This is a genomic window from Hymenobacter psychrophilus, from assembly GCF_900107135.1.
Lineage (GTDB): Bacteria > Bacteroidota > Bacteroidia > Cytophagales > Hymenobacteraceae > Hymenobacter > Hymenobacter psychrophilus.
In genome coordinates, this window is record NZ_FNOV01000007.1 from 7,173 (window position 1) to 64,843 (window position 57,671).

Here is a 57,671-nt window from a genome sequence, read left to right on the forward strand (position 1 = left end):
CCTCTTCCCATTCCGAACAGAGTCGTTAAGCCCCGGAGCGCCTATGGTACTGCCTTCATCGGTGGGAGAGTCGGTCGCCGCCAACCTTATCAAGCTTGCTGCCCCGCAGCGTCCTATGCCTTACCGGGCGGGATGCGCGGGGCAGCTCGCGTTTATAGCCGGCTCTAGCGCCTTGCCAGGCGGGCTGCGCGCTCTATGCCGCGCGCTTTATACCAGGCTCTGTATAAAGCCAAGAAAGCCCGTTTCCTCAGTGAGGGAAACGGGCTTTCTTGGCTTTGTGGTGATGGATACTACTGTTGTTGCGGCCCCGAGACTACCTCTACCATATCATCGGGCGAAAGGTATTCTACGCCACTCGTAAGAACACGTCCTCCAAGTAGAAGATGTTGTGGGGTTGGCCGGATTCAAACTCGGCGGATTCCTCCTCGTCTGCTTCTACACTTATGTCGAAAGGTTGCTCATCCTCATCTTCCCCGAACAAGTCGTCGGCTGGATAAGTGCAGGAAAGCTTCAGCGCCACGTTGGGCAGTGCAATAGGAGCGCTGGCTTCCGATGTGTATTCAAGCAGACAAGGCCACTCTATTACGGTAGCCAGTGCTTCGGCAACGTCTTCCTGTAGCGCCGAAGAACGGGGGCCAGCTAGGCGCAGAAGCAAGTCGAGTTGCTGGAAGGGCAAGCCGAGGTGGAAGAAGTGCGCGTCGCCGTCGAAATCAGTCGTTGCCCAGATGGTTACGTCATCGGAGTTATCGAAAACGATGGCCGTCAGGTGCACTTGTTCAATGAAAAAATCAGTGTCGTCGGCCAGCGCATCAATCAGTCGTTTCATCTTTATTGGGTTGGCGGAAGAAAGTAACCGCGCATCGTCGCCGGCTATTCTTTTCAAAGAAATAACAAAAGACGCAAAGCGAAGCCAAGGGCCATCCGAAATATCTGGGCAGTCCAACGTATAGCAGCAGGTTATCGTGGGTTTTAGGCTTCCTGAAACAGCGCCAGCGTGATATGGTCGGCTAAGAGCTTGCCGGTATCGGTCAGGCGTAGCCAGCCAGCTTCCAGCGTGGCCAGACCGGTGCTTTGGAGTTGGTCCAAGTAGGGGGCGTGGGCAGCCGCCAAGTTGATGCCCAGCTGCTCGCGTAGGTGACCCAGGTCGCAACCGCGGGCCGTGCGCAGACTGGTCATTAGGTACTCGTTGGCTTGATCCAGCGTACTGAGCACCTCCACGGTGGCCGGTACGGTGGCCTCTTCGAGCACAGCAGTTACGTAGCGCGGGTTGTTAGCCAGCGTGGCGTGACGGCTGGGGCCATTAAAGGAATGGGCGCTGGGGCCTAAGCCCAGATAAGGTACCCCGGCCCAATAAGCCGAGTTGTGGCGCGACTCCCGGCCGGGCCGGCAGAAGTTGCTGATTTCATACTGCTCGTAGCCGTGGTGGGCCATTTCGGCCAACAGCAGTTCAAACTGCCGGGCTACGAACTCATCGGGCGGAGCCAAAAACTTCCCTTTGCGCAATTGGCGGCCAAATACTGTGTCGGGTTCGATGGTGAGGGCGTAACAGGAGAGGTGCGGTACCTGGAGCGCAAACACCGCCGCCATGTCGGCCTCCCAGATGCCGTGGTCAGGTGCGGGTACGCCGTAGATTAGATCTACCGAAATGTTCTCGAATCCTGCGTCCTGAACCCGTCGTATGGCTTCGCCCGACTCCTGAGCAGAGTGCGCCCGGTTCATGAAGCGCAGGTGCGGCTCGTGAAAGCTTTGCAGCCCAATGCTGAGCCGATTGACTGGGGAAGCCGCCAGTTCGCGCACTTTGGCGGGGGTGAGGTCGTCGGGGTTGGCTTCGAGCGTGATTTCTGCACTAGCGGCTACCGAAAATCGGTTGGTAATGGCCGTAAGCAATTGGTCCAACTCGGATGAAGTAAGCAACGAGGGAGTGCCGCCGCCGAAATAAATAGTTTCTATGGTAGTGCCCGGCTCCAAGTAGTCAGCCCGCAGGTCCATTTCAGCTACCAGCGCATCTACCAACCGACTCTTCAGGCTCATGCTGGTACTGAAGTGGAAGTCGCAGTAGTGACAGGCTTGCTTGCAGAAAGGGATGTGAAGGTAGATGCCGGACAAAGCGAAGGGGGCAGCGGGGTGCTATAAGAGGTAGTAAAGGGACTGGTTAAACGTGCGCCCCGATTCGTGCATGAGCTGTGCGGGGCTGTTCAGCCGCTTGACGCTGATGGTGCCTTACACGTTCCGCAGACCAAAAAGTATCTTCGGGAAATTAAACGCGGCAATTCGCGTTGCACTGCTACAAATGTACGCCCGCATCCTTGTTTTCTGGTGGTTACTGCTGAGTGCCGCCGGTTGGGTAGCCGCTCAGGGCAGCACGCCGCTGAACCCGGCTGCCCCGCCGGTTGCGGCCGTGCCCGCCGTGTCCTCGCCGCCCGATTCGGTTCGGAAGGCCATGCCGGTTCTACCCCGCCCGGTGCGGCCCATCGTGCTGCGCTTCGAAACTGAAGCCGCCGACAGAGCCCTATTGCGGTCTTACCGCTACCGTCGGCAGCTGCCTGATTCGCTGGCGGCCTTGCGCGAGGTGCGCACGCTGGTGCTGGCCCTGCAGGCCGATGCTTACCTCACCGCCTCGGCCGATGAGTTGCGCTGGGGCCCGGCCGACACATTGCGTGTCCGCCTGTATGTGGGCGAGCAGTTCCGCTGGGCCCGACTGCGCAACGGCAACCTCGGCGACGCCCTGCTGGTGCGGGCAGGCTTCCGCGAAAAACTCTACCAGCAACAGCCACTACGGCCGCAGGAGTGGGTGAAATTCCAGGAAAATGTGCTCCGTGAGGCCGAAAATCAGGGCTATCCTTTTGCCACTGTGGGTCTCGATTCGATGGCCCTGCATGGAGCCGATATCGAGGGCCGGGTGGTGTTGCGCCGGGGACCGGCTATCGTGTTTGACTCCATTCGGATTATCGGCCAGACCAAAACCAAGGTCCGCTTCCTGAGCCGGTACCTGCAGATAGAGCCTGGCGAGCCGTTCAGCCAGCAGCGTCTGCTGGAGGCCGACCGTCGGTTGCGCCAGCTTCCTTATCTGCAGGTGAAAGCCGCGCCCGAAGTACGCTTCTCCCGGGGCCGGGCACGGGTATATTTTCTGCTCGACGACCGGACGGCCAACCAATTCGACGCCATTGTGGGGGTGTTGCCCAATCCCAACCCAGGTCTGGGGCAGAAGAAAGTACAGATAACCGGCGACGTGACACTAAACCTGCGCAACATCGGGGGGGGCGGCAAGGGGTTGGGCGTGCAGTGGCGCAAGCTCGATGCCACCTCCCAGCTACTCGATGCCCAGTACTTACACCCCACCTTTTTCGGGACTCCGCTCGAAGTCAGTGCTTCGTTCAATCTGCTCAAGCAAGCCGAATTGTTTCTGACGACCCGGCCACGCCTGCAGGTGGCTTATCCCACGGCCCGGGCGGGTCGGCTGGCCGTATTCTTCGAGCAGCGCAACTCCCGCCTGCTCAACCAAGACTCGACTCTGCAGCAAGCCGCCCGCCTGCCCGACAATATCGACTCGCGCTTTGGCTCCTATGGCCTCGACTACACCTGGAACACGCTGGATGACCCGTATTTCCCCAAAAGAGGGCTGCTACTGAGCGGGCAGGCGGCTATTGGTACCAAGCGCCTCAGCCTCAACTCCGACGTGAAGCCCGCGCTATATGAAGGCCTGGCCCTGCGCACCCGCCAAGCGAGCCTAGGCCTGCGGGCCGAGCGCTATTTCCGCCTGGGGCGGGCCGGGGTGCTACTTACGCGGGTGCGGGGCGAGGCGCTACTCAACGACCGGCTCTTCCTCAACGACCTGTTTCGACTGGGCGGGCTGGCTACCCTGCGCGGTTTCAACGAGTTAAATTTCTATGCCAGCCAGTATGCAGTAGGCACGGCCGAGTTCCGCCAATTCACTGGTCCCGATACCTATCTGTTCGTGTTTGCCGACCAAGCGTATCTGCGCCGCGCCCTGCCCAACGACCCTTATCCGCGCGACACGCCCACCGGCCTGGGCGCGGGCCTGAGCTTCCGCACTGGGGCCGGCCAGTTCCAGTTCGTGTACGCCCTGGGCCGCAGCCAGCAGCAGCGCTTCGGGTTGAGTTCCGGCAAAATCCACTTCGGCATCACGAGCCGGTTTTGAGTTGGAAAATGCCGCCGCGTGGTGGGCAGAGCGAAGAAAACTATCCTGTATGCAAGCCAATCTGCTGGCAGACAAAAAGCCCCCAACGTGCATACGTTGGGGGCTTTTTACTCTTAGAGAGTCGGGCTACGGGCAGAAAAAACTACTTTGCTCCGTTTGCCATAATAGGCCTTTACCCTAGGTGCTATTTCAACGCGTTCTTCAATTCGTTGGCCGCCAGATTTTCGGCTTCTTCAGCTTGCGGAACCACGGCGCCCATGCCGAAGAACTCGTGCGTTACGTTAGGGTAGAGCTTGTAGGTAACGGGTACGCCGGCAGCTTGGAGCTTATCGGCATACGTTTTACCCTCGCTCATCAGCGGGTCAATTTCGGCCCCGATAACGGTAGCGGGCGGCAGGTTTTTCAGGTTAGGCGCGTTTACCAGGTCAATCATCGGGTTCTTGCCATCGGCGGGGCTGCGCAGGTAATTGGTGAAGAACCAGCCCATAAAGTCTTTGTAAAGAGGCTTCGATTTGGTGTGCTGCTGATACGACGGCGTGTTCATGTCGTAGCCGGCAATGGGGTACACCAGCACCTGATGTTTGGGCGCCTGTATGCCTTTGTCGCGGGCCATAATGCTGACAGCAGCGGCCAAGCCACCCCCGGCGCTTTCCCCGGCCACGGCTACCCGCGCAGGGTCACCGTTGAAGGAGGCGGCGTTTTTCAGCACCCATTGGTAAGCGGCAAACGAATCGTCGTGGGCGGCCGGAAACTTGTTCTCCGGACCCTGCCGGTAGGCTACACCCACCAGAATAGCGTTGGTTTTAGCCGCCAGTGCTCGTTGCGAGGCATCGTAGGTGTCGAGGTTGGCAATAACCCAGCCGCCGCCATGGTAATACACGATAACCGGCAATGGCCCCGTTGCGCCCTGGGGCGTGTAAATCCGAACCTTCAGGCCTGGCGATACCATTTTGCTCATGGTATCTACGTTGGCGTAGGGAGCCGGAATGTTATATTTCTGCATCACGGCCATCATGGCTTCCTTGAAGGAAGGCGCCTTTCGTACCTCAGCCGGCGTAAGCTTATGGGGCGGGGTCGGACCGCTGAGGCTGTCGAGCTTCTCGATAACGGCCAGCATCTCCGGGGCAATATTCGGGGCCCAGTCGGGTGCGGGACCGGTGGGCTTTACGTTGGCCATCGCGCCCCCGTCAGTAGCGGGCATCGTGGTGTCCATCGTGCCAGGGTCGGTAACGGCAGTTTCGGTGTTTTGGTTGGTGTTGCAGGAAGCCAGGCCCAGGCCGGCCAATAGCAGCGGCGCCAGTAACCGCCGATAAGGGTGCGCGGATGCATTCATTAGGATTTGATTTGGAATGAATAGGGAAAAAGTGCTAATTCGATAGTACGCAGATTCTCCCCCACAGTGCGTCTTATCCCCAAATCCTACACGTGATCGAGTTTATAGGCTACCTAGTCAAACTTTTTTGTCCCTGATACTCAATCGGAATGAGCTTCCGGCGCGCTATTTCGGCTTTGAAGTAACGCATTCTTAAAAAACCCTGCTACATTTGTATTACCAAACAGTGCGGGGTGGAGCAGTTGGTAGCTCGTTGGGCTCATAACCCAAAGGTCACTGGTTCGAGTCCAGTCCCCGCTACCTACAAAACCCGGAAGTTGCTCACAATGAGCAGCTTCCGGGTTTTTCGTTTTTGGTTTACACAGTTACTACACAGTTAGCCAGACTAAGGGGTAGCAAATCGGGTTATTTCCTGGCATTTCCACTGGGACCATGCGCGAGGGTGCGTCAGGTGACTTCCAGGGAATGAAGCCTGTTGAGGTGAGTCAGTCTGGAACATGGGTAACAATAGCTACCCCCAGACCTTACCTTAGTATTACTCACCTCCTGACCTGTTTTACCCGTGGAAGTCGTTGTTCTCTCTCCTGCTCAACTAGAAAATATCATCAACCGGGCCGTGGCTGCTGCTTTGGAATCAACCGCTGCTGCTGCTACCTCATCTGCCAAAGCCGCCGCTAACCTGCTGACCATACGGGAAACAGCGAAGCGCCTGCATAAGTCGGAAAAAACTATACGGGAATATATTAAGCTCGGCGTACTGCCCGCCGTCAATGCCAACCGTGGCACTACGCTACGGCCTAGCTACTCGGTACTCGAAGCCGACGTTAACGCCTACGTAAAGCGCCTGCGGGCTTAGGTGGTGCTAATAAAAAGAGGGGCCGTTAAGCCCCTCGTCGTGATACGGAATTGCTTTTTACTATTCCTGGGCACACATGTTCATAGTGAATGCGCGACCACCACCGGTGTTTTTCATCTGGCCCACGTAGCAATTGCCTTCTGCTACTAGCTCACAGGTGGCCGTTGCTTTGCCATCGGTGTACTCGGTTAGCATGATAGAACCGTCGCCCTCATCCATGCGGCCTTTCAGCGTGTACAGCTGTTTACGCCCTGGATATGAATAGGTACCATCAATGCGTTGGTCTTCATGTAGCACCAGGGTGTAGTTGGCCGACAATTTGCCCACTTTGCCTTGAAAGGCGGTCGTCTCGCCAAATTCGCCGAATAAGTTTGGGACGTATTTGCTCCGAACGATTTCGTTATCGTCGTTGGATTCCTCAACACCAGACGCCGCTATTGGTGCCGAAGCTTCTGCTTTCAGGGTTTTGGGTTCTTCCGTTTCAATTGTAGCCGGAGCGTTTTCCACGTACTCATATTCGCTCGGTTCAGCAGTTGTATAGGACTTCTCCGTTACGCTACTCGTTCCCACGCCTGAGGAATTACTTCCTCCTTTCCGCTCACCATAGTACACTACGCTTACTGTGTAGTGGTCAGGTAGATCATGGTTCGAAAATTCGCGTTGACGCACGAATTCACTGATTTTGCTTTGCCATGCATCCTCAGAGCCAAAATCTGATAAACAAAAATCCATGTCAGCCTGATATGGGCTGGTGGATTTTACTGTCGCGCATTCCGAATTCGAAGACGTTTTGACTACGGCCGGGCCATTGAACAGGCGGTTAATGGAGCCTACAATAACTATCAGAAATATGAACAGGTAGAAAGCGTTTCTCATCCGGCTAAAGCTTACAGAGTAAAGTCAATAGTGGCGGATAGCTGCCCGTCAGCACTAAAAGCTGTTTTGTTATTCAGAAGCACCTTTTTTACCTCCTGCCCATCTACCTCTATTGAGGCTTCGATTGTGGAAGCATCTTCCAAGCGGTTGCTGTTGCTACTTTTCACATTTGAGCAGCCAACAGTTACCGATATTTTATCTCCTGGACGTCCAATGGATTCGGCAGGATACCACCCCTGTTCTGAAACGTTCACCCCGCTGCTGAACTGCCTATCTTCGGTGGTCGTCGTCGCTCCCTTAGGGGTTTCCTTAACAGTCATGTAACCACCCACGTTAACGCTACGGTTATTTCGGGCAGTCAAGCTAAATGCCTTAAATGATACTGCAACCTCTTTTTTTGGAGTTTCCGGGTCGTCTTTTTTGTCTCCGCAGGCGGTGAAGGCCAACGTGAGAGCTGTTAATGATAGGCAAACCAAGTGAGCGAACAGAGTAGTACGTTTTTGCATAGTAAGTATGAGTTTGCCGTGAAGGTATTGCAGCATAACCCATACTTCCCAATGCTGATACTGTTTTGCTAGAAAATTTGGCAATTAGCCTTTACTGTGCGTAGGGTAAACCTATTTTGTTAACTACTGAGGTCCCTACGCGTCCACACTCACCACCCATTGGTACATACAGGTGGCTTACGGCTTTCGTACGCTGGGCAACACCGGTGTATGGGTAGCCCTTGTAATCCAACGCATACGCCTCAATCAAGTGCGGCCATGTGGTGCCTTTTGGCGGGGGCTGCTGAATAAACTCCCGGACGTAGGCGGCAGTAGTTTCCGACCCCGTTTCAATCCAGGTGTGGACTGCTTCACGTAGTGCTCCGCGCTTCTTTAGTTTCCGCTGGTCCTGCTGAACGCCGCGCACCACTTTTTGCAAATCCTGGGGCGTCAGGTCGTCCACGTTAAGCAGGCACACCGTAGCGTATTGAAGGTTACGGTGCTTGTCGCGCTGGGGCTGTTCCAGGTCACGGAAGGAAAGCACGTCCCGCATAGCGTGGGCATAGATGGTAACCAGCTTTTCCGGTGACGACAAATCCTCAGGCATCACGTTAAAAAGCCGTAGCCAGTGGTTAGCTAGCCTCACCTCCCACCGCTCCACGGTACAGGCAGTATTGAGACCATTTAGGCGGTGCCACTCAGTAATGTAGTGCTTGCCGTTTTTCTCTATTTCCTGCGTCTTATCGTAACCGACAACCTGCTTACCGTTACCACGGGGGCCACGGGCGGGCTTTCCAAACTCATAACCACCGTAGCCGCTGGTCTTCGCTGTGAGTTGCGGAAGTACCGCCCGATAACGCGGAGCTTCGTCACGGCGCTTTGCAAGGCTGCTGTCATGAAAGACACCATCAACCAGTTTTAGCAGTTCTACATTGAAGTCCAGGGCTATTTCACAGTAGGAAATGCACCGGAGTTGAAGCCCCAGCGTATCCCGGAGCAGCAGGTAGTAATGATACCAGCCCGTGCGAGTGTAGAACAGCCAGTTAGCGAAGGTGAAGCTAATTAGTCCGGCCTCTTCCGCACAAACCCCTTTTGGGTCGGTGCGCAACGTGCCAATTTCCTGCTCGTCAGCATACACCGTGAAACCATACCGAAAGGTGCCAGAACCTGGTTGCCGGGAAAGGGAAATAGGTTGTAGGGTGAGATCATCTGCCAGCCGGTAGTTCTTTCCGATTAGCAGGTACTGACTTTTGATAAAAGCAGCGGTCAAAGTGGGCGTTTGGGCGTCGTTTTCTAGGCTCAGAGTCAGGGCGTCCAAGGTGAGGGTGAAAGGCTCTGCCCGTAGAGGAACAGAGGAAAGCGTATTTAACACTATACACTAAGGTACTAAGGCCGGGCGGGAACCCGGCTTTTTCAGTTATTCGGCTTTTAAGAGCCGTGAAGCGGTGTAGGCTTCCAGGTAGCGGCGGAGTACCGCCGAAAGGGTTTCATTGCGCCGGTAGGCGGTCCGGTGTGCTTCAATAAGCAACTCTTGCGTCAGGCGGAAATGAAGTTTGGTCTAAGTGGTGTTGGCTAGGGCGGCAAACCCGATAACGGCCACGACTAGCAGCGTCACCAGCAGCGTCACCAGCAGCGCGTATACCCGCAACTACTTGCGCTGGTGCTCGATGATGGTGATTTTTCAGCTCTCAATCAGCAACGAGACGTGGCTGATTGAGAGCTGCCGCTGCCGGGCCTTATAGAAAGACGCTTCCTGCCGCGCGGCTTTAATATACGTGTAGGCATTATTTAGCTTACCGCGCTGGTTGGCAATCGTTGGAAAGCTGAAACATGGGCACCTTTTCCTTGGTGGCTGTAAGAGTACCGAATAGCTGCAGGAGGCCGCCATCTATGTACACGCTAACTGCCGCCAGTGTCCCAACGTCGCCTATCCTACTGTTCGCCGCAGAAACGCTAGTACCTCCTCGTATAGCACCTCGTGGAAACGGACCCGGTCGAAGCCGGGCGGATCTTGGGACGGTGGAAACGCCGGGCTCACGCGGGCAGGCGGGAACGGGCTCAGAAAAGAATAGTGACCTGCGTTTTCGATAAGCCGGAAATCCAATTGGTCGGGGTCGGGCACGCCGCGGCGGATAATTTCGGCGTGGGCCGGGGGTAGGAATTCGTCCTGCCCGCTCACCACCAGCAGAATGGGCAGCCGGACGTTGGCCAGCGCCCCGGCCGGGGCAAACCACGGCACGGCCGGGGCTAGCAGTATCAGCGCACGCACCTGGGCATTGGCGGCCGGCACCGGAATAGCATGTGTCACTCCGTCGGGGCTGTCTACGGGACGGCTCCAGGGCTGCCCGCCGGCTAGGGCCAGCGACGTATAAGCCCCTAGTGAGTGGCCGATGAGTGCCACCGCTTGGGAACGGAGGGCTGGGGCTAGTGCCGCATTGGCCAGTAGAACCTCCAGCGCAAGTTGCAGGTGGTGCGGCCGGGCGACTAGGTTCTGGCGGGTATTGGCCCAGGCGTTGTCGTCGCGGTTGTTGTGCGGGTGCTCGGGCATGCCCACCACATAGCCCTGCCGGGCTAGGAAGAGGGCTAGGTTGCGGTGAACCAGCCCCGAGCTGCCGGTACCGTGCGAGAGCAGTACCACCGGCCACGGCCCGGCCGCCACTGGGGCTGCCACGGCCACCACAAGCTGGTACAGGCCCACTGAGGTGGGCTGGCCGGGCGTGGCAGTGGGGTAGAAAACGTTCAAAGGAAACGTCAGATCCAGTCCCGGATCGGCCACCGGTAGGGCGCGGTAGCCAGCAGCGTAAGGCATGGTGAGGCTGGTTATTTTCGCCGACAAACGCTATTGGCGAACATGTATACCTGTTTCGGGCACGCCGGTCCGCCCCAGCCAAGTCCGGCCGGCTATTACTGCCAGCCCCGCACTGTTATGGCCGCCTTCAAGGCTTTCGTTGACAACGCGCCAGATGCTGCCGTACAGAAAGACCTGAATGCTACTAAGGTCCCGCGCAGTTGCTCCTAGCTGTTGTGCGGCTCTTTCAGCGTGGCCGAAGGTTGGGGCGTGCTGGATTTCCAGCAACAAAGCAGCGAATGAGTGCTTTGGAGAATAAGTAAACTGTTCTGTCAGGGCGAACGGTGCGAAGCAAGCCGCTCAGCCTCTGCCCAAACCCGACCGGTGTAGAAGCCCCTGCCGCCCTCATTCACCTTAGAACCAGCCGGCGGCCAGCTGCATGAGTTGCTCCAGGGCCTGCTGGTCGGTGGCGTCGAAGTCGTTGAGTTGGTCGCTGTCGACGTCGAGGACGGCGACGACCTGGCCATTTTTGAGGATGGGAACCACGATTTCCGACTTGGAATCGGAGCTACACGCAATGTGGCCGGGGAACTGTTCCACATCGGGCACGAGCAGCGTAGCCGCCTGCGTCCAACTGCTGCCGCACACGCCCTTGCCCCGCCCGATACGGGTACAGGCAATAGGGCCCTGGAATGGGCCCAGCACCAGCTCATCATCTTTTACCAGGTAGAAGCCGACCCAGAAAAAACCAAAGGCCTGCCGGAGCGCGGCGGCGGTATTGGCCAGGTTGGCCACCAGATCGGGCTCGCCGGTAGTCAGCGCATCCAGTTGGGGCAGGAGCTGGCGGTATTGTTCAGCCTTGCTAAGGGTGATATCGAGCAACAGTTCTTCGGCCATGCGAAAGGGACGGGAGGTAAGAGGTGACAGGCCGGGTTGCTGGCCGGGCACCGGGATGGTGCAGGTGCAAAGATAATGCACGCGGCCGCGGCCAAGCGCCGCATGATCTTGGAAGCAACTACCGAATCTCGGCTGAAAAATGGAAATTAGCCTAACGGTAGAAGTCAGGGTGGCTGTTTGCGCCGCCACACTGCCAAAATTTTACGACCCGGTAGTTACTGGCGCCGTATCAACTACCAAGCCGGCTCCCCACAGCCGGCCGCCGCCCGCTGCCTGTTTCCGCTCCTCATCCACAACCAAATCCCACCCTTAACTGAATGCGTAAAGTTGTACTCTACATCGCCACCAGCCTCGATGGCTATATTGCCTCGCCCGACGGCTCGGTGGAGTGGTTGCCCAAAGCCGGCCTGACTGATTATGGCTACGCCGAATTTCTGAACGGCGCCGACACCACCCTGCTGGGCCGCGCCACCTATGAGCAGGTGCTCGATTCCGGACCCTGGCCATATGCCCAGTTCACCAATTATGTGTTCAGCCGCCAGCCCCCGGCTCTGGAGGCCCACGCTTCGGTGCAATTCGTTTCCGAGGAGCCGGTAGCTTTCGTGCGGGCATTGCGTCAGCAGCCCGGCCGTACCATCTGGCTTATTGGGGGCAGTACGCTGGCTTCGCCGTTGCTCACGGCCGGTTTGGTCGATGAGTTGATGCTGCTGGTGGTGCCCCGCGTGCTGGGTTCGGGCATTTCGCTCTGGCGCCATCAGGCGCAGCCGCAGACGTTGCAAATGCTGCGCACCCAAACCTGGCCCGACGGGACGGTGCTGCTGCACTATCAACTGCCCAAAAAAGATTGATTCCGCATCAACCCAACAAACGATAAAACCGGCTAGCTTCACGGCTCCAGCCGGTTTTTCGTTTCTATGCCTCTCAGGTTACACGCTTTACTCGCCGCCGCTCTGCTCGTGGCCGCGGCCCAACCCTTGTACGCGCAGCGCACCCTCATCGGCACCGTGCAGGATGAGCGGGGAGCGGCCGTGCCATTCGCCGTGCTGGAGCTGCCGGCCCAAAAGCTCGGCGTGCAGGCCGACGACGAGGGCCGCTTTTCCTTCCCGCTCCCCGCCAGCCTCGCGCCCACCGATTCGCTGAGCGTGTCGGCGCTGGGCTACGCACGGCGGCGCGTGCCGGTACCAGCCGGGGCTACTGCTACGTTGCAGCTGGCCGCGCTGCCCGTGTCGCTGAACGAGGTGGTGGTAAGGGGTACGCGGGCTGCGCCGGTGGTATTGGGTGCGGAGGAGGTAGATGAGATAAGGAGCTACGGCCAGTCAGGACTCAGTGAAGAGAAGAATACGGGCTGGCAGATAGCATACTTGGTTGATGCCCCGCCCGCAGGCTACATCGAGGAAGTTCGGTTCTATGTGCGTAAGAAAGAACGCGGAAAATGCTCGGAGGGTACCCAGGCGCCTTTTCGGGTACGCTTGTACGCGCCGGATAGCCTTACGGGTGTGCCCGGCGCCGATATATTGCTGATTTCCGTACTAACTGCCGCTACCAAACCCGGCTGGCACACGGTAGACGTACGCCGCTTCAACATCAAGGCCCCCAGTCAGGGCTTTTTTGTGGCCATGGAATGGGTTTATACTGATGCTAAGTATCTGTGCGTGCAAGCAACGAATAGGCCTAGTAGTAAGGGGAAATTTATAACGTTTTATGGCCAATCCTTGGGTTGCGCGCCATCAAATGGGCACACGTTTAATTATAGAGCCGGCTGGGGCTGGCAGAAAAGCACGTTCGGTGACGCCGCCATTCAGGCAGTTATCCAGCCATAAATTTCAAAAAAACCTCTTTAAACCAGTAGCGGTGATCCCCAGGTTGGGAGCCACCGCTACTGGTTTTATACTATAATGGACAAGGCCGTTTTTGCTCAAAAGCTTCCCCATTCAAACAAAAGAGTCAGTTAAATCCAGCCTGCTAAAACAGGCTTGGTGGTGGGGTTTTGAGCTGGGCAATGACGGTCTGGCCCCCTTTTACCTTCTCGCCGATCTGCACCTTTATTTCTGTGTCGAGGGGCACGAAGATGTCGACCCGCGAGCCAAACTTGATGAAGCCGAACTCCTCGCCCTGGCTTACCTCATCGCCTTCGTTCACGTACCATACAATGCGGCGGGCCATGGCGCCGGCAATCTGGCGGAACAGCACCAGCGGGCCGGCTTCCGACTCCACGACCACCGTGGTGCGCTCGTTTTTGGTGCTGCTTTTAGGGTGCCAGGCTACCAGGTAGTTGCCAGGGTGGTACTTGAAGTAGCGCACAACGCCCGAAATGGGGTTGCGGGTGATGTGCACGTTAATTGGCGACATGAAAATGCTGATCTGCATGCGCATATCGTCGAAGTACTCGGGCTCCTGTACGTTCTCAATTACCACCACCTTGCCGTCGGCAGGAGCGATAATCAGGTCTTCGTGCGTGAAGAGGCGACGGGCCGGGCTGCGGAAAAACTGCAGCAGAATCAGGAACATGATAACCGAGATGCCCGCAAACACTTTGTTGAAGCCGCTATTATCAGCGTTGTAGCGGAAAAGCAGCAGGTTCACGGCCAGCAGCGCCAGCAGCGTAAAAAACAGAATCCGTCGTCCTTCCTTGTGGATTTTCATAAATCACTGATGATGCAGGTGTTGGGGTGTCGCAGATGTGGGCGGCTCCTGGAGGTAACGTTGAGCGGGCAGTTAGGATGTCGGGCTGCAGAGGTTCACCCCAAATAAATGGTAGCGCGAAGCCACGGATTGCGGCCTCAAGCCAACCAGTTTACGCGAAGATAGCCCGAACCAGCGGCTCGGGCTATCCGAAAACAAATATACGGGCGCCGGACTAATGCTGCGTCGGGGCGCCCGGAACGGCTGGCGCAACCGCGCCGCCTGGCCGGCAGCAGCAGCAAAGCGGTGTTTTAGTAGCCGCCGCGGAACTTGTAGGTCTGGGCGACTTTATCGATGGCCACCACATACGCGGCGATGCGCATGGGCACGTCGTACTTGCGGCTGGTCTGGTACACCTTCTCGAAGGCGTCGTTCATGATGCGGTCGGCGCGGTCGGTTACCATCTTTTCGCTCCACTTGAAGCCCTGCTTGTTCTGCACCCATTCGAAGTAGGAGACTGTAACGCCGCCCGAGTTGGCCAGAATGTCGGGCACCACCATAATACCCTTCTCATTGATGATGGGGTCGGCGGAAGCGGAAGTGGGGCCATTGGCGCCTTCCACAATCAGCTTCGCCTTGATGTTGTGGGCGTTGTGCTCGGTAATAACGTCTTCAACGGCAGCTGGTACGAGCACGTCCACGTCGGTCGTGAGCAGGTCGTCGGCATTTTCGAGCATCGTAGCGCCCTGGAAGCCGTCGAGGCGGCCGGCATGGGCATTTTTGTAGGCTATAGCCTCATCAATGTCGATGCCGTTATCGTTCCAGTAAGCGCCGCTCACGTCGGAAAGACCTTTGATTTTTACGCCCTTCTCGCTCAGCAGCTTGGCCGCCCACGAGCCCACGTTGCCGAAGCCCTGCACCGCTGCCGACACATTGTGCGGGTCGAGGTCGAGCGTTTTGAGGGCCGCCATCGTGGCTACCATCACGCCGCGGCCAGTGGCCTCGGTGCGGCCCAGCGAGCCGCCCATCACCAGGGGCTTGCCCGTTACCACAGCCGGCGAGGTGCCGCCCACGGTCTTCGAGAACTCATCCATCAGCCAGGCCATCTCGCGCGGGCCCGTGCCCATGTCGGGGGCCGGAATGTCGCGGTCGGGACCGAATACGTCCTTCATGGCCAGCGTGTAGCCGCGGGTGAGGCGCTCAATTTCGCCGGCGCTCATTTTGGTTGGCTCGCAGATGATACCGCCTTTGGCCCCGCCGTACGGAATGTCGACCACGGCACACTTCCAGGTCATCCAGGCGGCCAGGGCCTTCACCTCGTCGAGGTGCACGTTCTTGTCGTAGCGGATGCCACCCTTGCTGGGCCCCAGAATGGTGTTGTGGATAACGCGGTAACCCTCGAACACGCGCACCTTGCCGTTGTCCATCGTAACGGGAATGTGCACAATGACCTGCTTGTCGGCCGCCTTGAGCACTTCGTACGTTTCTTCGTCGAGACCGAGAATTTCGGCCGCCACGTTGAAGCGCGACATCATCGATTCGAGGGGGTTTTCGGCATCAACGCGCGGCGCCGGCTCTTTGTACTTGTAGACCGTGGTAGCAGCCATACGGGTGGGGGTTGGGTGGGGGAAATAAGGTAGCGGCCCCGAAAAAACGGAGCCGCGGGTGGAATTCGCAGGCAAAGGTAGGCCTTTACTTTGGAGTGAAGCAGTGGTCAGTAAAGCAAAGCTTTCGCCTCAGCTTACGACCTGACTACGAGCCAAAAACAAGCTGCAAAACGGCCAGCACGGGCAGAATAAACAGGAAGGCATCGAACCGGTCGAGCAGGCCGCCGTGACCAGGCATAATGCGGCCCGAATCCTTCACGCCCACGCTGCGCTTGAGCATCGACTCGGCTAAATCGCCCAGCGGGCCGAATACGGCCACTACGCCGGCCACCACCAGGCGGTAGGCCAGCGAAAGTTCGGGCAGCAACCAGCCCAGGGCGGCGCCCACCAGCAGCGTAAACACGAAGCCGCCCACGGCCCCCTCCCAGGTTTTGCCGGGCGAGATTTTTGGGGCCAGCTTGTGCTTGCCCAAGGTTTTGCCGGCCGCGTAGGCCCCGATATCGGACGCCCAGACTAGAAACAGCAGCGCGAATACGCGGCGGTAGTCGTAGCCCCCCGGCCCGCTGAAGGCCAGTACCGTGAGCAGGCTCATGGGCAGGCTCACGTAGAGTAAACCGAGCAATGCCACGCCCACATTGGAGAACGGTGCGAAGGGCTGGTTGGGGCGGGGCCAGGAATACATTTCGCGCAGAATCAGCAGCACCGGCAGTAGCACAATCAGGCCAATGGCCGAGTTGCGCAGGTAGCCCAGGTCGGCCACGGGCAGCGGTACGGCCGCGTTGGTAAGCGTCCGGAAACCGGTGAGGGCAGCTATGCTGGCAAACAGCAGCAGGCTGATGGCCACGCCCAGCATGGCGGCCGGCTTGTAGCCCGCCTGGCGCATCATGCGGTAAAACTCGATGAGCATGCGCGCCTGTACCAGGGCAAAGAGCAGGGCAAAAGTCCAGGCGCTCAGCCACACGCTGCCCAGCAGCAGCGCGGCCCCCAGCAGACCAAAAATAATGCGCTGGCTTAAGTTGGACATCGGGGCTTTAGCGGCTTCAGACAATGGTTTTGAGCTTTTGGCTACAGCCCTTAGCTGGTAGCTTTTCGTGGAAGCAAGGGATAGGTATCGGCGGGTCAATTTCCGCACAAAATCCGAAAGTGGACTCTCGGCACCGGCAAGTAGAATCTGGGCCCGCGAGCGAGCTGCCAACAGGTGCTGGCTGACGGCTTAGAAAGGCTACGCTCTCGTCGTGTCGATGCCGTCGTGGCTGAGGGTGCGGCCGGGCGGAACCGGGGCATCGGCGGTGTGCACGGCCACGCCGCGGCGGCCCAGCGTGTGCATTTGGGTGGGTGGCCCATCGTCGAAGGGACGCTGCATGCGCTGGTAGAGGTACCAGAGCAACCCGGCGCACACCAGTACCGAGGCCAGCACCCAGTACCAGGGCAGCGCTTCGGTCGAGTCGGGGTCGAAATCGGTGGCCGACCACTCGCGCTGCCGGGCGTAGAGCAGCACCAGCTGAAAGGCGTTCTGGGCAAAGTGGGCCGCCATGGGCACCAGAATATTGCCGCTCCACTCATATAGATAGCCCAGCAACAGCCCCAGCACGAAACGTGGAAAAAAGCCCAGAAACTGGAAGTGGATGGCGCTGAAAATGGCCGCCGCCAGCCAGATGCCCACGTGCCGGGAGCCGCTCCACTGCACGAGGTTGCGCTGAATAACACCCCGGAAAAACAGCTCCTCGCTAACGGCTGGCACCACCCCAATAACGAGCAGCGCCGCCACAAAGCGGGCCGGCGACGAGAAGTTAGTCAGGTATTTGATGGTACTCTGGGCAGTTTCTTCGGCTTGGCGGGCCAGCTCCTCCCAGTGGGCCAGGGCCGCGGGTAGGTGCAGCTTGGCGTTCCAGGCAATGAGCACCGACATGGCCGGCAGGCTGGCCACAATCAGTACGCCCGCCAGCAGCAGCCAGCCCAGCGGTACCCAGCGGCGGGGGGCAAAGTAGTCGGGCAGCTCGTAGCCCGTGAGCTTGGCCAGCGCCACGGCGGCCCCCCCGAAGCCGCCGAGCAGCAGCAGGCCCTGGCTGAGCATCGAAATTTCCCAGCCGTTGGCGTAGTTGCTGGGCTGCTGCTGCACGTTGCCGAGCGCCATGAGGCCCACGCCATACAGCAGGTTGCTGGCAATGGCAATCAGCAGCATGCTCAGGCAGGCAGTGGCCACCAGCAGCACCAGCAGCAGTGCCAGGTTGGCCAGCGGGTGCAGCCGGCTCGAAACGAAACCTTTCATGGTAGGGGCAGGGTTGGAGTTTGAGAAGACCAGGGGCGTTGGCCCCTAACTAATCGTAAATTTGCGCAAAATACCAGAGGTGGCGTCAGCCGGCCCGCTCTGGTTTTCCTCTTTCGTCCTCAATCACAAGCTAACAGCCCGCCGCTCCAAGCTAACAGCTGCTATTTCATGGTTCATATCCGCAACATTGCCCTGCCCGATTTCCCGCTTTTGCTCGCGCCCATGGAGGACGTGTCGGACCCGCCGTTCAGGGCCGTGTGCAAGCAGGGTGGGGCCGATTTGATGTACACCGAGTTCATTTCGTCGGAAGGTCTGATTCGGGCCGCTGCCAAAAGCCGCCAGAAGCTCGACGTGTTCGACTACGAGCGGCCCATCGGCATCCAGCTCTTCGGCTCCGATGTGGCTACCATGGGCGAGTGCGCCCGCCTCAGTACCGAGGCCGGCCCCGACCTGATCGACATCAACTACGGCTGCCCCGTGAAGCAGGTGGCCTGCCGGGGCGCCGGGGCCGCCCTGCTGCGCGACATTCCGAAAATGGTGGAAATGACGGCCGCCGTGGTGCGGGCCACTCATTTGCCGGTAACCGTGAAAACCCGCCTGGGTTGGGATGAGGACACCAAAAACGTGGAGGAAGTGGCCGAGCGCCTCCAGGACGTGGGCATCGAGGCCCTCACGGTGCACGGCCGCACCCGCGTGCAGATGTACAAGGGCGAGGCCGACTGGCGGCTGATTGCGGCCATCAAGAACAACCCGCGCATCAAAATCCCCATCTTCGGCAACGGCGACATCGACTCGGCCCAGAAAGCGGTGGAGTACAAGAACCGCTACGGCGTGGATGGCATCATGATTGGCCGGGCCGCCATCGGCTACCCTTGGATTTTCCGGGAGGTAAAGCACTACGTGGCCACCGGCGAGCTGCTGGCCCCGCCCACCGTGGAGGAGCGCGTGCAAGCCTGCCGCATGCACTTCGAGAAGAGCCTGGAGTGGAAAGGCCCCCGCGCCGGCGTGTTCGAAATGCGCCGCCACTACGCCCAGTACTTCCGCGGCCTCGAAGGCGCCCGCCAGTGGCGCAGCCGCCTCGTGGATACCAACGACCCGCTGGAAATCCACCACATTCTGGATGAAATAACCGCCGCCGAGCCGATGCTGGTGGGGTAGGCATTTGCCCATTAATGAAGAGGGCGCAAGGTGGGCGGTGCGCCTGGCAAATGCCCGGCTCATCGGCCAGCTATGCAGTTTGATTTTAGTCGGTTTCTGCCTTACCTTTTGCGGGCTATGACGAAATCTTCCAAGCTGTTACGCACCCTGCTGGCCGTTGGCGCTACGCTGCTGCTACCGCTCCAATTTGCTGCTGCCCAAGGCCCCTGGGTGGATCAGCAGTACCCGGCTTATTCGGGGGGCTTTGTGATTTATAGCCGGCTGACGTTGCCCGGCCCTACCAGTGTCTGGGGTTTTCGGGCGCAGTCGGGGCCGGGTAGCGACACGAACAGCAACCACCAGATTATTTTCTCGCCCGACGATGGCCAGACCTGGCAGAACCGGCGCTTTCCGGCCAGCCTGCGCGATGCCTGCACCACCGATGGCCTGCACAGCTGGGCGCTGAACTTTGATGCCGGCTCGAAGGCAATCCAGTTGCTGTACACGGCTACGGGTCCGGCAGCGCTGGCTCCGCTGCCTACGGCTCCTCCGCAGGATGCTCGGCTGATCCGGTTCTTCAGCAACGAAAACGGGGTAATAGTGGGCGACCCCGGCACCGCCACCACCTGGCCGCTGTACCGCACCACCAACGGCGGCGCGAGCTGGACGGCCGTGGCGCTGCCACCTCCGCGCCTGGCCAACGACGTGAGTGGGAGCACGGCCAACCTGTGTCAGCTAGGCAACTCGTTGTGGGTGCCCACGAGTGGGCGGCAGCTGTTGTTCACCCACGACCAGGGCCAAATCTGGCAAACTGCTACGCTGCCCACTACCGGCGCGGCCCGGTCGTTGGCCTTCAGCAACGCTACAAGTGGTCTGCTGCTGACGGATAAAAGGGAGTTGCTGACCACCACCGACGGCGGCAAAACCTGGACCCCTATCGCCCCGACCGGGGCTTTGCATTACGCCGGGGGAATAGTCGCGGTGCCGGGCACCAACACGTATCTGTCGTTCGGATTCGTAAACACCATCAACCCGGAACCCGCCGCGTACGGAACCGCCCTATCGGTGGATGGAGGACTGAGCTGGCGGACACTGGACAAGGATGTGCTGTTCGCGTCGATGGCCGCTAGTTCCGCCACCCGGGCCTGGGCGGGTGAATACACCACGGCCAAACTCTACCGGACCAGTTCGCTGGTACTGGGCAGCACCAACGCCCGGCCCCAGGCGGCGGCGCTGGCCTACCCCAACCCCGGCACCGGCCAGTTCCGGCTAGCCCCCGCCACCCACCCGCGCCACCTCACGCTCACCGACGCGCTGGGCCGCCAGCAGCGCGAACTTACGTTGCCCGCCGGCGCCACGGCCCTCGACCTTAGCGGCTGCCGGCCCGGCCTGTACGTGCTCACCAGCACCGCCCAGGGCCAGACGCAAACCCAGCGCCTCGTGCTCACGGCGCCGTAGGGTAGGCACGAGGTGGCGAGCGGGCGGCGGGTACCAGATTCTGGTACGTTCCGAGGCCAGTGCAGCTACCTTTGCGGAAGTCGGCTGTATTCCGGCCTTGCTTCCGTTATGCTGCTCCGCTGTGTCTGCTCCCATTAATTCTTCGTCTGTTTCTGCCGTTCCGCTTGCCGCTCCGGCCCCGCCGCCGGCGCCTACCACTACGGCCTGGGTGCTGCTGCTGGTGCTGGCGGGCATCTGGGGTACCTCGTTTATTCTGATGAAGAAGGGGCTGGTGGTGTTTTCGGCCCTGGAGCTAGGCGCCACGCGGGTGAGCGTGGCGGCGTTGCTGCTGCTGCCGTTTGCGCTGCGCCACGTAGGCCGCGTAAACCGCGAGAAGTTTAAGTGGCTGCTGCTGAGCGGCGTGGTAGGCACGCTGCTGCCGGCCTTCCTGTTTGCCTACGCCGAAACCCGGCTGGCCTCGGGCCTGGCGGGCGTGCTCAACGCCCTCACGGCGGTGTTTACGCTGGTGATAGGGGCGGCTTTTTTCGGGCAGAAGCTCACCGGGCTGCGGGTGCTGGGTATTGCGCTGGGCCTGGTGGGTACGCTGGTGCTGATGCTGCTGGGTGGCAGCGCGGCGGCCGGCACCGCCCCGGCCGGTGGAGCCGGCAACGCCTGGTACGGCCTGTTCATTGTAGCCGCTACGCTGGGCTACGGCGTGAGTGTGAACGTGATTAAGCGCCACCTGAGCGACATCCCGGCGCTGGCCGTAACGGGGCTGCTGTTACTCTTTATTGGGGGGCCGGCGCTGGCGTTCCTGCTGCTGGGTACCGATTTCCTGGGCAAGCTGGCCACCGTGCCCGGGGCCTGGCCGGCCTTCGGCTACATTGCCCTGCTGGCCACCATGAGCACGGCCGTGGCCATGGTGCTGTTCAACCGGCTCATCCAAACCTCCACGGCCCTGTTTGCGGCCTCCAACACCTACCTCATCCCGGTAGTAGCCCTGGGCTGGGGCCTGCTCGATGGGGAGCAATTCAATCTGTGGCATCTGCTGGGCATGGTTATTATTCTGGTCAGCGTGGCCATCATCCACCGGGCGAAGTGATTCTAGTCAGCAGACGATTGTTGTACTTGAATAGAATTAAAAAACTGTAGTCGTTCTGCCTCTTCGAAGTCTCCGGACTGGCGTAATGGCAGAAAGTGCAGTTGATACACCGTTTTCCTAACTGTGAGGTTGCGAATGTATTTGATTACTAATGCTCCCTCAGCACTTATCATCTTGTATTTCACGGTAATTATATCAACGCCATCCTGTTCTGTTACGGACTGTTCCAGCAGGTTAGGGTAATCCTTGCCAAGCATCAGCGGAATAGCCCGGCCGGTATAATAGCTTTTGCGCGCCTCAAATGTGGGGGCCAATGTGGGCTCTTCCGCCAGTGGAATTCTAATCACTACGTACACCGCATTCGTATCACGTAGCACATATGCCTGGCTGTTTTGCACCATAGCATCCTGCTTGCGTGCTGGATCCGCAGCGGCCATAGTTCCCGGTACATCCATTTCCTGCGGTTGGGCGGGCAATTGCACGGTAAGCTGCTTATCGATGACGATAGTTTGCCAGGGGCTTTCCGGAGTATGCCGGACACAACTGCTCCACAGTAAGCATAGAATCAGCAAGCGGGTATATTTCATGAGTAATCTAATGAGCCTGATAGAGTAGCTCAATACTATGGTATTTCTCTCGTTTATCCATGCACATACGGCCACTCGTGGAATCGGGCGGGCAGGCCCAAACGGGCCGGGTGGGCGGCCAGATAGGTCAGTACGCGTTGCTGTTCCGCTTCATCCTGAATGGGTAATTCGTGGGAGCCGGGATGCCAAAAGTCGGCTTCGGGCGGGAGCTGGCCGCGCAACAGGCGGCGGGCCTGGGCGGCGGTGCGTTGCATGAGCAACTCGATGGTTTTGTAGAGCGAAAGACCTGCGGTGGCCGGCAGTACCAGCACGGCGTGCAGATGGCCCGGCAGTAGCACGAAGCCGGGCACCCGCAGGCCCTGCTCTTCCTGCATCAGTAGCTCGCCGGCCACCAACTCGGCCAATTTTTCGCGGCCCAGATAATCGGGTCCTACCGAATGGGCATCGAGCAACGCATCGAAGGCGGCGAAGAACTGCTTTTCGGCCCGGCGGCTGGCGGCGGTGGGGTCGGGGGCGGTGCGGGCGGCCGCCTGGGCGGCTACGCGCTTCACCTGCAGCTCGCGGCCGGCCCGGGCAGGCACAGAGCCGGCCAGGCGCAACGTCAGTAGGATAGTTTCGTCGTCAGCCACGGCTAGCGTAACAGGTTTGTAGGCAATAAAGTAAATAGAGTGCTGCGCGTAAATTGGCCTGCTATGCATGGACCGCCGCCAGTATCGCGGCGGACTATTTCGTGCCGCTACGCTGGCGCCAGTGGGCTGGGCCGCCGGTCGAAGCACAGGCGGTTGTGCTGGCAATACAGAATCAGGGCGAAAATGAACAGGCCGTAGAGCATCTGCGAGCCCACGATGGCCCATTCTTCGAGCAGGCTGCTACCCACAATCAAGCTCATCATTACCAGCATAGCGGCTACTAGCATCGGGCGCGTAAACAGGCCCAGCAGCAGCAGCAGGCCAATACCACCCTCCACGAAGGGCAGCACCGAGGCGAAGGCATTTACCAGCGGCGCGGGCAACGGCGTAGCCGCGAACTGCTTTACTAAGCCCGCCCGGAAGCCGGCCAGCTTGGGCAGGCGCACCAGCAAGTGCATCAAAAAATTAACGCCCAGCAGTAGGCGGCCCAGCACAAAGGCCAGTTCGGGGTTGGAAAGCTTCAGCATGGATACCCTTACGGCGCCTTCGCCCACAGGATGCACTAGCGGTACTGCCAGGCTTCGCTAACCGAAAGCCAAGCGCCGCTACCAAGGCCGTATTCATCTGGCTCGGTACGTCTGCGGCCAGGTTTTGCCCGACTGCCGCTACTGGCCGGCCGTGTCTTTGCTTGTCGTTGGCAGGCCTGCATTTTCCACAATTATTCGGTTTAAGGTTCCCAACCGATTTCTCCGGCCTGGATTACTATGTCAGTAAAAGCGAAGGGCGGGAACAACTGTCGAATTCCACTTAAGTCGAGCTTCACCCGCTTTTAGGCCGTGTTCATCGAAAATTACGGTATCTGTATATAGCCACCTACTACGTTTGCGGCCCCATTACACACGCCTTTTTGGCATTGCCACTTTCATGAAGTCTTATTACCCCTCCTTGCTGGTTACCACGGTCCTGTTGCCGCAACTGGCATCGGCTACTGCACTCCCCGCCGCAACAACCACTGCAGTTATTAGCAACCACCTTGCTCCGGATCTGGCCGATGCCACTTTGTCTGGCAAGGTTCTCACCGATAAAGGGGAGCCCCTGCCAGGAGCTACCGTCTTTATCAAGGGCACCTTTATCGGCACCAGCACCGACCAGCAGGGCAGTTTCCGGCTGAATGCTAATTTCGAAAACGGCCCGGTAACGCTGGTTTTCTCCTATGTGGGGTTTGATACCCGCGAGCTGCAGCTGCCGGCCCCCGAGCAGGCCATCAATGTAGGCCTCACGCCCAGCGCCACGCTGCTGAACGAAACCGTGGTGTCGGCTTCGCGCATCGAGGAAAACATCCTGCGCGCCCCGGTTACCATCGATAAGCTTTCGACCCGGCAGATTGAGCGCATCACAACGCCGGAAATCCTCAGCGGCCTGGGGCAGCTCAAGGGCATCGACGTAAGCTCGGCTTCCATGCTGTTCACCAGTGTGAGCACCCGGGGCTTCAGCACCGCCAAATCGGAGCGCGTGGTGCAGCTCGTCGATTACATGGACACCCAGCTGCCCTCGCTCAACCTGAGCCCCGGCAATCTGGTCGGCATTCCGGAGCTGGACATGGAGAGCATCGAAATCATCCACGGTCCGGCCTCGGCGCTATACGGCGCCAACGCCCTGAGCGGGGTTATCCTGTTCAACTCGAAAGACCCCTTCGTGTACGAGGGCCTGAGCGTACGCCTGCGCGGCGGGGAGCGTAACCTGCTGGACGGCCAGGTGCGCTACGCCAAAAAGATTACCGACAAGCTCGCTTTCAAAATCAACGCCAGTGCCTTCCGGGCCAACGACTGGGTGGCCCGGAACTACGAGCCTACCCGCAGCTCCGTCAATCCGGCCGGTTCGAGCCTGGGCTACAATGCCGTGAACCGCTACGGGGAGAACGGTTACGCCTTTACTCCCTTCCAGCAGCTGCCCGGCGGCACCAACCCGGAGCTGTATGGCAAAACGGCCTACCTGCCCGGCTTCACCGAGCAGGAGCTAACGGCCGACGACAACCGCACCTCGTCGTACCGCGTGCAGGGCGCGCTGTCGTATCTGCTGCGCGATGATTTGAAACTGACGGCGGAGGTGAAACACGCCGAAGGCACTACCACCTACCAGAACCTGAGCCGGTTCCGGACGAATGGGCTGGGCTCCAACCAGTACCGGGTCGAGCTGAAGAGCAGCAAAGGCTTTGTGCGCGCCTACACCACGCAGGATTTCTCGGGTAAATCGTACGAATTCAACCAGCTGGGCACGCTGCTGCAACAGTCGCCCACCACCGAAGGGGGCAACGTGAGCTTCCAGCAGCTGTTTTACGCCACCTACAACAATGCCTACACCCTGGCCCGCCGGGCCGGCCAACTGCCCGACGCCGCGCTGGCCACGGCCCAGGCGGCCGCCAATGCTACCCAGCTAAGCCCATCGGACCCGCGCTTTGGTGTGCTCCGCGACCGGATTACCGAGAGCCGGGTGCCCGGCGTTGGGGCGCAGCAGTACTTCAAGTCTTTCCTGCATGATGTGAGCGCACAGCGGCTGTTCACGTTCGACCAGACTGGCACCAACCTGATTGTGGGGGGCGCCTACCGCCAGTACCGCCTGGGCTCGGATGGCCTGCTGTTTTCCGACTTCGATGGCAAGCGCATCGTCAACTACGAGTACGGCGCCTATGCCCAGCTAACCCAGACCGTGTTTGAGGAACGGCTGAAGCTGGCCCTGGCCGGCCGCCTCGACAATTTCAAGAATTTCGATGCAGCCTTCTCGCCGCGCGTTTCGGCCGTGTACTCGCTGGGCGAAAACAAGCAGCACAACTTCCGGGCAAGCTATGGCCAGGCGTTCCGCTCGCCTTCGCAGCTGGAGCAGTACCTGTACAACGACATCCGCACCGGCCTGCTGCTGGGCAACGTGGGCAACGGCTTCCAGGGCTACAACACCTCCCTGTTCGCTTCGCCCCAAACCCTGGGCGCCGGCCTGGCAAACCCCGCCGTGCTACAAACCTATGAGTACAATGCCGCGCCGCTGGATCTGGAGCAGGTGAAAACAGTGGAAGTGGGCTACAAAGGGGCCCTGATTGCCAACCTGTACGCCGACGTGAGCTACTTCCGCAGCCGCTACGATGGCTTCATTGGCGCGCAACTGTTTGTGGGCAACACCGACGGCAGCCGCCCGACCGCGCAGCAGCTGAGCGTTGGCTACCCCATTGCCTACTCCGACCAGAGCCAGAAGACCCGGGCGCTCTACACCTACGTCAACAACACCCGCGAAGTGAAAACGCAGGGGGTTACGGCCGGCCTGACCTATTATTTCCACCGGGGCTTCAACCTGACCGGCAACTACTCGCTCAACGTCATCGACAAGAGCAACTTGCCGGAGGGTTTCCAGACGTTCTTCAACACGCCCAAGCACAAGTACAACGTGGGCATAAACGGCCAGCTCAGCAACCTGAGCTACTCGGTGAACTACCGCTGGGTACAGGGCCACTTGCAGGAAATGCCCTTCGCCGTGGGCAACATCCGCGACTACAGCACCACCGACGCCTACCTGGGCTACCTGGTGCCGAAGTGGGGCACCACATTCCAGGCCGGTATTTCCAACGCCTTCGACGCCAACAATACGCAGGTGTACGGCGGCCCCCAGATCGGCCGCCTCGGCTACCTGGGCCTGCGCTTCGATTTGCAGTAAACCCTGGCGGCTACCGCTTACGCAAAAGGCCCCGCGACAATCGTCGCGGGGCCTTTTGCGTGCCAGCTGAACGCAGAATGCCGCCAGGGCTTTCGTTGGGCCAACGGGGCTACTTGCGCTTGCCCTTCTTGATTTTCACTTTGGTTTTAGTGTCCTTGAGCTCCTGGGTTTCGTTTGCCATGGGCGTCGGGGCCGGGGTTGCGGCGGCCGTGCTGGTCATCGGAAAGCCCCGCTGCTTCATCAGAGCATCGATTTTGGGGTCGCGGCCGCGGAAGGCGCGGTAGCCAGCGGCCGGGTCAACGGTGTTGCCCACCGTGAACACGTTCTGGCGTAGCCGCTCGCCCACGGCTTTATCATAGGCGCCGCTGCCCTCGGTGAAGGCGCTGAACGCATCGGCCGCCAGCACCACCGACCACAGGTAGGAGTAGTAGCCGGCCGAGTAGCCGTCGGAGGCGAAAACGTGGTTGAACTGGGGCGTGCGGTGGCGCATCACCAGCTCGGAGGGCATGCCCAGCTGGGCCAGCGTTTCGCGCTCGAACTTGTCGGGGTCGATTTTCTGGTCGCCGGCCAGGTGCAGCTTCATATCAATCAGGGCGCTGGCCAGAAACTCGGTGGTGGCGAAGCCCTCGTTGAACGTACTGGCCTTGTTGATGCGGTCGACCAGGGCCTGCGGGATGGGCTTGCCAGTCTGGTAGTGCAAAGCGAAACGGTTGAGCACCTCGGGCGTCGGCAGCCAGTTTTCGAGCACCTGCGAGGGGAATTCTACGTAGTCGCGCACCACGCTGGTGCCCGCCAGGCCGGGGTAGGTCACGTTGCTTGACAGCCCGTGCAGGGCGTGGCCGAACTCGTGGAACAGCGTGGTGGCATCCGACCACGAAATGAGCACCGGCTCGCCGGGCTTGCCCTTCACGAAGTTGGAGTTGTTGGACACGATGGTGGTGATGTCCTTACCGTCCATGCGTTCCTGATTGCGGTAGGCGTTCATCCAGGCCCCCGATTTTTTGCCCGGCCGGGCGTAGGGGTCGAAATACCACAGGCCCACCTGCTTGCCGGTGGTTTTGTCGTTCACCTGCCACACCCGCACGTCGGGGTGGAACACGGGCACGTCGGTCACGGGGGCAAAGCTGAAGTTGAACAGCTCGCCGGCCATCCAGAACATGCCCTCGCGCATCTTTTCGAGCTGCAGGTACTGCTTTACCTCGTTCTGGTCGAGGTCGTAGCGCTCCTTACGCACCTTCTCGGCGTAGTAGGCATAGTCCCAGGGCTCAATCTTGAAATCGGCCGGCGCGCCTTCCTTTATAGCCAGCGCCTGCATATCGGCCACTTCCTCGTGCACGCGGGCTACGGCCGGCGTCCAGACCTGCTCCATGAGCTCCATGGCGGCTTCGGGCGTTTTGGCCATGGTGTTATCGAGGCGCAGGTGGGCGTGGGTTTTGTAGCCCAGCAGCTTGGCGCGCTCGGCCCGCAGCTGCAGAATCTGGGTGATGTTGGCGTTGTTGTCGTGGGCCCCGCCGTTGTCGCCGCGGTTGGTGAACATGCGCCAGGCCTTCTCGCGCAGCGGGCGCTGGTCGGAGTAAGTCAGGAACGGGTCGACGCTGGAGCGGGTGTTGGTGATGACGCCCGCGGCGGCCACTTTGCGCGAATCGGCGGCGGCTTTGGCTCCGTCGCGCAGCGAGGTGGGCAGCCCGCTCATTTCCTGCTCGGTTTTGAGCACCAAAGTCAGGTCCGACTCATCGGCCAGCACGTTCTGGGCGAAGTTGTTGAACAGGCCGGCCAACTGCTGATTTATCTGCGAAAGCCGGGCCTTGGCCGGGGCATCGAGCTTGGCGCCGGCCCGCACAAAGGCCTTGTAGCGCACCTCCGTCAGGCGCTGCTGCTCGGCCGTGAGGTTGCTGGCCGCCATCGAGTTGTACACGGCCTCAATGCGCTTGAACAGGGCTGCGTTCTGGGTTATCTGGTCGCTGAAGGCAGCCATTTTGGGGGCCATTTCGGCCTGCACGGTAGCAAATTTGGCGTCGTTGAGCGAGGTGCCCCAGATGCCGTACACCGTCCCGACTCGGTCGAGGGTGCCGCCGCTGCGCTCCATGGCCGCAATGGTGTTCTCGAAAGTAGGGGCGGCGGGGTTGCTGGCAATGGCATTGATTTCGGCCATATTCTCAGCCATAGCCGCTTCCAGCGCCGGCTTGAAATCGGCCACTTTCACCTTATCAAAAGGCGGAATACCACCGTGGGGGCCGCTCCAGGGCTGGAGCAGCGGCATGGTAGCGGGCCGGCCGGCAACAGTTTTGGCCGTCGCCGTGGGTTGGGCCTGGGCCCCCGAGAACGTGGCACCGGCCAGGCCGAGGCCGGCCAGCAGCGGCAACATAGGAAGGGAAAGCGAAAAGAGTGGATTCATGAGTAAAAATATCGGGCGGAAAAGTTGACTATGTGCGAAGATACAACGCATCGGGCTGGTCAGAATTCCCCCGCCAGCCCAAATTCCTGGTCCGGGAAACTCAAACGAGTACCCCGAAGTCAGGCTCCAGGGTACTCGTTTAGGTGGCCGACCGCTGCCAAGCCAATGTAGGGGCGGGGCCTGCCCCCACGCGCCGTTGTCCGATTGTCGTTGAACGAAACCGTTGAAACGGTGCGAGCGGCGGGCGGGGGCAAGCCCCGCCCCTACATCGGCTTAGCAGCAGTGAATAGGGTAAGCCTACGCGTGCTTCAGGCGCAGCTTGGAGTGCTTGTAGCCGTAGTTGAAGTACAGCGCCAGACCAATAACCAACCAGCCGAAAAACAGCAGCCAGTTGTTGAGGCCTAGCTGGGTCATCAGGTACAGGTTGGTGAGCAGGCCCAGCGTCGGCAGCAAACTCAGGCGCTTGCGGAACGACAGCCACGACAAACCCAGGCAGAAGCCAAAAAACACCAGCATCGGAATATAGTGGCGGCCCTCCTCGTAGGAGCCCATGGCGTGGGTGAATTCCCGGATGCCGTCCTGGTTGTACACCAGCACCAGCACGCCGCAAATGGCCAGAATGAGCGGCACGAGAAACTGGCCGTTGATGTAGGGCACTTTGAACCGGGCATCGCAGGTACCGTAAGGGTCGATAACCAGGATGCCGCCGCACACTAGCGCGAAGGCGAACAGGGTGCCGATGCTGGTTAAATCAATCACCAGATCCATGTTGAGTAGCAGCGCCGGAACGCCCACAAAGAAGCCCGTCACGATGGTGCTGAACGAGGGCGTTCGGAACTTGGGGTGGACCCGGGCAAATACCGGCGGCAGCAGCCCGTCGCGGCTCATGGTCATCCAAATGCGCGGTTGGCCGATCTGGAACACGAGCAGCACCGAGGCCATGGCAAACACGGCCGACACGGCTACCACGCCGCCCAGCCACTCCACGCCCACTTTATTGAACACGTAGGCCAGTGGGTCGCCCACGGCCAACTCCTTGTAATTCACCATGCCGGTGAGCACCAGCGTCACAATCACGTACAGAATGGTGCAGATGATGAGGGCGTAAATCATGGCCCGGGGCAGGTCGCGCTGGGGGTTTTTGCACTCCTCGGCGGTGGTCGAAATGGCATCGAAACCGATGTAGGCGAAGAACACGGCCGATACGCCCTTGAGCACCCCGCCAATGCCATTAGGCGCAAACGGACTCCAGTTTTCGGGCTTGATATAAAAGGCGCCCACCAGAATTACTACGGCCACGACCACCAGTTTCAGGCCCACCAGAATGTTGGAGGCGTTTTTCGACTCCTTGATGCCGATGTACACCAGTGCCGTAATGGCGAGCGTAATCAGGCCGGCGGGCAGATCGACGACCAGGCGCAGGCCGCCGGGCAGTTCGGGGGCCGAGTTCCAGGCGTTGTAGCCGAGCAGCTGCGTAGCCGTGGCGTCGCTGAGCGGCTGGCCGGCCTGCATCAGGGCCAGCACCTCGTTGTAGTAGCGGTGGGCGCTTTGCATGCCCATGGTCAGCCAGATGGGAATGTGCAGCCCCACGCCATCCATGAGGCCGGTAAAGTAATCCGACCACGAAATGGCCACTACGATGTTGCCCACCGCATATTCCATAATCAGAGCCCAGCCGATAATCCAGGCCGTCAGCTCGCCGAACGAGGCGTAGGCATAGGTGTAGGCCGAGCCCGACACCGGAATAGTAGCCGCGAACTGGGCGTAGCACAAGGCCGAAAACGCGCAGGCAATGGCCGTGAACACGAACAGCAGCGACACGGCCGGGCCGCCGTCGTGGGCGGCGTTGCCGATGGTGCTGAAAATTCCCGCCCCAATTACGGCCGCAATACCCAGCGACGTTAGGTCGCGGACGGTGAGGTGGCGTTCCAGGCCGTGCTGGCCGGGGTTGGGGCCGAGCATATCCGCGTCGGCGGGGGGATTAACGAGGAGGTCCGAAACGGTTTTGCGGCGGAACAGCCCGCTGAGGCGGGAGGGAGGTAGAGGGCTTGACAACGGAGCGAAGAACAGGTTTAGAGGGCAAAAGATACAGAAATATGCCGGGCAGTTGCTGCTGGCCGGTAACTGCCGGTCAGTAACCGGCAAATATCCTTATACTTACCTCCCGCCCCCAGTAGCTCCCTGCCATGCCTGCCTTCTCCGTCCCCAACCCCTGCCCCCAGCCCTGGGCCACCATGACGCCCACCGCCGCCGGCCGCTTCTGCGGACAGTGCCAGCACGAGGTCGTGGATTTTTCGGCCCTGAGCGAAGCCGAGGTGCACGCCTGGCTGGCCCGGCCGGGAGTGGGCACCGTCTGCGGCCTGTTTCGGGCCGGGCAGTTTGCGCCGCCGGTGCCGGCGGGCGTGGTAGCCGCCGGCCCGCGCTGGCGGCGCTGGCTGCTTACGGGCCTGGCGCTGCTTAGCCTCAAGCCCCTGCTCACTTCCTGCCAAAATGCCCAATCGAGCGCCGCCGCCGCCAACGGGGCCACCGAGCAGGCCGATGAGCTTGCCACTGCGCCGCAGGGCCAGGTAACTATCCGGGGCCGGGTGCTCGACGACTCCACTGGCCTAGCCGTGGCGGGTGCCGAAATCTTCATTGCCGATACGCCCTACGGGGCCGTTGCCGACGAGCAGGGCAACTTCGGCTTCACCATGAAGCAGCAGTGGGCGCCCGTGCAGAACGGTTCGGTAAGCCTGCGCGTGGCGGGCAGCCCGTTCGTGTTCGAGCCCCAGACGCTGAGCGTAGCAGTGAGCCCGGCCCCGGCTCCGCTGACCGTGCGGCTGAAGTCGGTGCCCGGCCGGGGGCAGATTATGGGCAAAGTAGCGGGCCACGAGCCGCCCCAGAAGCCGCCGCTGTAGCTGCTGCCCAAGGGTGCAGTTGTTACGCTGAAAAAACCTTGGCTTCGGGTGTGAAATCCAGCGCGGCACGGCATCAGGTCAGTGAAGGTTCACCCTAAACTGCTGCCCGATGTCTCGTTCTCTGCAAATTTCCGTTCCTCAGCCCTGCGCCGAAAACTGGGCCGCCATGACACCCGCCATCCAGGGCCGCCACTGCGCCGCCTGCGCCAAAACGGTGGTCGATTTCAGCCGGATGACGGATGCGCAAGTCGTTGCTTACCTGAGCCGGGCCAACGACCGGAGTTGCGGGCGGTTTCGGCAGGAGCAGCTAAGCCGGCCGCTGCGGGTAACTTTAGCGGCTCCTGTTTCGAAACGCTGGGCTGCCGCCACGCTAGCGGTTTTAGGACTGGGAGCTGCCGCGCCGGCGCTGGCTCAACTACCCATCCCCCAAACCCTGAGGCAGCAGGTCATAACGATGGGCATAGTAGCCACACGCCCCCAACCTGTTCTGCCGGTTCGCGTGGTACAGGGGCGCGTAACCGATGCCGGCACCGGCCAGGGCCTGCCGGCCGTAACGGTGCTGATGGAGGGCACCCAGCACGGCACTTCAACCCGATCTGATGGTACCTACGAGCTGGAAGTAGCAGCAGGTACGAACAACACGCGGCTGGTATTTTCCAGCATCGGCTTCAAAACGGTTGTTAAGCCGAGTGATCAAGCTGAAGCGGTTGTTTTGGAAGCTTCGTGCGACAGGCTTATGGGCGAGGTAATAGTAACGTATGGTTCCCGTTGGTACACGCCCCGCGGCCTGTGGCAACGCCTGACGCGGCCGTTTCGACGGTAGATTCGCCTGTCAACTCCTGCTTTATGCTATGCTCGCCGCACTATCAGGTACCCGCATTTTTGCCCGCGTATTAGCCACCAGTCTGCTGTCGTTGGGGCTGTTGAGCGCCTCGCCCACCTCGGCCCAGACGACAGCGGTTCCGCTTCCGGCCACCGTGCCCGCTTACGAGCCCCCGCCCGGCCGCCCATTCCCGGTTACCCCCGACGAAGCATCAGCAGCGGCTATCCTGACTGGTCTGGTGGTCGATGAACAGGGTCATCCGTTCGCGGGGGCTGTACTCGTGATTTGGAAGACGAAACTTGGCGCGGAAACTGACTCCAATGGACGCTACCGTCTGCCGGTACCGGCTTCCTGCTTGTCGCGCCGGGGTTGGGTAAAAATCGTTGCGGGCCAAATGGGTTTCGTTAGGCAAATGCTCCGGCTCGATGCCCGGCTGGCCAAGCAGCCGGTAATTCGGCTAGTGCAGAATATGCGGCCGCTGTATTGAGAAGCATATTTGCCTAAACCTTTCGGCGCCCGAAAGCCTTATGGCAGCAGTATGAAAAACCTGCTGTTAGCTACTGTTCTGTTACTTTTCACGGCCTCGGGCTGTACCCTCAAGCCTACTAATAAGTACGACGTGTTTACGGAGCGCGCCGAGTTGCCCCGCGAGGAAGCCGTCCACAAACAAAACTCTCTGGAATGGTGGTACTTCACCGGCCACCTGCGCGACAAGGCCACCGGCGAAATGTTTGGGGTCGAGTACGTGTTCTTCCACTTTAACATCAACGGCAAGCGCGACTGGCAGATGGTGAACTTCGCCCTCACCGACCCGCAAAACAAGCAGTTCCGCTACGACTATAAAGTCACGCGCCTGCCCGAGCTGATGCCTTCGGCTTTGCCCCTCAACCTGAGCGCCCGCAAGAAAAACGAAACCTGGACCCTGACCGGCCAGGAGGGCCGCTACCACCTGCAGGGCCGCATGGCCGCCCACGCCGGCCAGGCCATCGACCTGACGACCACGCCCGCCAAGCCCGTGCTGCTGCACAACGGCACCGGCTACGAAAACTACGGCAACGTAGCCAAGGCCGGTTACTATAGCTACCCGCGCCTGGCCACTACCGGCACCCTCGAAATAGGCGGCAAAGTGCGGCAGGTGGAAGGTGAGCTGTGGTACGACCGCCAATGGAACGGCAACTCGGTCACCAACAAGGGTATCGGCTGGGACTGGTTTTCGGTGCAGCTTGATGAGCCCCGCACCGAACTGATGGCCTACCAGCTATTCGACCGCAAAACCAATCAAACCGTGAGCGGCGGCACCCACTACGGCCCCGACCTAGCCAACCAGCACCTGAACGCTGAGGATTTCCAGCTCGATGTACTGGAGTACTGGACCAGCCCGCACTCCAAGCTCCGCTACCCCAACAAATGGCGCCTGCGCGTGCCCAGCCAGGGCTACGACCTCACCATCACGCCCGTCATGCCCGACCAGGAGCTGACACTCAAACTCATTGCCGGCATCAAAATGCACTATTGGGAAGGCATGTGCCGCGTGGAAGGCACCCACAATGGCCGCCCGGTAAAAGGCAACAGTTACGTCGAAATCACGAACCGGGGGAAAGGGGAGAAGTGAGTATAGATAGGTGAGAGAGGAACGTGTCATTCTTCGACTCCGGCTGCGTCTTCGCTCAGAATGACATTTTTTCAGCTAACAGCTAACAACTCATCCGTTCAATATCACCCGGAAGGTAGTGCCACGGCCGGGCTCGCTCCACTTCACGAAGAGGCGGCCTTTGTGGTAGTTTTCGATGATGCGCTTGGCCAACGCCAGGCCCAGGCCCCAGCCGCGTTTTTTGGTAGTGTAGCCGGGCAGAAATACGCGTTGCAGCTTGCTTTTAGAGATGCCCTTGCCCGTGTCGGTGATATCGAGGGCAATCTGGTCTTTGTTGCCGCGCACTGGCCGGCGTATATGTAGCGTGATGCTGCCGCGCCCGTCCATGGCATCCACGGCGTTTTTACAGATGTTCTCAATCACCCAGTCGAACAGCGGCACGTTCACCTGGGCCGGCGTATCGGTGGGCAGGTCGGTTTTCACCTCGAAGCTGACCTTGCGCGAAACCCGGCTTTGCAGGTAGCTGATGGCGTTTTCGGTTACGCGCAGGATGTTCTCATCGGCCAGCACCGGCACCGAGCCGATGTTGCTGAACCGCTCGGTAATAATTTCGAGCCGCCGGATATCCTTGCCCAGTTCCTCTACAATCGGTTCATCCTTAAACCGTTCGGACTCGCGCAGGTAATGCTGCCAGCCCACCAGGCTGCTGAGCGGCGTGCCCAGCTGGTGGGCCGTTTCCTTGGCCAGGCCCACCCACACGCGGTTCTGCTCGGCCCGCCGCGACGAGCTGAAGGCGAAGTAGGCAACCACGGCCAGACAGCCAATAATGGCCAGCTGCACCAGCGGGTACAGCCGTAGCTGAGTCAGCAAATCCGACTCCTTGTAGTACAGGAAGTTGCGCAATCCGGCCCCTATTTTTATTTCGATGGGCGGGTGCTGCTCCCGCATCTGGGCAATCTGGTCGCGCAGAAAATCCATCGATTCCTCGTCGCTCACGCCCTGGGGCACATTCACGTTGCGGGCGTCGATGATGTTGTTGTCGCCATCGGTGATGATGACGGGGATGGTTTTGTTGGCCTCAATAATTTCGTCGTAGAGAAACGACAGGTTCGACTCCTCCTCGGTGTTGATGATGTAGCGCTGGGTTTTGGCATAGAGGTCGATCTGCTGCCGCTCGCGCTCCGAAAGGCGCTGCACGAGCACGTTGGTATAAATGACGGTCGCGGCCCCAATCAGCAGGGCCACGGCCACGATAACGAGCTTGATGCGCGACTTCTGGTCGTAGATGGCAATGGTAGGGAGCACGGCGGGCGGCAAAACGGCGGAAGGCAGACCCCCGATACGGCGGCCGGGGCCCCGAAGATACGGCCCTGACGAAAGTCAGGCCGCCCGACCTGATTAGCTGATTTTTGTCAGGTGGCCCCGACCACAAACCGCGCTGGCAGCATTTGGCGCGGGTTTCGCCCGCAATAGTAGTTTGCCCCGAACCACTGGCCCCCGTTTGCTGTTTTTACCCTAGCAATTTGTATTGTAATTTTGCCCTCTGCTATCTGCTCTAGCTCTTGCTATGTCCCATCCTTTTAAAGCTGTCAGTCTCTCGTTCAAGAAAGCACCGCTCGCTATCCGCGAGCTGATTGCGCTGGACGAGGCGGCCTGCCGGCGCCTGCTGCAAACCCTGCACCACGAGTTCGACCTGACGGATTTGCTGGTGCTGAGCACCTGCAACCGTACGGAGGTATACTACTCGGCCGAGCACGACCAGAGCGCCGCCGTTATCGGGGCCCTGGCCCGTCTGAAACACCTGCCCGACGCGGCCGACTTCGTACCTTATTTCGACGTGTTCACCGGCGCTTCCGACGCCGTGCGCCACCTGTTTGAGGTGGCCATGGGCCTGGAAGCGCAGGTAGTGGGAGATTTGCAGATCAGCAACCAGGTGAAGCAGGCTTACCAGTGGTCGGCCGATGCCGATGCCGCCGGGCCGTTTCTGCACCGGCTGCTGCACACCGTTTTCTTCACCAACAAGCGCGTGCAGCAGGAAACGGCCTTTCGCGACGGTGCCGCTTCTACTTCCTACGCCACGCTGGAGCTGGTGGAGGAGCTGACCGCCGATGTGGCCAACCCCCGGGTGCTGGTCGTGGGCCTGGGCGAAATCGGGGCCGATGTGTGCCGCCACTTCGGCGACAGCAAGCTCTTCACCGACGTAACCATCTGCAACCGCACCCGCGGCAAGGCCGAGGCGTTGGCGGAAGAATGTGGCCTTAAACTCCTCGATTTCGAAGATCTGGCGGAGGGCCTAAAGGAAGCCGATGTCATTATCAGCAGCATTGCCCGGCCCGAGCCGTTCTTTAGCCGCGCCCTGGTGGCCAACCTGGAGGTGCTCAGCTACAAGTTCTTCATCGACCTCTCGGTGCCGCGCAGCATTGCGCCCGATGTGGAGCAGGTGCCCGGCGTGCTGGTCTACAATATCGATACCATCCACAGCAAAGCTTCGGCCGCGTTGGAGCGCCGGCTGGAGGCCGTGCCGCAGGTGCGGGCCATTATTGAGGAAAGCATCGAAAGCCTACGCGACTGGACCAAAGAAATGATGGTGTCGCCCACCATCCAGAAGCTCAAGAACGCGCTGGAGCAGATTCGTCTCGAAGAGCTCGACCGCTACCAGAAAAAGAAGCTCAGCCCCGAAGAAGCCAAGCGCCTCGACGACATCACCCGCTCGCTGATGCAGAAGATTCTCAAGCAGCCTGTGCTCCAGCTCAAGGCCGCCTGCAAGCGTGGCGAGGCCGACCAGCTCATCGATACGCTCACCGACCTCTTCGACTTGGAGCGCCAGTCAGAAGCCGTCAGCTGAAGCCTTTTTGAGCTATTAGCTTTCGTTCGGAAGCCCTGATAACCCAACCAAAAAGAAGGCCCCGCACTCAACCGAGTATGGGGCCTTCTTCGTTTTCTCAGCTAACAGCTAACAGCTAACAGCTAACAGCTAACAGCTAACAGCTCAAAACCTAAATCGACTCGCAGCACTCTTCGAGCGAGTCGATGACGTCGAGCAATTTGGGAATGGAAAGCGAGTAGTAGATTTTGGTACCTACTTTCAGCGACGACAGAATGCCGCGGTCTTTGAGGGTGATGAGGTGCTGGGAGGCAATGGCCTGAGGCAGGTCGAGGGAGCGGTAAATCTCCGTGACGGTCATTTTATCCTCCTTGCCCAGCAGGTCCACGATGGCCAGCCGCTTGGGGTGAGCCAGCACCTTCAGGATGGCAGCGGCTTTATCAACTTTCTTCGATTCAACTCGGGCAAGTAATGGCTTCATTTCAGCAATGCAAGGGTGGTATTACGGAACGGTAAGCGGGAATAGGGCTAATACGATATTCAGGCCCTGCAAAGTTCCTTTTCCCCAAAAGCTATACCTGAAAATATAGAGCAAGCGCTACACTAGCGGGGCAGCGGATGGCGTGGCGCCACCAAGGGCGCGGCGAGGTGTGCCGCCCATCTGCCTACCTTTGCGGCCGGAAACCCCTTCTCACCCCACCCCCTTACCTGATGAAAGAGCTGCTGGCCAAGTTTGAAAATAAGCGTCCCGAAATTGTGTTCGAGTGGCAGGATGCCGAAACCGAAGCCGAGGGCTGGGTCGTGATCAACTCGCTACGCGGCGGGGCGGCCGGCGGCGGCACCCGCATGCGCAAGGGCCTCGACAAGCGCGAGGTCGAGAGCCTGGCCAAAACCATGGAAGTGAAGTTCACCGTGTCGGGTCCGGGCATTGGCGGGGCCAAGTCGGGCATCAACTTCGACCCGCGCGACCCGCGCAAGCGCGGCGTGCTGGAGCGCTGGTACCGGGCCGTAATTCCGCTGCTGAAGGCCTACTACGGCACCGGCGGCGACCTGAACGTGGACGAAATCCACGAAGTCATTCCGATTACCGAAGACTATGGCCTCTGGCACCCCCAGGAGGGCGTGGTAAACGGCCACTACCAGGCCACCGAGCCCCAGAAAATCCAGAAGCTTGGCCAGCTGCGCCAGGGCGTGGTGAAGGTGCTCGAAGATGCCGCCTACTCGCCCGACCTGCGCCGCCGCTACACCGTGGCCGACCTGATAACCGGCTACGGCGTGGCCGAGGCCGTGCGCCACTACTACGCGCTGTGGGGCGGCCGCTCGGTGGCGGGCAAGCGGGCCATTATTCAGGGCTGGGGCAACGTGGGGGCCGCAGCGGCCTACTACCTGGCCAGCCAGGGCGCGCGCATCACCGGTATCATCGACCGGGCCGGCGGGCTGCTGAGCACTGAAGGTTTTGAGCTGGAAGAAATTCGCCAGCTGATGCTCAATCGGGAAGGCAACGAGCTGGCGGCCGATAACCGGCTTTCGTTTGAGCAGATAAACGAGCAGATCTGGAGTAGCGGGGCCGAGATATTCGTGCCGGCCGCCGCCTCGCGCCTGGTTACCAAAGCCCAGGTAGAAGCCATGGCCGCCAACGGCCTCGAAGTAATTTCGTGCGGTGCCAATGTACCGTTTCAGGACCCCGAAATTTTCTTCGGGCCTACCGGCGAGTTTGCCGACGCCCGCGTGAGCGTGGTGCCCGATTTCATTGCCAACTGCGGCATGGCCCGCGTGTTTGCCTACCTAATGGAATCGGATGCCGAAATTACCGACCAGGCCATTTTCGAGGATACTTCGCGCATCATCCGGGCGGCGCTGGAACGTACCCGCGCCCAGGGCGAGGAGCACACCGGCCTGGCCCAGAAGTCGTTCGAAATGGCCCTGCGCCAGCTGGTCTGATTTTTAGGCTGTTGGCTGAGAGCCGGTAGCTTTTAGCTTCCGTGCAGAAGTAGTGACCAACAACGCCATACTTTTCTATGGTACGACAGTTGCGGGCGTCCAGAGGTGAAGCTTGCCGATACCCCAGAATGCTGATAGCTATCAGCTAAAAGCTAACAGCTTAGAATAAAGCCTATGTCCCTCACCGAAATCCTTCACTACCGCTTTCTGCAGGTCGAAATACAGGAGTACCTGATTGCCGCCACCATTATGCTGGCGGGCTTGGCTCTCAAGAACCTGGTGTCGCGCCTGCTGACGAAGGTGCTGTTCCGCTTCTTCAAACAAAAGGTGGACGAGGATGTAACCGAGGCCCAGTTTCACGAGCTGCTCATCAAGCCTATTTCCATCGTCATCTTCCTGATTACGGTGTTTATTGCCTACACCGTAATGGATATTCCGGTGCGCACGGCCGAGCTGGGCCGTAACACGCCCTGGTACGGCGTGTTTGCCTTCCGGGTCTACCAGATTGCCTTTGTCACGGGCATCACCTGGATTTTCCTGCGCATGATTGATCTGGCAGTGCTCGTGTTCATGAACCGGGCCCTGCGCGACCCCTCGCGGCTCACCAACCAACTCGTGCCCTTCGCCCGCGACCTGATCAAGCTATTCGTGGCCATCGTGGCCTTTCTCATTATTCTGGGCAAGGTGTTCGATGTGGATGTGACGGCCGTGGTAGGTGGTTTGGGCATTGGCGGCCTGGCCGTGGCGTTTGCCGCCAAGGAAAGCCTGGAGAACCTGCTGGCCTCGTTCACCATCTTCCTCGACCAGCCCTTCGTGGTGGGCGATTTGGTGAGCGTGGGCGATTTGACGGGCTCGGTAGAGAAAATCGGTTTCCGCAGCACCCGCATCCGCACCGTGGAGAAAAGCTACGTCACGGTGCCCAACAAGTCGATGATTGACAAGCCGCTCGACAACCTCTCGCGCCGCACCGCCCGGCGGGTGTTCTTTATGATGTCGCTCACCCAGATGACGACCAGCACCCAGCTGCACCGCATCCTCGACCTGATGCGCGAAGCCATTGCCTCACACCGCCTCGTCGAATCCGATATTCAGGTGAAATTTACCTCCCTGACTTCTAATTCGAAAGATGTGCGGGTGCAGTACTATGTGCGCACCGACAGCTACGACGAATACCTCGATGTGATGGAAGAAATCAACTTCAAAATCGTGTCGGCCGTGGAGGAGGTCGGGGCCAGCTTCGTGGATACGACCATGACCCGCCTGTCGGGCGGCTCCGGCGGCTCCGGCGACCTGCCCAAGAGCCTCCAGCAGCAAGGCAGCCAGTCCATCGCCAGCTCTTAATTCAAGCCATTAGCTGAGGCCTTCTTGAGCTATTAGCTGAGAGCTTATAGCTATTAGCTTTTGTTCTGAAGCCCCGATAACCCGACAAAAAGAAGGCCCCGCACTTAACCGAGTACGGGGCCTTCTTCGTTTTTTCAGCTAACGGCTAACGGCTAACGGCTAACGGCTAACGGCTAACGGCTAACGGCTAACGGCTAACGGCTAACGGCTAAGAAGCCTAGCGTCCGCCAAGCAGACCGCCGAGCAGGCTGCCCATGCCGCCACCGCCGAGCAGGCCACCGAGGCCGCCGCCGCCGCTGCTGCGAGGCTGCGAGTTGGGCTGGCCACCCAGGCCGCCCAGAATCGACATCAACGAGCCTAAGCCGCCGCCACCGGTGTGGGTGCCCTGCTGTGGATAGTTGTCGTACTGGCTCTGCTGCTGCTGGCCGCCGCCCATGACGCCGCTTAGCAGGCCGCCCCCGAGCAAGCCACCCAGCAAGCCGCCCATGCCGCTTTGGGCCGCACCGCCGAGCAGGCCGCCCATGCTGCCGCCCAGCATGCCACCACCGGCACCGCCGCCGCTCTGGCTGCGGCCACCCATTACTTTCGAAATGACCATGGGGGCCACAATGCCGAGCAAACCGGCCATCAGCGCGTTTTTAGGAATGCCGGCGCTTTCGAGCTTGTCGCCAATGCCGCCCAAAAAGCTTTGCTTGGCTGGGTCGCTGGCATCGTGGGGCACATTGGACGCTTGGTCTACTACCTGCTCTAGGGTGTGCTGCTGCTGCTGGTTGATGCCCAGATACTGCGAAATCTTGTTCACCATTTCCTCCTCGGTGTTCGAGTAGGCCCCGTCGGCGCGGGCAAAGCTAATGAGGTCGGTAACGAGCGAAAAGCGCAGGTCGCTGCCGCGCAACGCATCGAGGTTATTTTTTACGGTCTGGTTGTTCGCATCTTTGGCGGCGGCCAGCACCTGCTGCGTAGCCCCGCCGCTGAGGCCGGCCTGGTGGGCTAATTGCTGCAAAAACTCAATTTCGGGGGCTGAAGCTTCGCGGTCGGCAGATGCCAGGCTGGCGATTACGCTCAAATAAGCTGCTTTTTCCTGGTCAGAATAGTTCTGGAGTAACTGCGAGTCGTTCATGGTCGGAAGCAAGTGGGTGGAGAAATATAATACGCTCCCTTAACGATGGTTTTGAGTTCAGGTTGGCCGGCAACCCTGAACAAGTATCCCGTTGCCCGGCTCCGGCCCGCTGATGGTCTGTTTTAGTATCTTGCTAACAGCGTGGCGGGGCATCTTGAAGTGATAACTGAACAACTGCGGGCCGCCGCCAAGTTAGAACTCGAAATAGTCGCCGGTCTGCGGCTCGGCGGGCTTTTTTACCGGCTTTTTCAGTTCCCACGAAGGCCGGGCTCTGGGTTTGGTTGGGGGGGTAGGTTCGGCCGGGGTAGCTGGTGCCGGGCCAGTTGCCGGGGTACGGCTCGGTGGGGTGGCCCTGGTGGGCAGGCCGGTTTCGTAGCGCACCGTAAAGTTGCTTTCCGTGCCTCTTATGCCCAGGCGTAGCGTGGGGCCGTCGGCGCGGGCGGCGGCACGAGCTAGCAGGCCCGGCAGCAGCGGAATGCGCAGGTGGTAATCGAGCTGCTGATCGAAGGTATGGGTGCCGGTAATGCGCAGCAAAGCCGCCGCCCGCACGTTGGAGCGGATTTCCATCTCCGGAATGTACACCGTGCGGCTTTGGATGTAGAAGTCGTTGTGCAGTTCGGCAAAGCGCAGATGGCGCAGCGTAGCCCGGTCGGCCACCAGGCTCAGCTTCTGCAGGGGCTCGAAATTGAGCAGCTCGCCCTGTCGGACCGTAGCCTTGATCTGGGCCTCCAGGCGGTCGGGCAGCGGGCGCAGCTGGCCATCGAAATAGGTGTCCGACTCGGCTGATGCCGTGAGCCGGCCCCGCAGGTGGCGGCTGGTGAGAAAGTGCTGGCCGAAATCCTCGAACACGTAAAACAGGCTGTCCAGCGGCACCTGCTGGCAGCTGGCCACCGTGCGGGCCTTCAGCAGCTGGGGCTGGCGGGCATCTACGGTTCCGCGCACGCTCAGCTGGCCCCCGGCCGCCGTTACACTCAGGCCCGGCGAGCTGAATACCTGGTTTTGCAGCCGCAACGTGCCGCGCAGCTGTCGGCCCCGCAGCCGCCGGTAGCGCACCTGCCGCGCCTGGGTTTTCAGGTCGAGCACCAGCCGCGCCGGCACGTGCAGGCCGCCCGCCGGAGCCGTGCCGCCGCCGCCTTTGCCGCCTGCGGGCTGGTACGCGTACAGCAGTTGGTTGAAATCGAGCAGGTTCGAAATTATGCTGGCCTCAATGCGCAGCGGCTGGCCTGGCCCCAGGGCCCAGCCGGTAGCGTTGCGCACTGTGCCCCGGCCCCGAAAATCGGAGTTGCCCAGGCGGCCCTGCATATTGGGTACGGCTATATCGGAGCCGCGCAGATCCAGCTGGCCCGCAAGGCCGGTAAACGGCTGCCGGAAGTCGCGCAGCTGCAGCCTGACGCCGCGCAGCACCAGCTCGCCACGGGCCTGCTGGGCGGTAGGCCGGCGGCGCAGCGTTGCCAGCGGTCCGTTCAGCGCCAGGTGCAGGCGGGCTTCGCCGGCCCCCGAACGCACGGCCGATACCGGAAAAAACTGCAGCGCCCGGGCCACATCCAGCTCGGCCCGCAGCTCCAGCTGCAGAGTGGGCTGCACCAGGTTTTCGAGGCGCAGGCTGCCGCCGAAGGGCTTACCGGCCAGCTGCCCGCGCAGCTGCCGCAGCGTGAGGACGGCCGTGCTGGCCGCGCGGCCCGCGCCGTTGCTGAACTGGCCTGCCAAACTCACGCCCTCGACTTGTTGGTGATATTCGGGGTGAAAAAACGAGGCCTGCCGGCAGCCAAACCGCACCTCTACGGCCGGGTTGTGCTGCTCCGACCACTCGCCGCGCACCGTGCCCTCGAAATATACCTGCCCCTGGCTCCGGTAGCCGGCCAGCCGTTGCGTCAGGCGGGGCGGCAGCAGGGCCAGCACCGCCTGCAAATCGGCCTGCCGGGCGGCCGCCTGCAGGTTGAGTTGGGAGGCCTGGGCATAATCAACGGTGCCCGAAACCGAATAGGTAGCCGGGCCCACGGCAATAGTGGAGGGGCTGATACTGACCAGTTGCGCGGCCCTATCAACGTCGAGCAGCACGTTCAGGCGCACTTCTTTAGCCAGGAAATAGTCGTCGGTACCCAGCCGCACGGTTTCCACATGGGCCGGGCCCGTAACGGCCACTTCCACGCGGGGGCCGGCAAGGCGCACGGTAGCCCGCAAATCAGGCGTTTGCAGGGCGAAGAACTGCTGGCGGGCCGCGTCGTCGTAGGTGGCCCGCACACGCTCCAGCCGGATGCCGCGCAGCTCCAGCACGAAGGGCTGTTCGGTAGTGGTGGCGGTATCGGGCTTTATAATCAGGTAGTTGGGCTGGCCCGCAGCATCGCGACGCAGGTGCAGCTGACCGTCGGCCAGCGTGAGGCGGCGGATGCGGTAGTGGCCGCGCAGCAAATCGAGGGCGTCGAAGGCGCAGTACAGGCGACGGGCCCGCAGCAGCCGGGTGGTATCGGTGGGCCGCGAGCCCTGCATCACCACATCGTGCAGCGTAAGGGAGAGGCGCGGGAACTGGTCGAGCACCGACACATCGAGGCGGCTGGCGCGCACCGGCACGGCCAGGTGCTGGTTGAGGGCCACCACGAAGCGGCCGATAAGCCAGTCCTGCCCCAGCCACAGGCCCAAACTGGCCGCCAGCAGCAGGCCCAGCAGCGTCAGCGTCGCAATTTTCAGTATTCTACCCACTACCGGCCCATTATTTTTACAACCGAAATTTCTGACTGGCAGGGGGTTCCCCGCTGCGGCGGCCCTGAATGGAAAATTTCTTCACCCAAAGATGGGGGAAAGTGTTGCGTTTTTAGAAACAAGCCCCCATCTTTGCCATCCCAAACGACGGGAAACGCCCATCGGGAGATTAGCTCAGCTGGTTCAGAGCATCTGCCTTACAAGCAGAGGGTCACTGGTTCGAACCCAGTATCTCCCACCATTTTTTAGTACGCTCACCCCCGGGAGATTAGCTCAGCTGGTTCAGAGCATCTGCCTTACAAGCAGAGGGTCACTGGTTCGAACCCAGTATCTCCCACCCACACAAAAAGGACTGTCGCTTGCGGCGGTCCTTTTTTGTTTTGGCGCCCTCCGGCAGCCCTACCGGCCCACTGCTTGCCCGGGCGTTCTGCTATCTTGCGCGACTTCCTCCGCGTTACTTATGCTTCATTCTGTTGCGGTGCGCCGGTTCGGCGCAAGGGCCTTTTTTGGTTTGTTGCTGGTGCTGGGCGGGCTGCTGGTGAGTGACTACGGCGTGTCGTGGGATGAGCCAACTGACCAGCGCAACGGCTTGGTAAGCCTGCGCTACTTAGCCGATTTGACACTGGGCCACGAGCCCTACCCGATTGAGCAGTACCGCGACAGTGACCACGGTGTGTTGTTCGAGTTGCCCATGACGCTGGTGGCCCGGTACGGCCTGGGCCTGGTTGGCGAGCAGGTTGACCGCGACTATTACCTGATCCGCCACGGCCTCACGTTTTTACTGGTTCTAGGAGGCCTGGGTGCGCTTTATGGGCTGGCCCGGCTTCGGCTGCGCCGTCCGGGGCTGGCGCTGCTGCCGGTGGCTTTATTTGTGCTTTCGCCCCGGCTGTTCGCCGAGTCGTTCTACAATGCCAAAGACTTGCTGTTTCTGGCGGTTTTTACGGTGGGTACATTCACGCTGGCCCGGCTGGTGCAGCGCCCCACGCTCGGCCGCGCCCTGCTACACGGCCTGGCCACGGCCGCCGCCGTTGATGTCCGGCTGCTGGGCCTGCTACTGATTCCGTTTACCCTGGGGTTGCTGCTGCTGGCCGGGCTGCTGCCCACCCCGCCCGGCGGACCCCGCCCCCGGCAGGTAGGAGCCCTGGCAGGCGCGTACCTGCTGGCGGCGGCCGGGGCTACCGTGGCGGGCTGGCCCTACTTATGGGCCGACCCACTGTCCCGGCTGCTGCTGGCTTTCCAGCGGATGAGCCATTTTCCCTGGCAGGGCGAGGTATTGTACTGGGGCAAACTCGAGCAGGCCCAGCAACTGCCCTGGCACTACGGCCCCGTCTGGCTGCTGATTACTACGCCGGTGGCGTACTGGTTAGCGGCCGGAGCCGGCTTGGCGCTGGCCGCCATTGGGCTGCTTCGCCGGCCCCTGGAGCGGCTGCGCACCTTCAGCGGCCGCCTCGACCTGTTGTTCTGCGGCTGGCTGCTGCTGCCGTTTGCGCTGGTAATCGGGCTACATTCGGTGCTTTATGATGGCTGGCGGCACCTGTATTTCGTTTATCCGGCGTTGCTGCTGCTGGCGGTGTCGGGGGGCGAGCAGCTGTGGCAGCGGGGGCGCCGCAGCCGTTGGGGTTGGCCGCTGCTGCTGGGCCTGGGCCTGCTGGCCGGGCTCGAACTAGGGCTCACGGCGGTGCGGATGGTGCGCATGCACCCCCAACAGCAGGTGTATTTCAGCTTTCTGACCAACCAGCAGGTGGAGGATAATTTCGAGCGCGACTACTGGGGGCTGGCGTACCGGCAGGGACTGGAGTATCTGGTGCGGCGCCACCCCACCGGGCCCATTTACGTGGCCGCCACCGAGCAAACGCCGCTGTTCAACAACCTGATCTGGCTTACACCGGCTGACCAACAGCGTATTCAGTTGGTAGCCGAACCCGGTCCCGGTCGCTATTACCTGTTCGGCTACCGCGCGTGGCCCGGCGCGGCCCCGGCCGGCCGGGGCCGCGCGGTATACCAGGTGAAGGCAGATGGCCTGACGATTTTGTCGGTGCTTTACGAGCCGTAAGCGAGGGGCCGGCGGGCCACCGTGGGGGCTGGAACAGCGGCTTTGCTGCCGACGGGCCCAGCGGCGGCCCGCGCTAGTCTGGCTAATACCTGTTTCCTTTGAAGTCCTTTACCCCAGGCTAACCGCGAACTGCTGGTAGCCTTCAGCTTGAAAAGATGCCGCTCCACGAAGTCAACAGCCCCGCCCTCGTTCGCCAGTTCCTCGATCTGCCGGCCCGGCTCTATCAAAATCAACCCAACTGGATTTCGCCCCTCGATCCGGAAATTGAAACTGTGTTCGATCCGGCCAAAAACACCCTTTTGGCGCATGGCGAGGCAATTCGCTGGGTGCTGACCAACGCGGCCGGTACGGTAGTGGGGCGGGTGGCGGCCTTCGTTAATCGCGCCGCCGAGCCAGCCGACCCCACGTTGCCGGTGGGGGGCATGGGCTTCTTTGAGTGCGAAGACGACCAGGCGGCGGCCAACGAGCTGTTTGGGGCGGCCCGGCTCTGGCTGGCTGCCCGCGGCATGCAGGCCATGGATGGCCCCATTAATTTCGGCGAGCGGGACCGATTCTGGGGGCTGCTGACAGACGGCTTTACCGAGCCTAACTACGGCATGTTTTTCCACCAGCCCTACTACCAGCAGCTGTTCGAGCAGTACGGTTTCGAGCTATTCTTTCGCCAATACACCTGCTACCGCGAGGTGGATATGCCCCTGCACCCGGCCTTCTCGCGGGCCTTCGATACGTACGCGCAGCAGTATCCGACGTTCCGTTTTCAGCACGCCAACAAGCGCGACACCGAGAAACTGGCCCACGACTTCCACCAGGTATATAACCTGGCCTGGGCCAACCACAGCGGCATTAGTCCCATGAGCCTGGATAAGGCCCGCGACCTGGTGAAGCAGATGCAGCCCGTGCTTGATGAGCGGCTGCTCTGGTTTGCGTATCACCACGACGAGCCCATTGCCTTCTTTGTGAGCCTGCCCGAGCTAAACCAGATTTTCAAGCACGTGAGCCGTCGTTTTGGGCTGCTGGCCAAGCTGCGCTTCCTCTGGGAAAAGCGCCAATACATGCAGCGGCGCGACAAAAAATTGTTCGGCGTCATCTTCGGGGTGGTGCCCGAGTGGCAGGGCAAGGGTATCGAAAGCGCCCTGATGGTGCACGCCCGCGCCGAGTTCATGCGCGCCGGCTACCGCGAAATTGAGATGAACTGGATTGGTGACTTCAACCCCCGCATGCTGGCCGTTACCCGCTCCATTGGGGCCCGCATCTACAAAACCCACGTCACCTATCGCTACCTGTTCGACCGGGAGCGGCCATTCGAGCGCAGCCCGATTATCCGCTAGGCTTGATGCGCGAAAGATTGCGCTGAATGATACGTCCTTTACTTCGCCAATGCCCGCAACCCCGCATCCAGCCGCAGTACCTGCGGGATGAGCAGGTGCTCGTCGTCGTTGCGCACAACGTAGTCGGCGCGGGTTAGCTTTTCTTCTTCGCTGAGCTGCTTGTCGATGATGGTGAGTACGTCGTGGGCGGTGCGGTGCGGGTCGCGGCGCAGCACCCGGGCCTGGCGCAATGGCTGGGGCGCGAAAACGGTGATAACCCGGTCGAGCTGTTTGTAGGCGCCCGATTCGTAGAGCAGGGCGGCTTCCTTGAGCACGTAGGCATGGCCCTCGGCGTGGCGGGCCGCGGCCCAGTCGGCGAAGTCGTGGCCCACATGGGGGTGTACCAGGGCGTTGAGACGGGCCAGCTGAGTGGGGTCGGGAAAGGCTACGCGGGCCAGGTAAGCGCGGTCGAGCCGGCCTTCGACGTCGAAGGTTTCGGGGCCGAAGGCGGCCGTCAGCTCCTGGCGCAGTTGGGGGTTATGGGCCATTACCCACTTGGCCCGGCTATCGGAGTCGTAAAGGGGCACGCCTAACACCTGAAACAGCCGCCCCACAATGCTCTTGCCCGAGCCGATACCCCCTGTAATTCCTATCTTGAGCATCTGCCTGACTTTTAGCGGGTAAATCTGGATGAGTGACTGGTAAGGCCGGGTGGCAGCCGGCTGGCCTGTTGCCGGAAGAAGGGTATGCGGTGCCGCCGGGCAAATGTATCGATGCAACCGCGTAGCTCCGGCCGCTCGGCCGCGCCAGCTGCTAAGTGCAGTTCCACGAGCCACAGACGTAGGTAAAATAACCGCAATTAGTGTCCGTACGGAATGCCCGTGCCGTGAACAGGAGCATACGTATTTTGTGAACCCTACTCGCTCGTTACCCGCACGCCCCGGGTGAGCACCAGGTAGCCGCGCACCTGGGGCGGTTTGCGCGACAAAAAGGGCCGTAGTACCGAATCGGTGGGGCTTAGGAACTGGCCGTAGTGCAGCTGCACCCGCAACTGGTCGGGGCGGAAGGCGGCCGTATCTTCCGGGAAAAACTGGAGCCGCACCCGTACGGTGGCCGGTGTCAGGCGGAAGCGGCGGCCGGTGGGCGCGTCGAGCAGTTCGGGCACCACATCGACGGGCAATGTTACCACGGGTCGGCGCACGAGGCGCACCCGCACGTCGGTCACGTTGCTCTGCACTTGGTCGGGGCCGCCGATGGGCACCTGCACGTCGCCGTCGGTGGAGCCGGCCGGGGCCTGGGGGAGGTGTACGGGATAAGGGTCGGGCAGGTAGTTGACTTTGCCGGCGGGGCCGGTGAAGGTTACGGTACTGGGCTTGAAGCGGGCCTCGTAGGGCAGGGCGGCCCCGTCGGTGGCCGGGCTCAGGGCCAGCGGCAGGCGGCGGCTCACCAGCCGGTCGAGGTCAACCCATAGCGTGTCCGAAACCAGGTAATTAAGCTGCAGTCCGTCCATGGCCTGCTGCAGGGCGGGGCGCAGGGCGCTGGCCGTCAGGTAACGGGTGGCGGGGTCGCGCAACAGTATCTCAGCGGGGCGTATTTCCAGCGGCAACTGGCCCCGCAACAGCTTCCAGCCCCGGCCGGTTACGTTTACGGCCACTTCGTGGGGCAGTGGCTGCACCGGCACAAAGCGGGCATTATCGTAGCGGCACAGCAGCGGGTAGGTGATGCGGGTGGTGTAGGTTTTGTTGAGCGCGTTGAGCAGCCAGAAAGTGCTGGCCACCAGAAAGCACGCCAGTACAGCCCGCCAATAGCTGCGTTCCTGCCCGAAAAACGGGCTTACGAACCAGCGAAGCAGACGGAAACTGGGGCGGGCAGATGACACGAGGCGGTGGCGGGTAAAAGAGTAGGAATACGGCTGGGGCAGCGTAAAAACCGAAATTCCGGCCTCCGGTTGTGCCCGAAGCCGGAATTCCGGGATTCACAAGATACTACAAGCGCCGGATTGACGCCCCGCCGGAAGCGGCTAACCGGTATTATTCGGCTGCTACCGCTGACTTGCTGACCACCTCGCGGGCAATGGCCGCGCGGTCGAAGCGCAAGCGCACGGCCTTGTCTACTTCCACGGTTACCGACTCGTCGCTCAGGTCCACGATTTTGCCGTGCAGCCCGCCGATGGTTACCACATGGGACCCCTTGGCCAGGCTGGACCGAAATTTTTTGGCATCAGCCGTGCGCTTCTGCTGGGGCCGGATCATAAAAAAGTAAACCACCCCGGCCATGGCAACCAGGGGCAGGTACTGAAAGAGGCCGGCCGCGCCGCCGGCGGCAGGGGCTTGCAGTAAAAGAGAAGCGAACATAAGCAGGAGTTTCAGCAGTGAAAAAGCAGGTTTGGCCACGTTGGGGGCCCGGCCCCCAATGGCTTACTGCCGGTAAGGGCCGTTCTGGCCGTCGGGCAGAATGTTGGTCTTAATCACCACTTTGTTGATGCTGGGCTGGGTGTTGGCCTGAATAGCCACCTCCTTGTTTTGCATGCCCGTTTTGCCGTGCGAGTCGAACTGCACGTCGATGGTACCCTTGGACCCTGGGGCAATGGGCTCCTTGGTCCAGTTGGGCGTGGTGCAGCCGCAGGAAGCAGTGGCGTTTTCGATGATGAGCGGCGTTTTACCCGTGTTGGTGAACTCGAAGGTGTGTTTTACCACGGCTCCCGGCTGAATGTCGCCGAAGTCGTGGTCGGCCATGGCGAAGCTCATGACCGGGGCATTGGGGTTAGGCGCCTCGGTTTCCGAGCTCACGTTGGGGTTGTCGATCAGCGGAGCGGCCGTGGCGTTGGCATCAACGGCGGCGGCGTTCATGCCCTCGGTGCCTACCTCGCCCGGATTGTTGTTGCAGGCCCCCAGCAGCAAAGCGCCGGAAAGCAACAGAGAAGAAAGCAACGTGCGTTTCATAGTTGGCTGAAAATCAAGATGAGAAGCTGGTTAATAGCTTCGGGAAAACAAAGATAAGCAGTGCGGAGTTTCCGGCCGGGCGCAGTTGCCGACGAAAAGAACGCCGTTCCGGGCGCAGTGAAGAACGTTGTCGCATTGGCCGACAGCCGTCCAACGACCCCAGGCTAAGCTCTTCGTTGCGTCTGGAACGACGTTCTTTTAACTAATAGCCAGTGCGGGCAACTGGTTTACCGGCCCAGGTTGCCGATAATGGCTTGGGTAAACTCGCTGGTCGAAGCCGAACCGCCCAGGTCGCCGGTGCATTTGCTCTTGTCCTGCAGCGTGAGCAGGAGCGCCTTCTCAATCTGGTCTGCCTTGTCGTGCTGGCCGATGTGGTGGAGCATCATCAGGGCCGAGCGCAGCAGGGCGGTAGGGTTGGCTTTGCCCTGGCCGGCAATGTCGGGGGCCGAGCCGTGCACGGCCTCAAAAATGGCCATGTCGTCGCCAATGTTGGCGCCCGCCACCACGCCCAGGCCGCCCACCAGGCCGGCGCACAGGTCGGAGAGGATGTCGCCGAACAGGTTGGTGGTCACAATCACATCGAACTGCTCGGGCCGGATAACCAGCTGCATGCACATGTTGTCGATGATTTTCTCTTCGTACTGAATCTGGGGAAACTCGCGGGCCGCTTCCTGGGCTGCGTCGAGCATCACCTTGCCCGCCACCTTCAGAATGTTGGCCTTGTGGGCCATCGTCACCTTTTTGCGGCCGTGCTTGGCGGCATAGGCAAAAGCCGCGCGGCAAATGCGGCGCGCGCCCACCACCGTGTTGCGGGCCACCGAGTCGGCAATGCCGTTGTGGGCATCATACATTTCGAGGCCCGAGTACAGGCCCTCCGTGTTCTCGCGGAACAGCACCAGATCGATGCCCGAGTCGGCGTAGCGCGAGGCAATGCCGGCGGTGGTTTTGGCCGGGCGCACATTCTGGTAGAGGTTGTACTTCTGGCGCAGCGTAACGTTGATGCTGCGGAAACCCTTGCCCACGGGCGTGGTAATGGGGCCCTTGAGAGCCACCCGGTTCTGCTCCAACGAATCGAGCAGGGCCTGCGGAATCAACTCACCCGACGCGTCGAAGGTCGTCTGGCCTGCGTTCTGCTCCTCCCACTGCACGGGTACCTCGGCGGCGGCAAAAATATCGGTTACTGCTTTCGTGATTTCGGGACCAATACCGTCGCCGGGGATAAGGGTGATGCGCTGCATTACGTGGATGGGTTGATGGTTTGAGGAGCGGCCCGACGGCTACCGGGGGCAGGAGCGGGAACGTTTCCGTAAAGGTACCGATACCGAAGCGGAGCGGGCAACGAAAAAGTGCCGAAGCCCCGACAGGTTCGTCAGCTCTTCGGCACTTTTTTGAATATAGCCAACAAAAAAAGCAGCAGCCACCCGCAACAGTGCCCCGAAGGGCCGGCTTGCGGGCTGCTTACAGGCTTTTGCGGGAGTTGATCTGGTCGATGAGCTGGTCAACGTCGCCGAGCAGCTGCTCCGCCTTGCTCTTGGCGTCCTGAATTACGCGCTGGCCCTCGCTTTTGGCCGAGCTGGGCCCCTGGTCGGAGCGGCTCGTTACCAGGTTTTCGGTGAGGTCGGCCAGGGTTTCGCGGTACTTTTCGAGCTGGTAGCTGAGCCAGCTACGGGTTTCGCGGCCCTTTTCGGGGGCGTACAACAGGCCAACCACGGCCCCGGTGAGGGCGCCGCCGGCAAAGCACAGAATACCAGTGGTGGTTTTGCTACTCATGGAAGAGGTGAGTACGGAAAGGTGAGAAGTAGGACAGGAATTATAGACAAGTACGGAGAAATGCGCCGTTTAGATACCCGCTGGCTTCGCAGCTCAACGCTACTGGTTGTCCAGCAGGCCCCGGCCCGATTTGCGGATGGCGCCGCTGGCCGTCAGGTCCTGGGCCAGTTTGTCGAGGATGCCGTTGACGAATTGCTTGCTTTTGGGCGTGCTGTAGTTTTTGCTGATTTCGATGTACTCGTTGATGGTCACCTTTACCGGAATGGCCCGGAACAGGTGCATCTCGCAAAGCGCCATTTTCAGCAGAATCTTGTCCGTTAGGGCCACGCGGTCCACGTCCCAGTTCTGCGACGAGTCGGCAATCAGCTGCTCGTACTGCGCGTCGTCGGCCAGCGTCTGCTGGTAGAGGCTTTCGGCAAACTCCTTGTCTTCGGCCCAGTTGGCCGACAGCGACATGAGCACCATATTCTCGTCGGCAGCCTCGTCGAGCATTTTCACCGTTTTCACCACCAGGTTTTTCACCACCGAGCGGTTTTCCTCCCAGTTCTGGTCGTCCTCCTCAATGTACTCGGGCAGGGCCGTACCCTTAAACACGAATTCCTTGTAGAGGTGCTTGAGCATTTCCTGGTCGTCGGCGTAGGAGCCGGCCGGGGCAGCCAGGTAGCTCAGCAGCTCGGCGTCCTGCTTCATCTCGGTGCGCCAGGCCACGCGCAACGCGTCCAGCTCGGGCTGGCCGTGCCACTTCTGGTTGCGCCGGATGGTTAGCTCCTGCAGCTGCAGGTTTTCTATGAGCTTGGCAATAGCCTGGTTTTCCGAAAGCCGGGTAGTATCAAGCAACGGCTCGGGAGCCGCTGTCAGCCGCCGCGAGTCGCGCCCGCGCTCCTGCTCCAGTATCTGCAGCAGTACCTCCGGAATATTGAGCAGGTGCAGGTACTGGTCGTGGATGGCCTCGGCGCCGCTCACCAGCTGGCCGGCGTAATAGGTTTTGTCCTTGGCCACGGCCGCCTGATAGAACTTGATGGCGTCCTTCACCGCGTCGTTTACGTCGGCATCGTCGGTGGGCTCCGGGGTTTCGCCCGATTTATGCCACTCTTTGAAAATAACCTCGCCCATTTTGCGCTGGCCCTGCAGCAGCTTACGGTCGGGGGCCTCGGCCGCGGTCAGATCGGGCACGAAGGCCTCCGCAATACGCTCCAGGGCGAGCGAGTAATCGGACCCGACGGCCTGATGATAGGCGTACAGGGCCTGCATGACTTTGATGCGGAGCGTGCGACGGTTGAGCATTGTAAGTGAAAGTTTAGTGCTTAGTGGTTGGTGCGTAGTGCGTAGGAGTTTGTAGAACAGCCTAAGCACTATGCACCAACTACTAAGCGCTAGAAATTAATAAGTGGATTTTACCTTGCCGATGGCGGCGATGCGCTCCTCGGCCTGCCGGGTGGCAGCGGCCTGTGGGTGGCTGCCTTCCTGCTCGGCCTTGGCCAGCACCTGGGTGGTGATGTCGTAGATTTTCTCGGTCTGGATGAGGGCCGCCTCGCGGTTGCCGCCTACTACCTCCGAGTACACGTTAATGAGGCCGCCGGCATTAATGAGAAAGTCGGGGGCGTACACGATGCCGCGGCGCACCAGCTCGGGGCCGTGGCGGTTTTCGTCGGCCAGCTGGTTGTTGGCGCAGCCCGCTACCACTTGGCACTTGAGGCGCGGAATGGTGTCGGAGTTGAGCGTGGCACCCAGCGCGCAGGGCGAGTAGATGTCCACGTCCTGGTCGTAGATGTCGTTGAGGCCGACCATCTGAGCCCCGAAGCGGTTGGCCGCATCGAGGGCCCGGTCTTCGTAGTAGTCACTCACAATCAGCTGCGCGCCTTCCTTCTGCAGGTACTCCAGCAGGTAGGTGCCCACGTGGCCCATGCCCTGCACGGCAATGCGCTTGCCGGCCAGCGAGTCGGAGCCGAAGGCGCGCTTGGCGGCGGCTTTCATGCCCATGTAGGTGCCGTACGCCGTTACGGGCGAGGGGTCGCCGGAGCCGCCCATGCTCTCGGGCAGGCCCGATACGTGCTTGGTTTCCATCCGGATGAACTCCATGTCGCGGGTGGTCATGTTCACGTCTTCGGCCGTAATGTACTTGCCGTTGAGGTTCTGCACGAAGCGGCCGAATTTGCGCAGCAGCGCCTCCGTTTTCATCGTGGCAGCATCGCCGATGATGACGGCCTTGCCACCACCCAGGTTCAGCCCCGAAATGGCTGCCTTGTAGGTCATGCCGCGGCTCAGGCGCAGCACGTCGTTCAGGGCTTCGGCGTCGGAGGCGTAGTGCCACATGCGAGTACCACCCAGCGCGGGCCCAAGCACGGTGTTATGGATGCCAATGATGGCCTTCAGGCCGGTTTCGTGGTCGTGGCAGTATACTACCTGCTCGTGCTGGAACTCGGAAATCTGCCCGAAAATAGAGGCCTCGGTTACTACTTGCGTTTCAACCATAACGTGGGGGGGTGGGAAATGGGTGGGTGGGGGGGGAAGGGGGGGATTGGCGTACCTTCGCGGTGGTGACGGCCCATAGCCAACGCACGAAATTCGTTAAACGACTGGCAACGGCTTGTGGCTGCTTTCCCTTCGCTCAATGAACACTCCGCGCGGCGTCGGCCCGCTGTCCTCGCAATTCGGGTGCAAAAGTACGCCGATTTATATGAGTTTAGAAGGTGCAAAAGTAGAGACGCAATAATTTGCGTTTCGTCGTTGGGCGGTCTGCGCCGAACAAGCAGCCTCAGCGCCAGCAACACGTCAACTATTGCGTGTCTGCCCCGTTCACGCTGACGGCTGAAACCCTTTCCGGCTTTTTTGACTTTCTACGTTCGCGCTTCCCAACTTTCCAATTTCTCCGCTGGTGCCCGCACTTTCCGCTACCAACAAATACCTGCTGCGCTATAAATGGCACTTCCTCGGGGGCGTGCTGTTTGTGGCCCTGAGCACGCTGCTGGCCATCTTCCCGGCCCAGATTGTGCGCTATGCCTTCGATCTGGTGGGCGAGGGCATCGACCTGTACCACCTCTATGGCGGCACCCAGGCTCAGACCCAGGTGTACGAGCTGTTCGGGCGCAATGTGCTGCTCTATGCCCTGCTCATTCTGCTGATGGCGCTGCTGCGGGGCATCTTTCTGTTTTTTATGCGCCAGACGCTCATTGTAATGAGCCGGCTGGTGGAAAACGACCAGAAAAACGAAATCTACCAGCACTACCAGAGCCTGCCGCTAAGCTTCTACCGCCGCCACAGTACCGGCGACCTGATGTCGCGCATTTCCGAGGACGTGGGCCGGGTGCGCATGTACATCGGGCCGGCCATCATGTACTTCATGCAGCTCGTGCTGCTGTTCGTGCTTATTGTGCCGCTTATGCTCATGGTGAACGTGAAGCTGACGCTCTACACGCTGCTGCCGCTGCCGGTGCTGAGCGTGAGCATATTCTACGTCAACAACATCATCCAGCGCAAATCCGACGAAATTCAACGCTCGCTCTCGGGCATGACTACGTTTGTGCAGGAGGCCTTTTCGGGCATTCGGGTCATCAAGTCGTTCGTGCGCGAGCAGGATTCGCACCGGCAGTTCACCGAAGCTTCCAACGAGTACAAGGAGAAAACGCTGAGCCTGAACTTCGTTAACTCGCTGTTTTTTCCGCTGATTCTGTTTCTGGTGGGCCTGAGCACCATTATTACCGTGTGGGTGGGTGGCCAGGAAGTTATCCGGGGCACGATTACGACCGGTAGCATTGCGGAGTTCCTGATTTACGTGAACCTGCTGACCTGGCCCGTAACGGCCCTGGGCTGGACTTCCTCGCTGGTACAGCGCGCCGAGGCCTCCCAGGCCCGCATCAACGAGTTCCTGGACCAGAAAACGGACATCGTGTCGCGCCAGCATATCGAGCTGGATATCAAGGGCGAAATCAACTTCGACCACGTATCCTTCACCTACCCCGACACCGGCATTAAAGCGTTGCGCGACGTGTCGTTCCGCATCCGGCCGGGCCAGACGCTGGCCGTTATTGGCAACACCGGCTCGGGCAAAAGCACCGTGGCCGCCCTGCTCTCGCGCCTGTATGATGTAACCGAAGGCAGCATCAGCGTCGATAACGTGGACGTGCGCGACCTGGCTCTAACGTCGCTGCGCAGCCAGATTGGCTACGTGCCGCAGGATGTGTTCCTGTTCTCCGATTCTATCCGCAACAACATCAACTTCGGCCTCGACGAGCCCGATGAGGCCCGCATGCTGCAGGCCGCCCGCGACGCCAACGTTTACACCAACATCATCGACTTCCCGCAGGGCTTCGATACCAAGCTTGGCGAGCGGGGCATCACGCTTTCGGGCGGTCAGAAGCAACGCGTCAGCATTGCCCGCGCCCTGGTGAAGGAGCCCAAGATCCTGATTCTGGACGATGCCCTCTCGGCCGTCGATACCGACACCGAAAACGCCATTCTGGGGGCCCTGCAGCGCATCATGCACAACCGCACCAGCCTCATCATCAGCCACCGCGTCAGCTCAGTGAAGCTGGCCGACGAAATTCTGGTGCTCGACGACGGCCAGATTGTGCAGCACGGCACCCACGAGGCCCTCATGCGCGACGAGCAGGGCCTTTACCGCGCCCTCTACGAGCGGCAGCTGCAGAGCGAGGAAGCGTAGGAATAAAGAGCAAGTCAAAGCGAAAAGGTCAAAAGTAAAAGCCGTTGAACGAGCCACATGGCAACATTCAACGGCTTTTACTTTTGACCTTTTTCGCTTTGACTTACAGAAGCTACTGTCCCAGAATCACGCGCTTCATACCGCGCCGCTCGCCGGCCACGCAGTTTACGATGTAGGCGCCGCGGGGCAGGTTGGCCACGCTAAGCACCACCGCCGACTCGCCGGCCAGCAGCACGTCGCGGGTGATGACGGGGCGGCCGTCGGCGCCGTTGACTTCGATGCGGGTAGGGCCGGTGGCGTCGGTGTGTACGGTTAGGGCGTTGGTAACCGGGTTATGGTTGAGCCGCAGCTTCAGTGTTTCAGGAGGGGTTGCGGGCGTACCCATCGTGGCCGTAATCAGGGCCGGCGGAGCGGCGGCCACGGCTTTGGCCGTTGGGGCCTGCGCCCGTGCTACGGAGCCAACCGCCAGCAGGCATACCAGTAAAGTAAAGGTTTTCATAGACGTGCTGAAAAAACGAGGTACAATGCGGTCAGGGAAGGTACGATAAACACCCCTGCTACTGGTTCTGCGGGCCCTAAAATAAGCTGCCAGCAGTGGGCAAGAAACGCGCCAAACCAACCTTATTTGGTGAGTAGACCTTTTTTCAGGAAGATACAACCGGCACGCCAACAGTTGCATAAGGCATTTTAATAGTCGTCGGTGCCAGTTGAGTACAAGAAAAACTACGCGGGTGCTTGCGTTTTACCGCGCGGGTAGCGTACATTTGCATCATCATTCATCGGGGTGTAGCGTAGCCTGGTATCGCGCCAGCATGGGGTGCTGGAGG

The 57,671-nt window shown here is 60.5% G+C and carries 48 protein-coding genes and 4 tRNA genes (1 of these 52 only partly in view); 22 read left to right on the forward strand and 30 right to left on the reverse strand.

Annotated elements, in window-relative coordinates:
* Positions 1–346: 346 nt before the first annotated feature.
* Positions 347–826, reverse strand: a complete 480-nt coding sequence (locus BLW21_RS11450) for a hypothetical protein (protein WP_092740129.1) — start codon at positions 824–826, stop codon at positions 347–349.
* Positions 827–969: 143 nt separating this feature from the next.
* Positions 970–2,106 carry a radical SAM family heme chaperone HemW gene (hemW, locus tag BLW21_RS11455; protein ID WP_092740131.1) on the reverse strand — a complete coding sequence of 379 codons (1,137 nt, stop codon included), beginning with the start codon at positions 2,104–2,106 and terminating at the stop codon, positions 970–972.
* 184 nt (positions 2,107–2,290) lie between these two features.
* Between hemW and BLW21_RS11460 the strand changes: the two genes are divergently transcribed.
* Positions 2,291–4,159 (forward strand): BamA/TamA family outer membrane protein, encoded by a 1,869-nt coding sequence (locus BLW21_RS11460; RefSeq protein WP_175470942.1) that lies wholly within the window; start codon positions 2,291–2,293, stop codon positions 4,157–4,159.
* Between the two features lie 184 nt (positions 4,160–4,343).
* Here BLW21_RS11460 and BLW21_RS11465 read toward each other — a convergent pair whose 3' ends face one another.
* A complete protein-coding gene (locus tag BLW21_RS11465) occupies positions 4,344–5,492 on the reverse strand; it encodes an alpha/beta hydrolase (protein WP_092740134.1) in 1,149 nt (382 codons plus the stop codon).
* 227 nt (positions 5,493–5,719) lie between these two features.
* Between BLW21_RS11465 and BLW21_RS11470 the strand changes: the two genes are divergently transcribed.
* Positions 5,720–5,792: transfer RNA gene (locus BLW21_RS11470), tRNA-Met, on the forward strand.
* A 262-nt stretch (positions 5,793–6,054) separates the two neighbouring features.
* Entirely contained in the window at positions 6,055–6,348 is a 294-nt protein-coding gene (locus BLW21_RS11475; RefSeq protein WP_139255186.1) for a helix-turn-helix domain-containing protein, read from the forward strand.
* A gap of 60 nt (positions 6,349–6,408) precedes the next feature.
* On the opposite strand, the gene BLW21_RS11480 is transcribed toward BLW21_RS11475, so the two are convergent.
* The 5 genes from BLW21_RS11480 to BLW21_RS11500 form a co-directional block, all read right to left on the reverse strand.
* Complete coding sequence (locus tag BLW21_RS11480) at positions 6,409–7,224, reverse strand: hypothetical protein (RefSeq protein WP_092740136.1); 816 nt, start codon at positions 7,222–7,224, stop codon at positions 6,409–6,411.
* Between the two features lie 11 nt (positions 7,225–7,235).
* The gene (locus BLW21_RS11485; protein WP_139255187.1) at positions 7,236–7,730 is read right to left on the reverse strand and encodes a hypothetical protein; all 495 of its coding nucleotides are present in this window, start codon (positions 7,728–7,730) and stop codon (positions 7,236–7,238) included.
* Positions 7,731–7,821: 91 nt separating this feature from the next.
* Positions 7,822–9,027, reverse strand: a complete 1,206-nt coding sequence (locus BLW21_RS11490) for a hypothetical protein (protein ID WP_092740139.1) — start codon at positions 9,025–9,027, stop codon at positions 7,822–7,824.
* Between the two features lie 609 nt (positions 9,028–9,636).
* A complete protein-coding gene (locus BLW21_RS11495) occupies positions 9,637–10,518 on the reverse strand; it encodes an alpha/beta hydrolase family protein (RefSeq protein ID WP_092740141.1) in 882 nt (293 codons plus the stop codon).
* Between the two features lie 393 nt (positions 10,519–10,911).
* Positions 10,912–11,394, reverse strand: coding sequence for a GAF domain-containing protein (locus BLW21_RS11500; protein ID WP_092740142.1), 483 nt, complete (start codon positions 11,392–11,394; stop codon positions 10,912–10,914).
* A 317-nt stretch (positions 11,395–11,711) separates the two neighbouring features.
* Here BLW21_RS11500 and BLW21_RS11505 point away from each other — a divergent pair, with 317 nt between their 5' ends.
* Positions 11,712–12,242 (forward strand): dihydrofolate reductase family protein, encoded by a 531-nt coding sequence (locus BLW21_RS11505; protein WP_092740144.1) that lies wholly within the window; start codon positions 11,712–11,714, stop codon positions 12,240–12,242.
* Between the two features lie 66 nt (positions 12,243–12,308).
* Positions 12,309–13,214 (forward strand): carboxypeptidase-like regulatory domain-containing protein, encoded by a 906-nt coding sequence (locus BLW21_RS11510; RefSeq protein ID WP_092740146.1) that lies wholly within the window; start codon positions 12,309–12,311, stop codon positions 13,212–13,214.
* 142 nt (positions 13,215–13,356) lie between these two features.
* On the opposite strand, the gene BLW21_RS11515 is transcribed toward BLW21_RS11510, so the two are convergent.
* The 4 genes from BLW21_RS11515 to BLW21_RS11530 form a co-directional block, all read right to left on the reverse strand.
* The gene (locus BLW21_RS11515; RefSeq protein ID WP_092740148.1) at positions 13,357–14,037 is read right to left on the reverse strand and encodes a phosphatidylserine decarboxylase family protein; all 681 of its coding nucleotides are present in this window, start codon (positions 14,035–14,037) and stop codon (positions 13,357–13,359) included.
* Between the two features lie 290 nt (positions 14,038–14,327).
* Positions 14,328–15,623, reverse strand: coding sequence for a Glu/Leu/Phe/Val family dehydrogenase (locus BLW21_RS11520; RefSeq protein WP_092740149.1), 1,296 nt, complete (start codon positions 15,621–15,623; stop codon positions 14,328–14,330).
* Positions 15,624–15,768: 145 nt separating this feature from the next.
* Positions 15,769–16,647 (reverse strand): phosphatidate cytidylyltransferase, encoded by an 879-nt coding sequence (locus BLW21_RS11525; RefSeq protein WP_092740151.1) that lies wholly within the window; start codon positions 16,645–16,647, stop codon positions 15,769–15,771.
* Positions 16,648–16,845: 198 nt separating this feature from the next.
* The gene (locus tag BLW21_RS11530) at positions 16,846–17,892 is read right to left on the reverse strand and encodes a CPBP family intramembrane glutamic endopeptidase (RefSeq protein ID WP_092740153.1); all 1,047 of its coding nucleotides are present in this window, start codon (positions 17,890–17,892) and stop codon (positions 16,846–16,848) included.
* A 168-nt stretch (positions 17,893–18,060) separates the two neighbouring features.
* Between BLW21_RS11530 and dusB the strand changes: the two genes are divergently transcribed.
* The 3 genes from dusB (at position 18,061) to BLW21_RS11545 (ending at position 21,568) form a co-directional block, all read left to right on the forward strand.
* Complete coding sequence (dusB, locus tag BLW21_RS11535; protein WP_092740155.1) at positions 18,061–19,050, forward strand: tRNA dihydrouridine synthase DusB; 990 nt, start codon at positions 18,061–18,063, stop codon at positions 19,048–19,050.
* Positions 19,051–19,167: 117 nt separating this feature from the next.
* Positions 19,168–20,487: a T9SS type A sorting domain-containing protein gene (locus BLW21_RS11540; protein ID WP_175470943.1), complete on the forward strand. Its 1,320-nt coding sequence runs from the start codon at positions 19,168–19,170 to the stop codon at positions 20,485–20,487.
* A gap of 121 nt (positions 20,488–20,608) precedes the next feature.
* Positions 20,609–21,568, forward strand: a complete 960-nt coding sequence (locus BLW21_RS11545; RefSeq protein WP_245711875.1) for a DMT family transporter — start codon at positions 20,609–20,611, stop codon at positions 21,566–21,568.
* A gap of 2 nt (positions 21,569–21,570) precedes the next feature.
* On the opposite strand, the gene BLW21_RS11550 is transcribed toward BLW21_RS11545, so the two are convergent.
* The 3 genes from BLW21_RS11550 to BLW21_RS11560 all read right to left on the reverse strand — a co-directional run bounded on the left by BLW21_RS11550 (position 21,571) and on the right by BLW21_RS11560 (position 23,311).
* Positions 21,571–22,155 carry a hypothetical protein gene (locus BLW21_RS11550; protein ID WP_092740159.1) on the reverse strand — a complete coding sequence of 195 codons (585 nt, stop codon included), beginning with the start codon at positions 22,153–22,155 and terminating at the stop codon, positions 21,571–21,573.
* Between the two features lie 53 nt (positions 22,156–22,208).
* On the reverse strand, positions 22,209–22,784 hold the full coding sequence (locus BLW21_RS11555; RefSeq protein ID WP_139255188.1) for a hypothetical protein: 576 nt from the start codon (positions 22,782–22,784) through the stop codon (positions 22,209–22,211).
* Positions 22,785–22,891: 107 nt separating this feature from the next.
* On the reverse strand, positions 22,892–23,311 hold the full coding sequence (locus BLW21_RS11560) for a DoxX family membrane protein (protein ID WP_092740163.1): 420 nt from the start codon (positions 23,309–23,311) through the stop codon (positions 22,892–22,894).
* A gap of 532 nt (positions 23,312–23,843) precedes the next feature.
* Between BLW21_RS11560 and BLW21_RS11565 the strand changes: the two genes are divergently transcribed.
* Positions 23,844–26,483 (forward strand): TonB-dependent receptor, encoded by a 2,640-nt coding sequence (locus BLW21_RS11565; protein ID WP_175470944.1) that lies wholly within the window; start codon positions 23,844–23,846, stop codon positions 26,481–26,483.
* A gap of 109 nt (positions 26,484–26,592) precedes the next feature.
* Here BLW21_RS11565 and BLW21_RS11570 read toward each other — a convergent pair whose 3' ends face one another.
* Positions 26,593–28,878 carry a M3 family metallopeptidase gene (locus BLW21_RS11570; protein WP_245711876.1) on the reverse strand — a complete coding sequence of 762 codons (2,286 nt, stop codon included), beginning with the start codon at positions 28,876–28,878 and terminating at the stop codon, positions 26,593–26,595.
* A 297-nt stretch (positions 28,879–29,175) separates the two neighbouring features.
* Positions 29,176–30,840 (reverse strand): amino acid permease, encoded by a 1,665-nt coding sequence (locus BLW21_RS11575; protein ID WP_245711889.1) that lies wholly within the window; start codon positions 30,838–30,840, stop codon positions 29,176–29,178.
* 224 nt (positions 30,841–31,064) lie between these two features.
* On the opposite strand from BLW21_RS11575, the gene BLW21_RS11580 reads away from it, so the two are divergent.
* The 4 genes from BLW21_RS11580 (at position 31,065) to BLW21_RS11595 (ending at position 34,210) form a co-directional block, all read left to right on the forward strand.
* Entirely contained in the window at positions 31,065–31,775 is a 711-nt protein-coding gene (locus BLW21_RS11580; protein WP_092740169.1) for a peptidase associated/transthyretin-like domain-containing protein, read from the forward strand.
* Between the two features lie 109 nt (positions 31,776–31,884).
* Complete coding sequence (locus BLW21_RS21855) at positions 31,885–32,598, forward strand: carboxypeptidase-like regulatory domain-containing protein (RefSeq protein ID WP_245711877.1); 714 nt, start codon at positions 31,885–31,887, stop codon at positions 32,596–32,598.
* Positions 32,599–32,626: 28 nt separating this feature from the next.
* Positions 32,627–33,085, forward strand: a complete 459-nt coding sequence (locus tag BLW21_RS11590) for a peptidase associated/transthyretin-like domain-containing protein (protein ID WP_092740171.1) — start codon at positions 32,627–32,629, stop codon at positions 33,083–33,085.
* A 51-nt stretch (positions 33,086–33,136) separates the two neighbouring features.
* Complete coding sequence (locus BLW21_RS11595) at positions 33,137–34,210, forward strand: lipocalin family protein (protein ID WP_092740173.1); 1,074 nt, start codon at positions 33,137–33,139, stop codon at positions 34,208–34,210.
* A gap of 90 nt (positions 34,211–34,300) precedes the next feature.
* Here BLW21_RS11595 and BLW21_RS11600 read toward each other — a convergent pair whose 3' ends face one another.
* Complete coding sequence (locus BLW21_RS11600) at positions 34,301–35,494, reverse strand: sensor histidine kinase (RefSeq protein ID WP_175470945.1); 1,194 nt, start codon at positions 35,492–35,494, stop codon at positions 34,301–34,303.
* A 262-nt stretch (positions 35,495–35,756) separates the two neighbouring features.
* Between BLW21_RS11600 and hemA the strand changes: the two genes are divergently transcribed.
* Positions 35,757–37,034, forward strand: a complete 1,278-nt coding sequence (hemA, locus tag BLW21_RS11605; protein ID WP_092740177.1) for a glutamyl-tRNA reductase — start codon at positions 35,757–35,759, stop codon at positions 37,032–37,034.
* Between the two features lie 151 nt (positions 37,035–37,185).
* On the opposite strand, the gene BLW21_RS11610 is transcribed toward hemA, so the two are convergent.
* A complete protein-coding gene (locus BLW21_RS11610) occupies positions 37,186–37,494 on the reverse strand; it encodes an ArsR/SmtB family transcription factor (protein WP_019948990.1) in 309 nt (102 codons plus the stop codon).
* Positions 37,495–37,724: 230 nt separating this feature from the next.
* Between BLW21_RS11610 and BLW21_RS11615 the strand changes: the two genes are divergently transcribed.
* Complete coding sequence (locus BLW21_RS11615) at positions 37,725–38,954, forward strand: Glu/Leu/Phe/Val dehydrogenase dimerization domain-containing protein (protein WP_092740179.1); 1,230 nt, start codon at positions 37,725–37,727, stop codon at positions 38,952–38,954.
* Between the two features lie 174 nt (positions 38,955–39,128).
* Positions 39,129–40,295, forward strand: a complete 1,167-nt coding sequence (locus BLW21_RS11620; protein WP_092740181.1) for a mechanosensitive ion channel family protein — start codon at positions 39,129–39,131, stop codon at positions 40,293–40,295.
* Positions 40,296–40,512: 217 nt separating this feature from the next.
* Here the strand turns inward: BLW21_RS11620 and BLW21_RS11625 are convergent, their stop codons facing one another.
* Positions 40,513–41,415 carry a TerB family tellurite resistance protein gene (locus BLW21_RS11625; RefSeq protein WP_092740183.1) on the reverse strand — a complete coding sequence of 301 codons (903 nt, stop codon included), beginning with the start codon at positions 41,413–41,415 and terminating at the stop codon, positions 40,513–40,515.
* A gap of 192 nt (positions 41,416–41,607) precedes the next feature.
* The gene (locus tag BLW21_RS11630) at positions 41,608–44,112 is read right to left on the reverse strand and encodes an AsmA-like C-terminal region-containing protein (RefSeq protein ID WP_092740185.1); all 2,505 of its coding nucleotides are present in this window, start codon (positions 44,110–44,112) and stop codon (positions 41,608–41,610) included.
* A gap of 163 nt (positions 44,113–44,275) precedes the next feature.
* On the opposite strand from BLW21_RS11630, the gene BLW21_RS11635 reads away from it, so the two are divergent.
* The 4 genes from BLW21_RS11635 (at position 44,276) to BLW21_RS11650 (ending at position 47,493) form a co-directional block, all read left to right on the forward strand.
* A tRNA-Val gene (locus tag BLW21_RS11635) sits at positions 44,276–44,353 on the forward strand.
* A gap of 21 nt (positions 44,354–44,374) precedes the next feature.
* Positions 44,375–44,449, forward strand: a tRNA-Val gene (locus tag BLW21_RS11640).
* 123 nt (positions 44,450–44,572) lie between these two features.
* Entirely contained in the window at positions 44,573–46,165 is a 1,593-nt protein-coding gene (locus tag BLW21_RS11645; protein WP_139255190.1) for a hypothetical protein, read from the forward strand.
* Between the two features lie 155 nt (positions 46,166–46,320).
* Positions 46,321–47,493 (forward strand): hypothetical protein, encoded by a 1,173-nt coding sequence (locus tag BLW21_RS11650; RefSeq protein WP_092740189.1) that lies wholly within the window; start codon positions 46,321–46,323, stop codon positions 47,491–47,493.
* Between the two features lie 38 nt (positions 47,494–47,531).
* Here BLW21_RS11650 and coaE read toward each other — a convergent pair whose 3' ends face one another.
* From coaE to BLW21_RS11690, 8 genes are all read right to left on the reverse strand, one after another.
* Positions 47,532–48,134 carry a dephospho-CoA kinase gene (gene coaE, locus BLW21_RS11655; RefSeq protein ID WP_092740191.1) on the reverse strand — a complete coding sequence of 201 codons (603 nt, stop codon included), beginning with the start codon at positions 48,132–48,134 and terminating at the stop codon, positions 47,532–47,534.
* Between the two features lie 254 nt (positions 48,135–48,388).
* On the reverse strand, positions 48,389–49,351 hold the full coding sequence (locus BLW21_RS11660) for a YbbR-like domain-containing protein (RefSeq protein WP_092740193.1): 963 nt from the start codon (positions 49,349–49,351) through the stop codon (positions 48,389–48,391).
* 151 nt (positions 49,352–49,502) lie between these two features.
* Entirely contained in the window at positions 49,503–49,826 is a 324-nt protein-coding gene (gene yajC / locus BLW21_RS11665; protein WP_092740585.1) for a preprotein translocase subunit YajC, read from the reverse strand.
* Between the two features lie 63 nt (positions 49,827–49,889).
* Positions 49,890–50,414, reverse strand: a complete 525-nt coding sequence (locus BLW21_RS11670; RefSeq protein ID WP_092740195.1) for a DUF1573 domain-containing protein — start codon at positions 50,412–50,414, stop codon at positions 49,890–49,892.
* 227 nt (positions 50,415–50,641) lie between these two features.
* Complete coding sequence (locus tag BLW21_RS11675; protein WP_092740197.1) at positions 50,642–51,652, reverse strand: isocitrate/isopropylmalate dehydrogenase family protein; 1,011 nt, start codon at positions 51,650–51,652, stop codon at positions 50,642–50,644.
* A gap of 220 nt (positions 51,653–51,872) precedes the next feature.
* Complete coding sequence (locus BLW21_RS11680; RefSeq protein WP_019949002.1) at positions 51,873–52,184, reverse strand: YtxH domain-containing protein; 312 nt, start codon at positions 52,182–52,184, stop codon at positions 51,873–51,875.
* 99 nt (positions 52,185–52,283) lie between these two features.
* A complete protein-coding gene (gene nusB, locus BLW21_RS11685; RefSeq protein WP_092740199.1) occupies positions 52,284–53,468 on the reverse strand; it encodes a transcription antitermination factor NusB in 1,185 nt (394 codons plus the stop codon).
* Positions 53,469–53,564: 96 nt separating this feature from the next.
* The gene (locus BLW21_RS11690; protein WP_092740201.1) at positions 53,565–54,656 is read right to left on the reverse strand and encodes a Glu/Leu/Phe/Val dehydrogenase dimerization domain-containing protein; all 1,092 of its coding nucleotides are present in this window, start codon (positions 54,654–54,656) and stop codon (positions 53,565–53,567) included.
* 403 nt (positions 54,657–55,059) lie between these two features.
* Here BLW21_RS11690 and BLW21_RS11695 point away from each other — a divergent pair, with 403 nt between their 5' ends.
* Positions 55,060–56,844: an ABC transporter ATP-binding protein gene (locus BLW21_RS11695; RefSeq protein WP_092740203.1), complete on the forward strand. Its 1,785-nt coding sequence runs from the start codon at positions 55,060–55,062 to the stop codon at positions 56,842–56,844.
* A 112-nt stretch (positions 56,845–56,956) separates the two neighbouring features.
* On the opposite strand, the gene BLW21_RS11700 is transcribed toward BLW21_RS11695, so the two are convergent.
* Positions 56,957–57,343, reverse strand: coding sequence for a T9SS type A sorting domain-containing protein (locus BLW21_RS11700; protein WP_092740205.1), 387 nt, complete (start codon positions 57,341–57,343; stop codon positions 56,957–56,959).
* A gap of 281 nt (positions 57,344–57,624) precedes the next feature.
* Between BLW21_RS11700 and BLW21_RS11705 the strand changes: the two genes are divergently transcribed.
* Positions 57,625–57,671, forward strand: a tRNA-Pro gene (locus BLW21_RS11705) (it continues 27 nt past the right edge of the window).

Coding starts and splice junctions, on each gene's coding strand:
- BLW21_RS11485 (WP_139255187.1), bottom strand. CDS start 7,730: ATGCAAAAACGTACTACTCTGTTCGCTCACTTGGTTTGCCTATCATTA.
- BLW21_RS11650 (WP_092740189.1), top strand. CDS start 46,321: ATGCCGCTCCACGAAGTCAACAGCCCCGCCCTCGTTCGCCAGTTCCTC.
- BLW21_RS11510 (WP_092740146.1), top strand. CDS start 12,309: ATGCCTCTCAGGTTACACGCTTTACTCGCCGCCGCTCTGCTCGTGGCC.
- BLW21_RS11595 (WP_092740173.1), top strand. CDS start 33,137: ATGAAAAACCTGCTGTTAGCTACTGTTCTGTTACTTTTCACGGCCTCG.
- BLW21_RS11550 (WP_092740159.1), bottom strand. CDS start 22,155: ATGAAATATACCCGCTTGCTGATTCTATGCTTACTGTGGAGCAGTTGT.
- BLW21_RS11515 (WP_092740148.1), bottom strand. CDS start 14,037: ATGAAAATCCACAAGGAAGGACGACGGATTCTGTTTTTTACGCTGCTG.
- BLW21_RS11625 (WP_092740183.1), bottom strand. CDS start 41,415: ATGAACGACTCGCAGTTACTCCAGAACTATTCTGACCAGGAAAAAGCA.
- BLW21_RS11645 (WP_139255190.1), top strand. CDS start 44,573: ATGCTTCATTCTGTTGCGGTGCGCCGGTTCGGCGCAAGGGCCTTTTTT.
- BLW21_RS11530 (WP_092740153.1), bottom strand. CDS start 17,892: ATGAAAGGTTTCGTTTCGAGCCGGCTGCACCCGCTGGCCAACCTGGCA.
- BLW21_RS11675 (WP_092740197.1), bottom strand. CDS start 51,652: ATGCAGCGCATCACCCTTATCCCCGGCGACGGTATTGGTCCCGAAATC.
- BLW21_RS11690 (WP_092740201.1), bottom strand. CDS start 54,656: ATGGTTGAAACGCAAGTAGTAACCGAGGCCTCTATTTTCGGGCAGATT.
- BLW21_RS11465 (WP_092740134.1), bottom strand. CDS start 5,492: ATGAATGCATCCGCGCACCCTTATCGGCGGTTACTGGCGCCGCTGCTA.
- BLW21_RS11610 (WP_019948990.1), bottom strand. CDS start 37,494: ATGAAGCCATTACTTGCCCGAGTTGAATCGAAGAAAGTTGATAAAGCC.
- BLW21_RS11700 (WP_092740205.1), bottom strand. CDS start 57,343: ATGAAAACCTTTACTTTACTGGTATGCCTGCTGGCGGTTGGCTCCGTA.
- BLW21_RS11495 (WP_092740141.1), bottom strand. CDS start 10,518: ATGCCTTACGCTGCTGGCTACCGCGCCCTACCGGTGGCCGATCCGGGA.
- BLW21_RS11450 (WP_092740129.1), bottom strand. CDS start 826: ATGAAACGACTGATTGATGCGCTGGCCGACGACACTGATTTTTTCATT.
- BLW21_RS11575 (WP_245711889.1), bottom strand. CDS start 30,840: ATGCTCGGCCCCAACCCCGGCCAGCACGGCCTGGAACGCCACCTCACC.
- BLW21_RS11505 (WP_092740144.1), top strand. CDS start 11,712: ATGCGTAAAGTTGTACTCTACATCGCCACCAGCCTCGATGGCTATATT.
- BLW21_RS11620 (WP_092740181.1), top strand. CDS start 39,129: ATGTCCCTCACCGAAATCCTTCACTACCGCTTTCTGCAGGTCGAAATA.
- BLW21_RS11500 (WP_092740142.1), bottom strand. CDS start 11,394: ATGGCCGAAGAACTGTTGCTCGATATCACCCTTAGCAAGGCTGAACAA.
- BLW21_RS11460 (WP_175470942.1), top strand. CDS start 2,291: ATGTACGCCCGCATCCTTGTTTTCTGGTGGTTACTGCTGAGTGCCGCC.
- nusB (WP_092740199.1), bottom strand. CDS start 53,468: ATGCTCAACCGTCGCACGCTCCGCATCAAAGTCATGCAGGCCCTGTAC.
- BLW21_RS11670 (WP_092740195.1), bottom strand. CDS start 50,414: ATGAAACGCACGTTGCTTTCTTCTCTGTTGCTTTCCGGCGCTTTGCTG.
- dusB (WP_092740155.1), top strand. CDS start 18,061: ATGGTTCATATCCGCAACATTGCCCTGCCCGATTTCCCGCTTTTGCTC.
- BLW21_RS11680 (WP_019949002.1), bottom strand. CDS start 52,184: ATGAGTAGCAAAACCACCACTGGTATTCTGTGCTTTGCCGGCGGCGCC.
- BLW21_RS21855 (WP_245711877.1), top strand. CDS start 31,885: ATGTCTCGTTCTCTGCAAATTTCCGTTCCTCAGCCCTGCGCCGAAAAC.
- BLW21_RS11615 (WP_092740179.1), top strand. CDS start 37,725: ATGAAAGAGCTGCTGGCCAAGTTTGAAAATAAGCGTCCCGAAATTGTG.
- BLW21_RS11525 (WP_092740151.1), bottom strand. CDS start 16,647: ATGTCCAACTTAAGCCAGCGCATTATTTTTGGTCTGCTGGGGGCCGCG.
- BLW21_RS11580 (WP_092740169.1), top strand. CDS start 31,065: ATGCCTGCCTTCTCCGTCCCCAACCCCTGCCCCCAGCCCTGGGCCACC.
- hemA (WP_092740177.1), top strand. CDS start 35,757: ATGTCCCATCCTTTTAAAGCTGTCAGTCTCTCGTTCAAGAAAGCACCG.
- BLW21_RS11480 (WP_092740136.1), bottom strand. CDS start 7,224: ATGAGAAACGCTTTCTACCTGTTCATATTTCTGATAGTTATTGTAGGC.
- BLW21_RS11560 (WP_092740163.1), bottom strand. CDS start 23,311: ATGCTGAAGCTTTCCAACCCCGAACTGGCCTTTGTGCTGGGCCGCCTA.
- yajC (WP_092740585.1), bottom strand. CDS start 49,826: ATGTTCGCTTCTCTTTTACTGCAAGCCCCTGCCGCCGGCGGCGCGGCC.
- coaE (WP_092740191.1), bottom strand. CDS start 48,134: ATGCTCAAGATAGGAATTACAGGGGGTATCGGCTCGGGCAAGAGCATT.
- BLW21_RS11540 (WP_175470943.1), top strand. CDS start 19,168: ATGACGAAATCTTCCAAGCTGTTACGCACCCTGCTGGCCGTTGGCGCT.
- BLW21_RS11520 (WP_092740149.1), bottom strand. CDS start 15,623: ATGGCTGCTACCACGGTCTACAAGTACAAAGAGCCGGCGCCGCGCGTT.
- BLW21_RS11570 (WP_245711876.1), bottom strand. CDS start 28,878: ATGAATCCACTCTTTTCGCTTTCCCTTCCTATGTTGCCGCTGCTGGCC.
- BLW21_RS11590 (WP_092740171.1), top strand. CDS start 32,627: ATGCTCGCCGCACTATCAGGTACCCGCATTTTTGCCCGCGTATTAGCC.